This is a genomic window from Pantoea sp. ME81 (assembly GCF_903970985.1).
GTDB classification, from domain to species: Bacteria; Pseudomonadota; Gammaproteobacteria; order Enterobacterales; family Enterobacteriaceae; genus Pantoea; species Pantoea communis.
On record NZ_CAJCKS010000006.1, the window covers coordinates 1 to 56757 of the forward strand.

The window sequence follows — 56757 nt, forward strand, 5'->3', positions numbered from 1 at the left end:
CAGCTTTCCTCTCGCATGCGCCCGTAATCCTAGGGATCTTCGCCCTCCTCTACTCTTCCGCCGTCCCCGGCGCCCTCCACCACGCCCTACGCTCTGTCCCTACACGACGCTGTTCCGCTCCCTCTGCGACAGCGCCATGCGTTCCAGCGCGTTGGCGATCAGCACCGTAAAAGTTTCAACTAAACGCTGCTGTTCCGGGATCATCAGTTGGCGCAGATTTTCCGGCTCTACCACCAACAGTCCACGGCAGTGATTCCCGCTTTTCAACGGCAGAATTTGATACGGCACCGCTGGCAAGGTATCGGTGCCTGCACCGGCGGGCTGTGCTTTGCTAAAGCTCCATTTGGCGATGCCGAGATCGGGCGGCGTACCAATACTGCTCTCACCCACCGCCTGTAACTCACCCTGCTCATCCGGCAGCAGCAGCTGGCTGCGTGCCTGCAAGGTGACATCAATCACGCGCTGGCTGGTGGCGGCGATATCCTGCGGCGTGAGCGCGCTGCCGAGCGATTTTGCCATCTCATACAAATGCCGCGCACGCTGTTCACGATAGCGCGCGACTTTAGCCTGATAACGCACGCCTGCTGTCAGGTTCCCGACGATCACCCCTACCGCCAGCATCACCGCGAAGGTCACCAGATACTGCAAATCCGATACCGCCACGGTGCCGGTCGGGGCGACAAAGAACAGGTCAAAAGCCAGGATGTTGATCACCGTGGCAAACACCGAGGGCCAGCGGCCAAAGCGCAGCGCGACTAACACCACGGCTAACAGATAAATCATCACGCCGTTGGCCGGATCGAACTCCACCAGTAGCCAGCGACCTACGATCGTCACCAGAATACACAGCGCAATCGCCATCAGGCAGCCGCGCAGATGCAGCCGCCACTTATCACTGTTGGCCTGTTTACCGCCCATCGGATGCGGCGCGTCGCGCACCGGTTCGTCCAGTGCCACCACCAGCAAATCGAGGTCTGGGCCAAGCTGGCCCAAACGCTGGGCAAAACTGTCGCGCCGCCAGCGCCGTTGCGGCTGACGACCGGTGACGATTTTGCCGAGATTATGCTCGCGTGCGTAACGCAGCACGGCGCGGGCTTCATCGGGATCGGACAGGGTGGCGGTTTCCGCACCCAGCTCTTGGGCCAGTTGCAGCGTGCGTAAAATGGCACGACGACGTGCTTCCGGCAGGCGATTCAGACGCGGCGTTTCCACGTACACTGCGTGCCACTCGCTGCCGAGACGCGCGGCTAAACGCGCGGCGGTGCGCACCAGTTTTTCACTGCCGGTGTCGTCGCCGATGCACAATAAAATGGCGTCACGTGTGTGCCAGACTTTGTCGCGGCCCTGCTGGTCGCGCCAGGCACGCATCTGATCGTCCACGCGGTCCGCGGTACGGCGCAGCGCCAGTTCGCGCAGGGCAAACAGGTTGCCTTTGCGGAAGAAGTTTTCAATCGCACGTTCAGCACGATCGCCGACGTAGACTTTGCCCTCTTTTAGCCGCTGGCGCAGATCGTCCGGTGGCAGATCCACCAGCACCACCTCATCGGCGCTATCGAAAAACGGATCGGGTACGGTTTCGCGCACCTGGATGCCGGTCACGCCGCCGACCACATCGTTGAGGCTTTCCAGATGCTGCACGTTGACGGTGGTGATCACGTCGATGCCCGCTTCCAGCAACTCTTCGATGTCCTGCCAGCGTTTGGGATGGCGCGAACCCTGCACATTGGTGTGCGCCAGTTCGTCCATCAGGATCACCGCCGGATGACGCGCCAGTGCTGCATCAAGATCGAATTCGGCATGCCGTGAACGCCCAGTGGCGCGACGCGGCAATACCGCCAGGCCGTTGAGCAGCGCAGCGGTTTCTTCACGTCCATGGGTTTCCACCACGCCCGCCAGCACATCGAGGCCTTGCGCACGTAAACGCTGTGCCTCCTGCAGCATGGCGAAGGTTTTCCCCACGCCCGCACAGGCGCCAAAGTAGATTTTCAGCTTACCGCGATGGCTGTCGCTGTGATTCAGCAACAGCGCATCGGGATCGGGGCGGGTGATTTCGTCGTTCATCAGTTATCCGTTGTGAAAAGCGCGATAAATCGCGCTATCAATCAATTATCCCTGTAGCGCATCCAGCGCCATATTCAGCCGCAACACGTTCACCGTCTCTTCACCGATAAACGGCAGCAGCGGACGCTCGGTATTGCGGGCAATCAGCGCTTCCACATCCTTCAGCGCCATATTGCGCGCTGCCGCCACACGCGGTGCCTGCCACAATGCGGCTTCCGGTGAAATATCCGGATCGAGCCCACTCGCCGATGCCGTCACCAGCTCAACCGGTACCGTAGTTGGAGCCTGTGGATTGGCGGCGCGCAGTGCAGCCACGCGCTCGGCCACCGCTTTATCCAGTGCCGGATTGCTCGCCGCCAGGTTGCTACCGCTGGAGGCCAACGCGTTGTAGGGCGCATCGCCGGTCGCTGATGGACGGCCCCAGAAATGGCCGGGCTGCGTAAACACCTGACCAATCAAATCGGAACCGCGCTCCGCGCCATCCTGCTCAATCAACGAACCGTTGGCCTGTGACGGAAACCACCACTGCGCTAAGCCGGTGGTCAGCAGCGGATAGACCGCGCCGGTTAATAGCGTCAGCAGTATTAACAATACAATAGCTGGACGTAACTGACTCATTTCTCTTCTCCTTAAACCAGACCAAACAGCGTCAGCAGCAGGTCGATGGCTTTAATACCAATAAACGGCACCACTAATCCGCCGACACCGTAAATCCACAGGTTGCGACGCAGCAGCGCGGCAGCACTCATTGGGCGATAACTCACACCTTTCAACGCCAGCGGGATCAGGAACACAATCACCAGCGCGTTGAAAATGACCGCCGACAGAATCGCTGAGTTCGGTGAGTGCAGATGCATCACGTTCAGCATATTGAGCTGCGGATAGGTGGCCGCAAACGCCGCCGGGATGATGGCAAAGTACTTCGCCACATCATTGGCGATACTGAAGGTGGTCAGTGAACCGCGTGTCATCAGCATCTGTTTACCGATGTGCACCACTTCCAGCAGTTTGGTTGGGTTGGAGTCGAGATCGACCATGTTCCCAGCCTCTTTCGCCGCCTGCGTGCCCGAGTTCATCGCCACTGCCACGTCCGCTTGCGCCAGTGCGGGGGCGTCGTTGGTGCCGTCGCCGGTCATCGCCACTAAACGCCCTTCCGCCTGATACTGACGGATCAGTGCCAGCTTGGCTTCCGGCGTCGCCTCCGAGAGGAAATCATCCACGCCCGCTTCTGCCGCGATGGCCGCCGCCGTCAGCGGGTTATCGCCGGTAATCATCACCGTCTTGATGCCCATTTTGCGCAGCTCGGCAAAACGTTCTTTGATGCCGCCTTTGACGATATCTTTTAGCGCCACCACGCCCAGCACCTGTGCGCCTTCGGCCACCACCAGTGGTGTGCCACCCGCGCGCGCCACTTCTTCGACGCTGGCGTTCACTTCTGCCGGGAAACGGCCGTTGTTGGCTTCGATATGGCGGCGAACCGCGTCAACGGCCCCTTTACGAATCAGACGATCCTGCACGTTGACGCCACTCATGCGCGTCTGTGCCGAGAACGGAATAAAACTCGCGCCCATGCTGCTGAGATCGCGTTCGCGCAGGTTAAATTTTTGCTTCGCCAGCACCACGATGCTGCGCCCTTCCGGGGTTTCATCCGCCAGCGAGGCCAGTTGCGCGGCGTCCGCTAACTGCTGCTCGGTGACGCCAGGTGCAGGCATAAACTGCGTCGCCTGGCGGTTACCCAGCGTGATGGTGCCGGTTTTATCCAGCATCAGCACATCGACGTCGCCCGCTGCTTCCACCGCACGACCGCTGGTGGCGATGACGTTAGCACCGAGCATGCGGCTCATCCCCGCCACGCCAATCGCCGACAGCAAGCCGCCGATAGTGGTCGGAATCAGACACACCAGCAGCGCCACCAGCACCGTTACGCTCACCGGCGTGCCGCCGTAAGCGGAGAACGGCCACAGGGTGGCCGTCGCCAGCAAGAACACGATGGTCAGCGACACCAGCAGAATGGTCAGCGCGATCTCGTTCGGCGTTTTGCGGCGTTTGGCACCTTCGACCATGGCAATCATGCGATCGAGGAAGGTTTCGCCCGGATTAACGCTGCACTGGATCACCAGCCAGTCAGAAAGAATGCGCGTACCGCCCGTTACCGACGAAAAATCGCCGCCGGATTCGCGAATCACCGGAGCCGATTCGCCGGTAATCGCACTCTCATCCACGGAAGCGCCGCCTTCCAGCACTTCGCCGTCACACGGGATGATGTCACCCGCTTCCACCAGCACCACGTCGCCTTTACGCAAGGTGTCTGCTGCTACCGGCTGCCACTGCGCGCCATGACGTGGCTCAGCCAGCTTTTTCGCATCACTGGTTTTGCTGATGCCTTTCAGGCTGTTGGCCTGCGCCTTGCTGCGCCCTTCCGCCAGCGCTTCAGCGAAGTTAGCAAACAGCACCGTGAACCACAGCCAGATGGCGACCCCGGCGGTAAACCCGGCGTTGCCGCTTAGATGGCCTGTCAGCATGCCGATGGCCAGCAGCGAGGTCAGCACGCTGCCGAGCCACACCAGGAACATTACCGGGTTGCGAAACTGCACGCGCGGATCGAGTTTCTTCACCGCATCCAGCACGGCGGTTTTCGTCAGCGCTGCATCAAACAGCGCCAGTTGTTGACGACTCATGATTCCGTTATCCCTGAATAAGTTGCAGATGTTCCGCCACCGGGCCGAGTGCCAGCGCGGGGATAAAGGTCAGTGCCCCCACCAGCAATACGGTACCAATCAGCAGCGCGATAAACAGTGGACCGTGGGTCGGTAACGTACCGTTGCCCACCGGCTGGATTTTCTTCGCCGCCAGCGAACCGGCAATCGCCATTACCGGAATGATGATGCCGAAGCGTCCCACCAACATGCAGAAGGCCAGCAACAGGTTCCAGAACGGGGTGTTGGCGCTCAATCCGGCAAAGGCACTGCCGTTGTTATTGGATGCCGACGAAACGGCATACAGCACTTCGCTGAAGCCGTGGATGCCTGGATTCGCCATACCGGCGCGCCCTGCATCCGTCATCATTGCCAGTGCAGTGCCGAGCAGCACCAGGGTAGGCGTCACCAGAATCGCCAGTGCGGTCATTTTCATCTCCCACACATCGATTTTTTTACCCATGTATTCAGGTGTGCGACCAATCATCAGACCGGCGATAAATACCCCGAGCAGCACGAACAGCAGCATGCCGTACAACCCAGCACCGACGCCGCCGAACACCACTTCACCCAGCTGCATCAGCCACATCGGCACCATGCCGCCCAGTGCAGTAAAGGAGTCATGCATGGCATTCACCGCACCGCACGAGGCTGCGGTGGTGATCACCGCAAACAGGCTGGAGTTGAGGATGCCAAAGCGCGTCTCTTTGCCTTCCATGTTGATGGCGCTGTCTGCACCGAGTGCCAGGAAGTGCGGATTACCGCGCAGCTCTGCCCACATCACGGTAACCACCGCCAGCACAAACATGATGGTCATCGCCCACAGCAGCATGTGGCCCTGACGGCGGTCGCCCAGATGCTGACCGAAGGTGAAGCACAGCGCCGCCGGGATCAGGAAGATACTCAGCATCTGCACAAAGTTGGTCAGCGCGGTCGGGTTTTCAAACGGATGGGCGGAGTTGACGTTAAAGAAGCCGCCGCCATTGGTGCCGAGCATTTTGATCGCTTCCTGCGAAGCCACCGGACCGAGTGGCAGCGTTTGCTTCGCCCCTTCCAGCGTGATGAGTGCGTGATAAGGCTCAAACGTCTGGATGCTGCCCTGATAAACAAAGAACAGCGCTATCAGCAGGCTGATCGGCAGCAACACATACACCGTGATGCGTGTCAGGTCGCGCCAGGCGTTGCCCAGCGTTTCCAGTGAGCGATTGGCAAAACCGCGAATCAGCGCAAAGGCCACCGCGATGCCGGTCGCCGCCGACAGGAAGTTTTGCACCGTGAGGCCCGCCATCTGGCTAAAATAGCTCACCGTGCTTTCGCCCGCGTAAGCCTGCCAGTTGGTGTTGGTGACAAAGCTGACGGCGGTGTTGAGCGCCAGATCCCAGCTTAGATTAGGCAAGTGTTGCGGGTTGAGCGGCAGCGACCCCTGCGACATCAAAATCGCCAGCAATAATAAGAACCCCAGCGCGTTGAACAGCAGGATCGCCAGCAGATAGTGCGGCCAGCGCATGGCGCCACTCTCCACACCGGCCAGCCGCCACAGCGCCCGCTCGGTACGCGGCAACAGCGGCTTGTCGGCCACTAACACCGCAAGAAAACGCCCCAGCGGTTGTGCCAGCACCATTAGCACCAGCAGATAGACCGCAATCAGTAAAAACGAATTCGCAGCCATCAGAATGCCTCCGCATTAAGCAGGGCATAAATCAGGTAGCCCAACAAGATAAACACCAGCACGATGCCGGCAATCACGCCCACGCTCACAGCAACCTCCAGAGGATTTGGTAGTGCTGCAAGCATGCGCGGCGCGGCATAAAGAAGGGGTAAAAAGGCGGGAATCCGGCGTAAAGAAAGTATAAAAATGCAGTCGAATTAGGCGGTTTCCAGTGCCCAGATACGATTGAGGTCGATGTTCTGCCACAGGCTATTGTCTTCGGCCCCCGTGATACTGTCGGTGCAGAACGAATCCCCGAGATCCAGCTCTTCCGGCTTCACCTCTCGTTGAGCGTGCAGCGACCAGAACACATGCACTTTGGGTTTTAACAGCGATTTTTCACCGGCCTGCACCACCAGCGCCACGCGCCCGGACGCGAGTCGTACCAGCGATCCCACCGGATAGATGCCGATGGTGCGCACGAAGGCGTGCAGCAGCGTATTGTCGAAGTGACCGCGCCAGCTCAGCATATTGTGCATCGCTTCGGCGGGCGTCCATCCCTTGCGATACGGACGATTAGAGGTCACGGCATCATAGACATCGCATACCGCGGCCATACGAGAAAACAGCGAAATTTCTTCGCCTTTCAGTTTGTGGGGGTAACCGCTGCCATCGACTTTTTCGTGGTGATGCAGCGCAATATCTAACAGGTCTTCCCCTGCATCAGCCTCCATCAGCATCTGTGCACCAATAATCGGATGCTCGCGCATGATGGTGAACTCCTCGTCGGTGAGCTTGCCGGGTTTATTGAGGATCTCCAGCGGCACTGCCGATTTGCCGACATCATGCAGCAATCCACCCATGCCCACGCGCCGCTGCTGGTGTTCATCGAGCCCCATTTTTTTGCCCAGCGAGATCATCAACCCGCACACTGCCATGGAATGCAGATAGGTGTAATCGTCGTGATTTTTCAGCCGCGCCACGCTGAGCAACGCAGTCGGTTCACGGGTAATCGATCCGGCAATGTCGTCCACCAGGTCCATCGTATAGTTGAGGTCCAGCCCCTGTCCCATACGCGCTTCGTTGAACATCGCCAGCACCTGTGGCTTGCCCTGATTGAAGATGGTTTGTGCCTGATCCAGCTCCTGGAAAAATGGGGTTTGCGGAATGGCTTTCTTCGGCGCAGGCTTCGCAGGTGCCTGCACCGACTTATCGAGATCGATCCAGATTTGCTGGATCCCTTCGTTGCGGATCATCGCGATCTGGCGTTTATCGGTGATCAGCATTTGGTTGCGAATGCGTTTGTCCTTGAACCACCAAACCTCCAGTTTGTGGATGAACATTCCTTGCCGCAATTCGTCAACGGTAATCAGCTTTATCACGATATCTCTCCTTAATATCAGTGGATGGTAAGGAGAGGTATCGGCAGCTGAGCAAATAATCTTCAGGTGTGATTTGTGCGATCTGTGAGAGGGGAAGTGATTTGGATTAGCGCAATAGATTCGTAGCGCTACGCCTGACTGCGCAGCGTTGTCGCGAAATGCTGCATCGCACTATTGCCGGAGTTTTTCAGGCAACCTGAATACCGCGCTGTGCCATAAAAGTGCTCAACGGCGTTACACGACTTAATTCTTCTTGCGTGCGGGCATCATTTTCCACTTCCCATTGGTCCTGATAACGCTGGAGGTTTAGCCAAAAATCAACGGAAGTATCAAAAACGACCGCTAAACGGTATGCCATTTCGGTCGTCAGTTTGCGATTGTTATTGACCATCGCGCTGGCGGTGTTTCTGTGCACATTCAGCATTTCAGCCAGGTCATTCACTTTGAGGCGAAGGGGTTCGAGGAACTCGTATTGCAGCACATCACCAACACTGGTGGGTTTACGTTTTGCCTGATTCATTTTTGTTTCTCTTTGCTGGTAATTTTCGTCCACGTGCAGTGGTTATCGGTGATTTTTGTAACGGTGCGGATCGAGATAAAGATCGCTAGCCTCGCCATTCATCCAGCGAAATATGAGTCGATATTGCTCATTAACGCGGATGGAATAATAACCCAGCAAAGGGGGCTTCAGGGCTTCAAAACAGTTTCCAGGCGGCGATCGCAGATCATGATGCGTTTTAGCGGCATTGATGATATCGAGTTTACGCGCGAGCGCTGATTCAATGGTTTTGGGGAGACACCTGTGCGGTAAGGCATAAATAAAAAACTGCTCAAGCCAATCATCCCGAAAATGTCTAATTGCACCCTTCATCTGCTTCCCTGCCTGAAAATAAATCAGGCAGGCAAGTTACTGCCAAAACGCACAGCAGCCAAGTGCAATATTTAACATTATAAAGAATGTTCCAACGGGATTACAAAATTATTTTGAAATTAAAGAAAACATCATGAGAACTGTGAGCGGCTTAGCATTAAGCAGCCGCTAAGTTTGCCCGTAAAGAAGCTACACCACCCGCGTTAACACCGCTTCGCCTTGCGAAAACGCCAGCAGGTTTTCAAACACCAAATCTGCCATCGCCGCCATGGTTTCATGGGTGCTGCTGGCGAGATGCGGGGTGATCACCACATCATCACGCTGCAGTAACGCAGCAGGCACCGCCGGTTCATGCTCGAACACATCCAGACCGGCACCCGCAATCTCAGCGGCTTCGAGCGCCGCAATCAACGCCTGCTCATCCACCACACTGCCGCGCGCAATGTTGATTAAAAAGCCCTTCGGCCCCAGCGCACGTAACACTTCAGCATTCACCAGATGATGCGTGGCGGCACCGCCGGGTAGGGTCAGCACCAGAAAATCCGCCTGCTTTGCCAGTGATAACAGCGAATCGTGGCGCGTGTAAGGCACATCCGGGCGTGAACGCGGGTTGTAAAAATGCACATCCATATCAAACGCCTGCGCGCGCTTCGCCAGCTCTTTGCCAATCCCACCCAGACCGACGATCCCGCACACTTTACCGCCCACTTTGGTGGTCAACGGATAGCGCCCTTTCGCTTGCCAGTTACCGGCGCGCACATAACGATCCGATGCGCTGATGTGGCGCGCCACATCCAGCAGCAGCGCCATGCCGGTATCCGCCACGCAGCTGTTTAAAACGCCTGGCGTGTTGGTCACCACGATGCCACGCGCTTCGGCGGCAGCAATGTCTATCGCGTCATAGCCCACACCGTTACTGCAAATCACCTTTAGATTGGGCAACTGCGCCAGTAGCTCCGCATTCGCCCCCATCAACGCATTGCCGCTGGTCACCAGCGCATCAATACTGGCACCGTGCTCGGCCAGCCACGCGGCCTGATCATCCTGCTGCCACAGCCGCGAAGTAGAGAAGTGCGCGTCGAGATTATCCTGCAGCCGCTGCGGTAACAGCGGCCCTTTTAGCAATACGTTAAACGGCTTTAATCCCATCTTGTTTCCCCTGATTTTCGAAGGATGTTGCAGACGAATCCTGCTCGTCACCGACGCGTTCAATCGGGCCCATCACCAGCAGGAACAGCAGCGCCGCGACGATGCAGTGCGCGCCAACGAACACCAATCCAATACTGTAGCTGCCGGTCAAACCGACGATGATGCCGAACAGCAGTGGCGTGATAAATCCGGCCATATTGCCGATGCCATTGAAGATCGCGCCCGCCAGACCTACTGCTTCTTTCGGTGCGGTATCACTGACAATCGTCCAGGTACCCGCGCCCGCCGCCACGCCTTTCCCGAAGAAGGCAAACGACATAATGGCGATAATGCCGGCATTGGTCGGGATCACCGCAGCCAGAATCAGCGAGGCGGCCATCAGCATGCCGACGATATACGGCGTTTTACGCGCCCACGACAGGCTCCAGCCGTTAGCCAGCAACTTGTCAGAGATGTAACCGCCGCTGATGCCGCCCAGGAAGCCAAACAGCGCCGGAGCGATGGTGGCAAAGCCCGCTTCCATGATGTTCATGCCGCGTGCCTGCACCAGGTAAATCGGGAACCAGGTGATAAAGAAGTAGCTGAGCGCAATGATGCAGTATTGCCCGATATAGGCGCACCACAGCATGCGATTGCTGAGCAAGGTTTTAAACATCGCTTTGCTCAAGGGTGGACGTGCTTTGAGCGTTTGCGCTGAATCGATATCCACCAGCGCACCGCCCTCCTCAATGTATTTCAACTCTGCGGCTGATACATGCGGATGCTGTTTCGGGCTGCGCATATACCAACCCCACACAAACACCGCCAGCACGCCAATACCGCCCAGCACAAAGAACGGCCACTCCCAGCCGAAGCGGGATACCAGCCAGCCGGACAGCGGTGAGAAGATGGCAACGGCAAAATACTGCGCCGAGGCAAACAGCGATGAGGCACGACCGCGTTCGGCACCGGGGAACCACATGATCACCGCACGCGCGTTGGCCGGAAAGCTCGGTGCTTCAATCAGTCCGAGGGCAAAGCGCAGCGCAAACATCAGCATCAGCGCCATGGTCATGCCGTTGGAAAACTCGCCAATAAAACCCATTAAAATAGTCGAAACCGACCACAGCGCCAGCGTCACGCCATAGACTTTTTTCGTACCGAAGCGGTCAAGGAAAATCCCGCCGGGGATCTGGCCGATCACATAGGCCCAACTGAATGCCGAGAGGATCAGGCCAAGCTGGATCGCTGATAAACCAAACTCCTCTTTGATCGCCGATCCGGAGATCGACAATATCGAACGGTCGGCATAGGCCACCACGGATAGAAACAGGATCAGACAGAGGATCCAGATACGCACATGACTGTTCTCATTGCGGTTTTTGCTTAGTAACATGGCTGAACCCCTTAATGAAGGAGCGTCCTGCTCCGAAGCGATGATGTTCAGGAATACCGCTTAAATTTCACTGTTCAGCAACTATAGAGAGCCAGATGCGAGGTGGTCATTGTGCGAATGGAGGAATCCGCGCGGCTTTTTTGCGCTGGTTTTGGCATCTGCCACAAAGTAGGGTGCGGCGCTGCACAGAACCTTAAATAAGCCGATGCTTTTACGCCGGAATGTGCGCCAGCTCTGAGAAAAACCTTCGCAACATCACTATGAGGCTGCAAACCATCATTTGCCCGCTCGTCATAGGAGGCCGCCAGCATGATGCACCCGCGAGCAAAGTGTGCGCTTAGCTGCAAAATCCATACATGTTGATTGTCAGGGTCCTTACCGCCTCGTAGTCTGAAAATGATTTCATTGAGCCATTTTAACTCTCATTGAAACATTCATTCTAATAACAAGCTTACCCTGGAGTCCCCGATGAAAACCCTCAAGGCGATACTGTTGCTTGGCCTGCTGTCCAGCTCTGCCTCGGCGTTGGCAGAAAAGATCGGCGTATCAATGGCGTATTTCGATCAGAACTTTTTAACCATTATTCGCCAGTCGATTGATAAAGAGGCCAAAGCGCGCGGGCTCGATGTGCAATTTGAAGATGCGCGCGGCGACGTTGGCCGTCAGACCGATCAGGTGCAGAGCTTTATCGGGGCGGGCGTCGACGCCATCATCGTCGATCCGGTGGATTCCGCCAGCACGCCGCAGCTGACCAAACTGGCGCAGCAGGCGAAAATCCCGCTGGTATACGTGAACCGCACACCAGGTGATAAATCGCTGCCGTCCGGCGTGGTGTTTGTCGGTTCAGACGAGCGCGAATCGGGTACCTTGCAAATGGAAGCGCTGGCGAAAATGGCCAACTACAAAGGCAATGTGGCAATCATGATCGGCAATCTGACCGACGCAGGCGCACTGCAACGCACCAAAGATGTCGAGCAGGTGGTGGCGAAATATCCGGGCATGAAAGTGGTGCAGAAGCAGCCGGCGAACTATGCACGTAACGAAGGCATGGATTTGATGCTCAACTGGATTGGCAACGGCGAAGCGATTGATATCGTTGCCGCTAACAACGATGAAATGGCAATCGGTGCCGCGATGGCGCTGGCGAAGAGCAACAAGAAAATTCTGGTGGGCGGTATTGATGCCACGCCGGATGGCCTGAAAGCCATGGCGCAGGACAAAATGCAGGTCACCGTGTTCCAGGATGCGATTGGTCAGGGCAAAGCCTCGGTGGATGTGGCGCAGAAGCTGATGAAAGGCGAGAAAGTGGATTCACACGTGTGGATCCCGTTTGAACTGGTGACCAAAGAGAATATGCAGAAGTACGTGGAGAAGAGTCAGTAATTAAGGCCAATACCGCGCGATAAACCGCGCCGTCCTGCGACGGCGCAATGTATTGCGCAATCCACGATTACTCCCGCAGTTTCGCCATGACCACGATGTCGTGATACTCTCCCTCACGCAGGCAGGCTTTACGCTTCACGCCCTCTTGCTCAAAGCCGAGGCGCTGGTACAACCGTATCGCACGGGCGTTGTCATGAAACGCTTCCAGCTCAATACGCACCACACCGAGCCAGTTAAAGGCATAGTCGATGGCGTTGCGAATCAGTTTCTCACCGATACCCCGCCCGCCAAACGCTGGATCGACGCTGATACCAAAACTGATGCTGTGACGCGTACGCGGGCGCTGTTCGACAAACAGCGTCAGCTCGCCCACCATCTGCCCATCAATCTCGGCCACGAAACCGATATAGCCCGCCGCGTCCATGTTTTCGAATTTTTTCTGCCAGGTTTGCACGCTGGGAAACGGCAGCTGCGTGGTCCAGCGATACACGTCGGGGTGGCTGTAAAGGCGTTGATAAGCGGCCGCATCGGCCGGTTCGCGACCGCGAATGATCAGATCCATGTCGGTAATCCCTTTCACTTGCACTAAGCTGTTAACTCTCACCAAACGGAAGAGTGACTTTATGTTGTATCGTCGTTTTGAACGTTTTATCAATATTTTCCAGGATGCACCAACCGATTCTCCCCCTTCCAGCGTCTGGCCGTTTTACCTCTATTATCTGCGTCAGGTGTGGCCGAGCTTTGTCGCCCTGCTGATTGTGGGATTAGCGCAGGCGCTGATTGAAGTGGCGCTGTTTAGCTATCTCAGCCGCATCATCGATCTGGTCAATCACTCGACGCCCGCCACGCTGTTCACCGACAACTGGCAGGTGCTGCTATGGATGGGGTTTGTCGCGCTGATTCTGCGGCCGGTGATTATCGCGCTGCACGATATGCTGGTGCATCAGAGTATCAACCCGAGCATGACCAGCATGATCCGCTGGCAGCATCACAACTACGTGCTGCGCCAAAGCCTGAACTTCTTCCAGAACGATTTCGCCGGACGCATCGCCCAGCGCATCATGCAGACCGGCAACTCCCTGCGCGATTCCGCGGTGCAGCTGGTGGATGCCATCTGGCATGTGGTGATTTACGCGGTGACTTCGCTGGTGCTGTTTGCCGAGGCCGACTGGCGCCTGATGATTCCACTGATTATCTGGATTGTGGCGTATAGCGTCTCGCTGAGCTTCTTTGTGCCGCGCGTGAAGCAACGTTCGGTGGTCTCTTCCGAGGCGCGATCCAAACTGATGGGCACCATCGTCGATGGCTATACCAATATCGCCACCATCAAACTGTTCGCGCACAACGATCTGGAAAAACGCTACGCGCGCGAAGCGATTCAGGAGCAGACCGACAAAACCCAGTACGCCAGCCGCATGGTCACCACCATGGATATCACGCTGTCGACGCTGAATGGTCTGCTGATTGTCAGCACTTCTGGCCTGGCATTGTGGCTGTGGAGCCAGTCGCTGATTAGCGTCGGTGCGATTGCGTTGGCCACCGGTCTGGTGATCCGCTTAGTGAACATGTCCGGCTGGATCATGTGGGTGGTGAACGGCATCTTTGAAAATATCGGCATGGTGCAGGATGGATTAAACACCATCGCGCAGCCGCTCAGCGTACAGGATGAGCCGCAGGCGAAAAACCTGCAGGTAACGCAGGGTCAGATCCGCTTTGAAGATGTGCGCTTTGATTATGGCGGCAGCCGCCAGGTGATCAATCGCCTCAACCTGAATATCAAACCAGGCGAAAAAATCGGCCTGATTGGGCCATCCGGTGCCGGTAAATCGACAATGGTGAACCTGCTGCTGCGGCTGTATGACATCAACGGCGGGCGCATCCTGATTGACGATCACAACATCGCCGAAGTCACGCAGGAGAGCCTGCGCGGCCAGATTGGCATGATCACTCAAGATACGTCGCTGCTGCACCGTTCGATTCGTGAAAACCTGCTGTACGGGCGCCCAAACGCCACCGAAGACGAGCTGCAGGCGGCGATTATCCGCGCCCGCGCCGATGAGTTCATTCCGCTGCTGTCCGATCCACAGGGCCGCACCGGGCTGGATGCACATGTGGGTGAGCGCGGGGTGAAACTCTCCGGCGGCCAGCGCCAGCGTATCGCCATTGCCCGTGTGCTACTGAAAGATGCGCCGATTCTGATCATGGATGAGGCCACTTCCGCCCTCGATTCCGAAGTCGAAGCGGCGATTCAGGAGAGCCTGGAAACGCTGATGCAGGGCAAAACGGTGATTGCCATCGCGCACCGCCTTTCCACTATCGCCAAAATGGACCGACTGGTGGTGCTGGATAAAGGTGAGATTGTTGAGATGGGCAACCACCGCGAACTGCTGGCGCACAACGGGCTTTACGCGCGCCTGTGGCAGCATCAGACCGGTGGCTTTGTCGGCGAAGATTAATCGCCGCGTCGATATGGCAGGGCTTCGCGCGCTTCAATGGCATAGGCGCGGATCCCTGCCCGCTCCTGCACTAAATACTCTTCTACGGCTTCGCGCAATCCCGGATGACACAGGTAGTGCCATGAGTGGGTGATCTGCGGTTCGAAGCCGCGCACCAGTTTGTGCTCGCCTTGCGCTCCCGCATCAAAACGCTGTAATCCCTCGGCAATCGCAAAATCCATGCCCTGATAGAAGCAGGTTTCAAAGTGCAGGCGATCGAACTCCGCCAGGCAGCCCCAGTAACGCCCGTACAGCGAGTTGCCATCCACCAGATAGAAAGCCATGGCCGCCGGATGCCCCTGCAGCGTGGCGATCACCACGCGAATCGATCGCGGCATGCGTTCGGCCAGCAGGCTGAAGAACTGCCGCGTGAGATAAGGACGCTGCCCGCGCACCGCATAGGTGTTGGCGTAGCAGGTGTAGACGAAATCCCACTGATCTTCGCTGAGTTCGTCACCACGATACCAATTGAACTCAAAGCCACTGCTCGCCACCTGTTCGCGCTCTTTACGCAGCTGTTTGCGTTTGCGTGACATCAGCGTGTCGAGGAAATCCTGAAAATCGCGGTAGCCTTTGTTGTGCCAGTGATACTGGATGCCGAGACGCGCCAGCCAGTCGGGCTGCTGCTCCATCACATCGTTGGCAAACGGCGTGGTGAAATTGATATGTGCGCCGCTCAGGCCGTTTTGCAGCAGTTCATCGGGCAACGCTGCGAGCAGCTGGCTGATGGCGGCTTGCTCGCCCAATAAACGCGCACCCGTAACCGGGCTGAACGGAATCGCCCCCAGCCACTTTGGATAGTATGGAATGCCGGCGCGGTGACAGGCATCAGCCCACGCGTGATCAAAGACGTATTCACCTTGCGAATTGCGTTTGCGATAGCCCGGCAGCGCGGCGCTCAGCACGCCCTTTTCACGCCACAACAGGTGATCCGGCTGCCAGCCGTTTTCCGGCCGCACGCTGCCGCTCTCTTCCAGCGTGAGCAGAAAGGCATGGCGTAAAAACGGTTGATCGTCAGGTAACAGCGCATCCCATTCGAGGGCGGAAATCTCCGCCAGCGACGACAGGTGAAGCAAAGACATGCATGGCTCCCGGCCAGCTTAAGGCGAACAGCTAGTTCAACAGGTTTTGTCGCAGGGGAAAAGAGGGGGCGCACTGAATGTGCATCGACCATCTATTGGCATGAATCACGCCGGAGGGGTTTGGATTGGAAAGGACGCTTCCACCGCTTAAGGAAGCGACTCTGTTAGCCGATGAGTTTCAGGTCGTTTTTACGATGTTGCTTCTGGTCGTCATAATAATTTTCGTGTGTACCGAGGCTCAGAAGATAGATTTCCAGTCTCTGATCGACCCAGCTGTAACCCAACAGATATTGCTGCTTGCTCAGGTAAAACTTGTGCACCCAGAGATAGCTCAGGTCGCCCTTTTTTCGTTCACCGATCTCTGGGTTAGCAATAATGCGGTCAATCTCTTGATCAACACCCTCCTGATCCTGTTCCGTCAGGCGGTTAAAAGCCTTCTCAAAACGGCGGGTCTGATAAATCTCAACTTCCTGTCCGGTCTTTTCTGCGCACATATTTTTTGACCTTGCCGTTATCCATTTCTGCTTTAGCCAGTAAGATTTCGTTGATGAAGGAGAACGTCAGATCGGGGTTATCCTCTGCGATGCGACCAATCTTCGCCCAATGCTCAATCTGCTTAGGCACGCTGCGGCTCATGGCTTCTGCATGTGTTTTCACATCTTCAACAAAATCATCGTCTAAGCGGACGCTGGTTGCCATATTTAAACCTCTTATTGTCGTCACCCGATACGTTGTTGTGAGGGTGGTTCCATTGATACGTCATTGCCAGACGTACAATAGAGGTGATTGTGCGACATATTGTCGCATTTGGCAATCAGTGATAGCAGCACGATTTACCGTGCCTCGATAACGAATGTGTATACTCACCTTTTTCGCTGTTCAGGAACCGCCATGGATCGTCTCGATTGTGACCGCATGTTTGTCGCGGTGCTGGAAGTAGGCAGCTTTGCCGGGGCGGCCGAGCGACTGGGCACCAGCAGCGGGCAGGCCTCCAAGCTGGTTTCCCGGCTGGAGCAGGAACTCGGCGTGCAGTTGTTCAAGCGCAGCACGCGTGCACTCTCAGCCACTGAAGTGGGTCGCGCCTATTATGAGCGGGTGAAAACCCTGCTGGATGCTTTCGACACGCTGGATGCCACGGTACGCGAAAATGCCACCACGCCAACGGGCCGCTTAAAAATCAGTGCACCTGGTACCTTTGGTACGGCGGTGCTCGCCAGCGTATTGGTCGCATTTGCGCGTCACTATCCGTTGATTGAACTGGACGTTAACTTCTCCGATCGTGCAGTTAACATCGTCGATGAAGGCTTCGATATGGCGATTCGCATTGGCAAATTAGATGACAGTAGCCTGATTGCACGTCGTTTGGGCGATGTGCCGATTCGCGTAGCGGCTTCGCCGGGCTATCTGCTGCAACAAGGCACGCCGCAGCACTGGCGCGATCTGGCTGCACATCAGTGTATCAGCGACACCAATTTCCGCGATCCCTGGCACTGGCCGTTTGTGACGCCCTGTGGCGACAGCGTTTCCATGCCGATTCGCGGCCGCCTGTGTTTCTCCAATACCGAAGCCTGTTTACAAGCAGCCATCGCCGGATTGGGTATCGCACGTTTACCGGGTTTTATTGCCGCACCTGCGCTACAACGCGGCGAGATCGTCTCGCTACTGGATAACTTCGCCACGCCGCCGATGGGCCTGTTTGCACTCTATCCACCCGCCCGCCATCTGGCGCAGAAAACCCGCTTACTGATTGATTTCCTCGCCGATCATTTCCAGCAACATCCTCCCGGCTGATTCCTTCCAATCTGGAAGCAATGAAAGCCATTTTGCCCGGATTATCACCCAACCAGCAGCGCGGTATGCTCACTCCATCACCAGAGAGGAGTCGAGCATATGTTGGTTAACGGTAAGTGGAGCGCAAAGTGGCACCCGGTTCAAGCCACCGATAAACAGGGCGGATTTGTCCGCCAGACGTCCAGTTTTCGCCACTGGATCACCGCAGACGGCTCCAGCGAATTTGCCGCCGAGCCGGACCGCTATCATCTGTATGTGGCACTGATCTGCCCATGGGCTTCACGCACGCTGGTGGCGCGCAGCCTGAAAGGGCTGGAAAACGTCATCAGCGTCTCGGTGGTCGAGCCGCAGCTGGGTGCGCAGGGCTGGCACTTCGGTGACTATCCGGGTGCTGATCGGGACTGGCTCAACAAAGCCGAATACATCCATGAGTTATATACCCGCGCCGATGCTGACTTTACCGGCCGCGCCACGGTGCCGGTACTGTGGGATAAAAAGACACAGACCATAGTGAACAACGAATCTGCTGACATCCTGCGTATGCTGAACAGCGGGTTTGGCGATCTGGCAGACAACAGCCTCGATCTGTATCCAGAAGATCTGCGCGCTGAGATCGACGCAATCAACGCATCGATCTATCCACGTCTCAACAACGGCGTGTATCGTACCGGCTTTGCCACCACGCAGGTGAGCTATCAGCAGGCCTTTAACGATGTGTTCAGCCAACTGGACGAACTGGAACTGCGTCTGAAAGATGGCCGTACTTTCCTGCTGGGCGAGCGCCTGACCGAGGCCGATATTCGGTTGTTCGTGACGCTGGTGCGTTTTGACGTTGCTTATCATGGTCTGTTCAAATGTAACCTGCGCCGCCTGCGCGACTATCCGCTGCTCGATCGCTATCTGAAGAGTATGCTGGCGGTTTCGGGTGTGCGTCAGACAGTGAACATCGACCATATCAAGCAGGGCTACTATTCGATTAAGGCGCTGAACCCGAACGGGATTGTGCCAGTAGGCCCGGATATGGCGGATTACGGACTTTAAGGAGCAGGATGATGGCAAAAGCGTTGGTGATTTTTTTACATGGTGTGGGCAGTAATGGCGACGATCTGGCAGGACTCGGCCAGCATTGGGCCAGCCTGCTGCCGGATGTGGCTTTTGCCTCGCCGAATGCGCCCTATCCGTTTGAACATGCAATGGGCTATCAGTGGTTTAGCCTGACGGGCATTACCCCAGAAAATCGTCCGGCGCGGGTGCGTGAAGCCCGCGCAGCGTTTGATGAGACACTGCAACAGTTGATGGCGCAACACGGCTTGGCGGATGCGTGGGATAAAGTGATTCTGGTAGGCTTTTCTCAGGGCTCGATCATGGCGCTGGATGCACTGGCACAGGGCCGTCATCCGCTGGCGGGCGTGGTGGCGTTTTCCGGACGATTGTCGTTTGACGGTGCATTAACCCCGGCTTCGCACACGCCTGCTTTGCTGATTCACGGTAAAGCGGATGGTGTGATTCCGTATAGCGAGAGTGAGTCAGCAGCACAGCGCCTGCAAGCGGCAGGCGTGACGGTGGAAGCGCGCTTTGAAGCCGCCACCGGTCATACCATTTCTTCACAGGGTGCGATGCAAGCGGCCGCCTTTATCGCCCAGTGCTTGCAGGATTAAGGCCAGTAGCGATTTAACGCTTTCCAGGCTTGTTGCGCAGCCACTTCGGGTGGCTGCGCTTTTAATCCATCGTTAAACACTTCAATGCCGACCGGGCCACGATAGCTGGCGCTTTTCAGCTTATCGACAAAGCGTTCCACTTCGATAATGCCGTCGCCGGGCAACAACCGCTGATGGCGCGCATAATCACTTAGCGCGCCCTTCTCTTGCGGCGGCATCTCCGCCATATCGCACAGTTGCACTTCATAGATACGATCGGCAGGAATGCCATCGAGCTGTGAGGCGTCCCCACCCAAGGCACAGATGTGGAACAGATCGACCACCAGTCCGATATTCGGCTGGTCCAGACGCTGCAATCGTTCCCACGCCAGCGGCAGCGTATTATCAACGCTGCACCACGCCATGGGTTCGTACATGATGCGCATGTTATAGCGCGCGGCTTCCGAGGCCATCCAACGCAGATCTTCATCGATGCGCTCCGCCACGCAATCTTCACGCGTGGTGGCTGGTGCCTGAATGGTGTTGCAACCGATAGACTGCGCAATCTGGATAAACTGCCGCAGCTCTTCACGCTTTTGCAGACGTTCACGATCCGGCGCACCGGTAAAATCACGCAGCACCTGCAAATTGGTAAAGCCAAGATTTAACTGTTGAGCCAGCTGCGCTGTGGCAGCCTCAACATCATCCCGCCAGATTTCGACCTGATCGAAACCGGCGGCACGGGCCGCGCGCAGTTTCTGTTCAGGTTCACCGTTTAACAACACCAGGTTAAGGAATTTGGGGTTACTTCGCATCAACGGGCTCCCTAATCGTCCGGATAAATCGGTGACAGGTTCTGCTTGTCACGCAAACAGAACACCGACCAGTATCTACCTCTTAGGAGTTATTTCAAGCCCGTGATGCGCAGGGCTTTTATCCCAGCAGATTCACCACTGCAAAGCCGGCGAAGGTCATCAGCAGTGATCCAATCACATGCACCATCACGCTCGACATCGCCCAGAGGTATTTACCGGTTTGCAGCAAGCCGACAATTTCCGCTGAAAAGGTTGAGAAGGTGGTCAAACCGCCGCATAAGCCAGTGACAATCAGCAGTTTCCAGAAAGGGTCAATATGCGGATTGCGGACAAAAAACGCCAACGCTGCACCGATGATAAAACCACCGACCAGATTCACCATTAAAGTGCCCGGTGGCAGATTGGGAAACAGCGCGTTGAACCGCAGAGAAATAAGCCAGCGCAGTGAACAGCCCACGGCACCACCGAGCATCACAGCCAGTAACGACTTCAACATACTTTTGGAGCTCCTGAAATGAGTTACGCGCAGGGCCGCGGCAGGACAGAAAAACACCTGACACACCGCCGTCTCCCGCGCAGGGATACGAGTGTTGTCAGGCGTCATCAGCCGTCTGTTTCCAGAACGGCGGTTGGGGAAGGTGGCACGCCATCACCTTAGCGGCATGATAATACGCTGGCGTAGCGGGGGTGACAATATCGGTCAACGATTGGCTTACCTTTGCACACGATTATGTTTTAACGTGGAGAACAACATAAGAGAGGAGATCCCGATGCGTACCCTGATTTTTGATACTGATATTGGCGTGGATGATGCCTTTGCGCTGGCGTATGCGGCGCGGACGCAGCGGTTGCTGGGGATTACCACGGTGTTTGGCAATGTGGCGGTCGGGCAAGCAGTGAAAAATGCCCGGCTGTTCTGCGAGAAGATGGGGATTGAGGTACCGGTATATCGCGGTTGCTCCCGTCCGTTAGCATTAGCCCCTTCTGCGCCCGCTACGCTGCACGGCCTGGATGGATTAGGGGATGCGTTCGAGAACTCACACAGCGAAGCAGCCCCCAGCGCAGTGCAGTTCATTATTGATAGCGTGCGCGCTCAGCCCCATGCCATCACCATCGTGGCGATTGGACCGCTGACCAATATCGCCAGCGCCATCAACCAGGCGCCGGATATCATTCCATTGGTGAAAGAGCTGGTAATAATGGGCGGCGCATTTGGCACCGACGGCCATTCCGGCAACGTCTCGCCGTTTGCCGAATTCAATATCTGGAAAGATCCGCATGCCGCCGATCAAGTGCTGGCCTCGGCGCTGCCGGTGGTGGTATTACCGCTGGATGTGACGCACAAGGTGCTGATTACGGGCGATGAAGTGCGGCAGTTAAATCAGCCTGTACTCAGCGCGATATGCCGTCCGTATCTGGCGTACAGTCTGCAAAAGGAAGGGTTTGATGGCATGGCGCTGCATGACACGCTCACGCTCTCCTGGCTCGCGTTACCACAGGCGTTTGAAGTCACCGAAGCGCCTGTACGCGTGATAACGGAAGGCATCAGCCGTGGACAGACAGTGCGACGTCTCAGCGCCCTCGCCTCACGTGAAGATCCGTTTGCCGGATTACGCACACAGCGCTTGTGCCTCGGCGTGGATGCCGAAGCGGTCAGGGAACACTTTTTTGCCGCACTGCGGGCATGAGATCGGTGGTCGCTATCAAGGGCGTAATGCTTGCCAGTTAAGCGCCGGGTGATAACGCAGTCTTTTAAAAGGACACTATGGTTGAGGCCAGAGCGCGCCTCTTCCCCTGAACAGCCCCAGCACGCTCTTCAGCTTCAGTGCATGCTGTTAAAAACGGCACGATGGCTGAGGCCAGAGCGCCTCTGCTGCAGCAAGGGCTATCCGCAGCGCTGAGGCTTTTACGTTGGGCCAGGAGCCAGGCGCAGGGATGCGACTGGCAGTTCGGGTTGGCCAGGACGGCCTTACCCGAACGGTACGTAGGCACGACGTGGAAGCCGAAGGCACCGCGTCAGCGGCGCGAGGACGGCCCGGCAGCAGCAGAGGTGCTCAGGCCCGCATTCGCGCGCAGTGATACGCACCGACTACCTCGAAAAATGAATCACGCCCTTAATCAACTCACGATTGTTGATCACCTCTGACTCAAAGGTCTCCGCCAAAGTAGAAAAATCATAATGCCGATTCAGCATGATATCGGCACGAAGCTGACCCGAAGCCATCAACTCGCCGACTTTTCTGAAATCTTCGTGTGTGGCATTGCGACTGCCCATCAAGGTGGTTTCGCGTTTATGGAACTCGATATCCGGGATCACCAAATCCCCTTTGTGCAGGCCGACAAACACGATGGTGCCGCCATGACGAATCAGCTTCACCGCAGCGTTCATCGCCGCCGGGTTGCCGGTCGCATCAATCACCTTCGCCGCCAGACGTCCACCAAACTCTGCACGTAGCGTGGTGTCGAAATCTTCTGCCATCGGGTTGAGAGTCGCGAGCCCGAGCTTTTCTGCGACATGCGCACGTCGCGGTTCACTGGTATCGGCCACCACCACCTGCGCGCCTGCGGCCGCCGCAATCGCGGCTACACCTAAACCAATCGGTCCGGCACCGACCACCAGCACCTGCTCATCCGCTGCCACCGCCGCACGACGTACCGCATGCGCACTGATCGCAAAAGGCTCGATCAGTGCCGCCGCTTCTGGCGCCACATCATCAACAGCTAACAGGTTGCTGGCGGGTACGCTGAGGAACTCGCAGAAGCCACCATCCTGATGTACGCCAATTACCGAAATATTCTCGCAGCAGTTAGTTTTACCACTCAGACAGGCATCGCACTGCTGGCAGGAAACATAGGGAATCAGCGCCACGCGCTGCCCTACTTTGAAATCCGTTACTCGACAGCCCAGCTCCACCACTTCGCCACACAGCTCATGGCCCAGAACGCGTGGATAGCTAAAGAACGGCTGATTGCCCGCCCAGGCATGAATATCGGTGCCGCAAATCCCGGCGGCAATCGGTTTAATCACAACCTCCTGTTCGGCCGGAGTCGGTTTCTCACGCTGCTGCCACACCATATTGCGCGGCTCGGCAACCACCAGGGTTTTCATTGTTGTCATGGGCTTCTCCTGTGCTGATGTCGCAGTTTTGGCGAAAATCAGCCACCCGCGCCGTTTGCACATGCTGAAGTGTGAGGCAGCGCCCTTTTTTTGGGCTTTGTGTGGTTTTTAATAAATAAAAAACCGGAGAAGCGCATGAGCCGAAGCCTGAATTTACGCCAGAACGTGATCAATCAAATGCTGGAAGGCATCGCTAAACGCCACATCCGCTCTCCGCTGCCACCGCAAGCCGCGCTGGCGGAAATGTTCAATATCAGCCGCACCACCGTGCGCCATACCTTGCAGCATCTGCATGAGCGCGGCGTACTGGATAAAGTTGAAGAAACTTACGTTATCGTGCGCGATCCCAGCGAAGAGGATGGTTTTAGCGCATTAACGCCGCCGATCGATCAACAAGCGCGTCTGTTTGAACAGGCGTTTTTTAATCTGATTAACCAGCGACAGCTGATGCCCGGCGACAGTTTTAGTGAGTTGCAGCTGGCACAACAGGCCAAGGCCAGTCCGGTAGTGGTGCGCGAGTTCCTGCTGCGGTTTATGCGTTACGACCTGCTGGAACCGGTGAAGCGGGGTCACTGGCGCATGAAAAAGTTTGATCAACTCTACGCTGAAAACCTGTTCGAACTGCGTGAAATGCTGGAAACACATGCACTTACCCGCTTTCTCAACCTCCCCTCCAGTGATGAGCGCTGGATTCAGGCGCGCGACCTGCTGGATCGCCACCGTGCCATGCGCGACACCATCGCCAGTAACTATCGCCACTTTGCCGCGTTGGATAAAGAGATGCATACGCTGATTCTGTCAGCGGCTAATAATCCGTTCTTCAATCAGTCACTGGAGATCATCTCCGTGATTTTTCATTCACATTATCAATGGGATGAAACAGATTTAAAACAGCGTAACATCGTGGCACTGGAGGAACATATGGCTATTCTGACCGCGCTAATCAGCCGCCGGGACGTCGAAGCTTTGTGCGCGTTGCATAACCATCTTGGCACGGCGAAGTCATCGATGATCCGCTGCATTCGCCAGTACAATTAAAAACCGATTAAAAACCACAATTCTGAAGCGCCCGCACGAATCTGAAACATCCTCGCAACATCCCAACAGGTTTACTTCTAGTCTCCAAAGCAATCTGTTGTGGCAGCACCGTTTCGCTGCCGCAGGACCCCAACCCTCGATAACGATAAGACCCCATACCTGGGAGGTTGCAATGGAAAATACATCTGCACGTGGCCGTGACGCCGCGCCAACATCCGCAGTAGACGGGCAAGACTTTGTCCCGGCACGCGGCGATGTGGTGCGCTCACCGCGCATTAAGAAGATTCAGGTTACCGCCATGTTGCTGCTGCTGTTTGCGGCCATTATCAACTATCTCGATCGCAGTTCACTGTCGGTGGCCAACATGACCATTCGCGGCGAGCTGGGCTTATCGGCCACCGAAATTGGTGTGCTGCTCTCTGCGTTCTCGCTGGCTTACGGCTTAGCGCAGCTGCCATGTGGTGCACTGCTGGATCGCAAAGGACCGCGCATCATGCTGGCGCTTGGCATGTTTGTCTGGTCACTGTTCCAGGCCGCTGCCGGTCTGGTGCATAACTTCACGCAGTTTGTGCTGGTGCGTATCGGGTTGGGGATTGGTGAAGCGCCGATGAACCCGTGCGGCGTTAAAGTAATTAACGACTGGTTCAACATCAAAGATCGCGGCATGCCGATGGGGATGTTTAACGCCGCGTCGATGATTGGCCTGTCGATTGCGCCACCGATTCTGGCAGCGATGATGCTGGTAATGGGCTGGCGCGGCATGTTCGTCACCATCGGCGTGCTGGGTATGTTCCTCGCCATTGGCTGGTATGTGATGTACCGCAACCGCGACAACAGCCAGCTGAGCGGTGAAGAGATTCACTATCTGCAAGCGGGCAGCGTGGCATCACGCAAAGAGCCGCTGAGCTTTGCCGAGTGGCGCGGTTTGTTCAAGCAGCGCACCATGTGGGGCATGATGATTGGCTTCAGCGGCATCAACTACACCGCGTGGCTCTACATTGCCTGGCTGCCGGGTTATCTGCAATCGACCTATCATCTGGATCTGAAAAGCACCGGGTTGCTGGCGGCGATTCCATTCCTGTTTGGCGCAGCGGGCATGTTGCTGAACGGCTATGTGGTAGATGCCTTGGTGCGTCGTGGAATGGATGCAGTGAAAGTGCGTAAGGTATCGATTGTCAGCGGCATGCTGCTGTCTGCAGCCTTCACCACTTTCGTCACCCGTGCAACAGACACCACCAGTGCAGTGACGCTGATTGGCATGGCGCTGTTCTGCATTCACTTTGCCGGGACATCTTGCTGGGGCTTGATTCACGCTAACGTTACCGCACGTATGACGGCATCGGTGGGCAGCATCCAGAACTTCGCCAGCTTTGTGTTTGCCTCGTTTGCGCCGGTGATCACCGGTTGGGTGCTGGATACCACCAAGTCGTTTAGCCTGGCGCTGATGATTTGTGCAGGCGTCACCGTGGTGGGTGCGCTGGCTTATCTACTGCTGGTGCGTAAACCGATTACGGATGGAGTGTAAGTCGTCAATAGCGCGATAAATCGCACCGCTACGCCAGAGCGCATGTTTTTTGTAGCGGCGCAATTTATTGCGCAATCAGTTCGCAGCCGGTTCGTAGCCAGTTCGCCGTCATTTACAGGGTAAAAAACCGCGTTTCACACTGCCGCGCGATCTCCCACAGCTTATTGCGAATCACCTGTTTCAACTGCAAGGTCGATTGCGATTGTGGCTGGTCGCGGCGGCTGATCAGCATCACTTCAAACGGCAGCGGTTGTGCCACCGGCAGCAGTTTTAGCTGGTCGGCATAGCGGCAGGCGGTAAACAGATCCACTACGCCCACACCGCCGCCTGCCAGCACCATATCAGCAATCACCGAATAGGTTTTGATCGACAGCGACACCGCCGGGTCCAGCCCTTTGTCACGCAAAGCGCGATGCAGCACGCGCCCAAGTGGGTCTTGGTTCTGCATCATCAACAGGTTGTTGGCACACAACCACTTCAGCGTGGCGGGTTCGTTATGAGTGTGATGCTTCGGCAGTAGCGCCACCATCGACGATTGAAACAGCGGTTCCGCCAGCAGATCGGCATCGACCTGCTGACCAAACACCAGCGCGAAATCGAGCTGGTTATCCATGATCATCTGGCACAGCGTGCTGAAGTGCTCGGTCACTAACTCCACACTCACCGACGCAGCCTGCTGTCGCCAGTTGACCAGTGCGGGCGCTAATACCATCTGACCAAAAGCGTGTGCAGCTCCCACACGCACCGTTTGCCCCTCGCCGCGCCGCAACTGCTCGGTAAGTTGGGTGATGGAGTGTAAACGCTGGTAGAGATCTTCCACTTCGGGCAGTAAACGCCGACCTTCTGCGGTGACCACCATCCCCTGCGCACGCCGTTCAAACAGGGCAAATCCCAACTGCTGCTCGGCGTGCGTTAAGACGCGGCTGACATTTGGCTGCGACACATTGAGCAATCGCGCCGCCGCACTGATGCTGCCGGTCTGCACTATCGCCTGAAAAACCTCAATGTGTCGCAATCGCATAATTACTCGCCCCAGGTCGCTTCAAGCACGCGCAGCCAGTTGCCGTGGCAAATTTTTTCCAGCAGTTCGCGCGAATAACCACGTGCCGCCAGCGCGTTCACCACCAGTGGGAAACCGGCCACATCTTTCATGTCGCCTGGCATGGTGGCACCATCCAGATCCGAGCCGAAACCGACGCCATCTTCCCCCACTTTTTCCAGCAGGTATTCCACGTGCTGCACGATGGCATCCACGGTGGTCGGCGCATGTCGATCGCCATCTTCACGCAGGAACGGCACGGCGAAATTCACGCCGACAAAGCCGTGGGATTCTTTGATCGCCGCCAGCTGGCGATCGGTGAGGTTGCGCGACTGCGCACTGATGACATGTGCATTGGAGTGGCTCGCCACCAGCGGTGCATCGCTGATCTCGGCCGTGTGCCAGAAGCCCTTCTCATCCATGTGCGACAGGTCAACCATGATGCGGCGCTGATTACAGTCACGCACCAGCTGTTTACCCGCTGCGGTTAAGCCGTTGCCGACATCCGGCGATGACGGATACAGGAACGGCACGCCCTCACCAAATTGATTCGGGCGACTCCACAGTGGCCCCAGCGTACGAAGACCGCTGGCATACAGGATATCCAGTAGCTCGCCGTTGGTATCCAGCGCTTCCGCCCCTTCCACGTGCATCACCACCGCCAGCACGCCCCTGGCCATGCAGTCGCGAATATCGCGCACGCTGCGGCAAATTTTCACTTGCCCCTCTGAGGCCTGTTCGATGCGCAGCAGCAACGCCAGCATCGAAAAAGTGGCATCACGCGCAGCGCCAATAATTTCCTGAGGAAAATCTGAGAGGTCTGGCGCACTTCTTGCAATCAGAGGGTGAGACGGCACCCAGGTGGCAAATATCCCACCTACCATATTTCCTTGACGGATACGCGGCAGGTCCATCTGACCGCGTCCAGTGCCCTGCAGGAAGGCCTGCACCGCGTTGGGTTGATGGTGTTGCCAGAGTTTATTGAGCACATCGTTATGACCGTCAAAGACCGGAATGTTGATGATTTCAGACATGTTGTGTCGGTTCCATATTCGGGAGAAAGCGCAAGTTCTGCCTGCTGGCGGGGCAAATTGCACCAAAAAGAGGCAAGGCTTCACGCATGAAACAAATGACTTAATCCCATTATTAATCCTCTCGCACAGCGGGAAAGTCAAGACAAAAAACAGCAAAATAACTAAATTTAATTTTAATAATCAATAACTTGGAGTTGCCATGGTAACCAGAAGACGTTTTCTCGCAGGATGCGCCGCCGTCCCTGCTTTTTCCTATCTGAGTCTCAACACCGCCTTCGCTGATACGCCACCGAGTATGTTCGTGATGGCGATGCAGCTGGACAACATTACCAGCCTTGACCCCCATGAAAGCTTTGAAGCCACCGGCGGCCAGATTTGCGGCAACATGTATCAGCGCCTGGTCACGCCGGACCCGCAGAAAGCCGATAAAGTGATTGGCCAGCTGGCGAAGAGCTGGGATGTGAGCAGCGATAACAGCACCTACACCTTCCATCTCGATCCGGCAGCCAAATTCGCCGATGGCACAGCGCTCACCGCAGAAGATGTCGCCTATTCGATTGAACGTATCGTCAAGCTGGATAAAAGCCCGGCCTTTATCATCAACCAGTTCGGCTTCACTAAAGACAATGTGACGCAGATGGTCACGGCGAAAGATGCGCATACCGTGGAGATGAAACTCGGTGCACCAGCGGCTGAAACCTTCCTGCTGTATTGCCTCTCCGCCACCGTTGGCAGCATCGTGTCGAAGAAGGCCTGTGAAGCCAACCAACAGAACAACGACTTCGGTAATGCGTGGCTGAAACAGCACAGCGCCGGTTCGGGTGCCTTCACCCTGCGTACCTGGAAAGCCAGTGAAACGGTGATCCTGGAACTGAGCCCGCTGTATGCCGACAAGAGCAAAATTAAGCGCGTGATCCTGAAGCACATCACCGACCCGGCCGCTCAGGCGCTGATGGTGAAGAAAGGCGACGTGGATGCGGCCTACGATCTCACTACCGAGCAGTTGTTGCAGGTGAAGAACGACAGCAACGTGTCGCTGATGAATCAGTCGCTGTCAGCCATCATGCTGATGTCGTGCAACACCAACAATGAATACCTGAAAAAGCCGCAGGTGTGGCAAGCTCTGAAGTGGGCGCTGGATTACGACAGCATCCAGAAAAACATCCTGTCGATGAGCTTTATTACCCATCAAAGCTTCCTGCCGAGCGGCTTCCCGGCAGCGCTTGACGACACGCCGTTCCACAAAGATGTGGCGAAAGCTAAGTCGCTGCTGGCGGAAGCGGGTTATCCCGATGGATTTGAGATCACCCTCGATCACTACTCAATGCAGCCGTATCCCGATATCGCTCAGGCGATCCAGACCCAGTTGGGCGCGATTGGCATCAAAGTGTCATTGATTGCCGCCGAAAACCGCCAGGTGTTGACCAAGATGCGTGCGCGTCAGCATCAGTTGGCACTGACCGTGTGGGGCGCGGACTATTTCGATCCGAATTCCAACACCGAAGCCTTCTGCGTGAATACCGACAACAGCGAAAATGCCCGCAGCCGCACGCTGGCATGGCGCTGCAGCTGGTCAGATGAAGAGTTCAACAAACTGACTGAACATGCACTGCACGAGCCGGATCCGGCGAAACGTATTGCACTCTATCAGCAGATTCAGCAGCTGGGCCGCGAGAAAAGTCCGTTCATCTACATGATGCAGAAAACCAAAAATGTCGCCTGCGGCAAAAACATCTCAGATGTGCACATGACGGTACTGGAGCAGTGGCCATACGATCAGGTGAAAAAAGCCTGATGCCTTTACTGAAGAAAATCGTCACCACCCTGGGTAGCCTGGTGCTGACGCTGTTTGGTCTGTCTGTACTGACCTTCTTTATTGGTCGAGTGATGCCCACCGATCCAGTGCTGGCGGCGGTGGGCGATAACGCACCGCAGTCTGTGGTGGATCGCGTGCGACTGGAAATGGGGCTGGATCAGCCCCTCTACATCCAGTTCGGCCACTACCTCAATCAACTGCTGCACGGCGATCTCGGGAAATCGATTCTCACCTCAAATCCGGTGACCACCGATATTGCGCGCTTCTTCCCCGCCACCATGGAACTGGCGACAGCGGCGATTATTATCGCTGCGCTGGTCGGTATTCCGCTGGGAGTCTGGGCGGCAGTACGGCAAAGCACGTGGGTCGATCAGACCATTCGCGTGGTGTGCCTCGCTGGGCACTCACTACCGGTGTTTGTGCTGGCGCTGCTGAGCCTGCTGGTGTTCTACGCCGTGCTCGGCATTGCGCCCGGCCCAGGGCGGCAGGACATCATCTGGCAGGATATGGTGCCGCAGGTCACCGGCTTTCTTACCATCGACTCATTGCTCGCCGGTGAAACGGATGCCTTCTGGGATGCGCTGGCACACATGGCGCAGCCGGTCTTGATCCTTGCCTACTTCAGCATGGCCTACATCACACGTATGACGCGCACCTTTATGCTCAATGCCTTGAGCGGTGAATTTGTGATCACTGCGCGTGCGAAAGGGCTGTCATCGCGCCGGGTGATCTGGCGGCATGCCTTTCCGACCGTGGCGGTACAGCTGGTGACGGTGCTGGCGCTGACCTACGCCGGATTGCTGGAGGGTGCGGTCGTTACCGAAAACGTTTTCTCCTGGCCCGGCCTCGGCCAGTATCTCACCACCTCGCTGATGAACGCCGACATGAACCCGGTGGTCGGTGCCACGCTGCTGGTCGGTACCGTATACGTGCTACTGAATCTGCTGGCTGACCTTCTTTATCGACTTTGGGACCCACGCGTAAAATGATCTTCTTCTCTCGTGACTGGCTGCTGGACGATACGCCAGCCAATCGCCGTCAGGCGGTGTGGGGCCGACGCTATCGTTTGTGGCTCAGCCTGCGCAGCAACCCGCTGGCAATGGCAGGATTAGCGGTCATCGCCGTCATGCTATTACTGGCGCTGTTTGCCCCGTGGCTGACGCCGTTTGACCCTGGCACACAGCATCTGGAAAACCGTCTGGCGGCTCCTTCTGTCGCACACTGGCTCGGCACTGATGAACTCGGCCGCGATGTCTGGACGCGCATTATCTATGGCGGACGCACCACGCTTGGCATGGTGATCGCCGTGGTACTGCTCACCGCCCCGCTCGGCCTGCTGATTGGCTGTATCGCGGGCTATGCCGGTGGGATTGTGGATAAGACGCTGATGCGTATCACCGACATCTTCCTCGCCTTCCCGCGTTTGATTCTGGCGCTGGCGTTTGTGGCCGCACTGAAACCCGGCGTGGAGAGCGCGATTCTGGCGATTGCCTTAACCGCCTGGCCGCCGTACGCGCGTCTGGCGCGTGCCGAAACCATGCAGTTCCGCCACAGCGATTTTATCGCCGCTAGCCGACTCACCGGTGCCTCGCCGTTGCGCATCATCCTGCGCCACATCATGCCACTGTGCGTGCCGAGCCTGATTGTGCGCGTCACGCTGGATATGAGTTCCATCATCATCACCGCCGCCAGCCTTGGCTTCCTGGGGATGGGCGCGCAGCCGCCCTCGCCCGAATGGGGCACCATGATTGCCACCGCGCGCCGCTTCCTGTTCAGCGAATGGTGGGTGCCGCTGATGCCGTGTATCGCCATTTTCCTGACCTCACTGGCGTTTAACTTTCTCGGCGACGGTCTGCGCGACGTGCTGGATCCTAAGGAGCGCTAAATGCTGGTGGAAATTGAAAACCTGCGCATTGCCTTTCGCAGTCGCACAGAGACCTTTGAAGCGGTACGCGGCGTGAGTTTTAGCGTGGGCCGCGAGAAGTTTGCCATTGTTGGCGAGAGCGGATCGGGTAAGTCGCTGACCGCTCGCTGTTTGATGCAATTACTGCCGGGCAATGCGGAGGTGACCGCCGACGTATTGCGTTTTGACGGTATCGATCTGCGCGGCGCCAGTGAAAAAGTGCTGCGTCAGATTCGCGGCAAACGCGTGGGCTTCATCCTGCAGGACCCAAAATATTCACTCAATCCAGTGATGACCATTGGCCAGCAGATCGCCGAAGCCTGGCGCGAGCACAAAGGCGGCAGCCGTAAAGCGGCAATGCTGGCGGCGATTGATCTGCTGGAGCAGGTGAAAATTCGTGATGCTGCCGCCGTGGCTAAACGCTATCCGCATGAAGTTTCCGGCGGGATGGGCCAGCGCGTGATGATTGCCATGATGCTGGCACCGGATCCGGAACTGCTGATCGCCGATGAGCCCACCAGCGCGCTGGATGCCACGGTACAGGCAGAGATCCTCAAGCTGATTGACGATCTGGTTTCCGCGCGCGGGATGGGGTTGATCCTGATCAGCCACGATCTGCCTTTGGTGTCGCACTTTTGCGATCGCGTGGCGGTGATGTACGCCGGGCGCATTGTCGAATTGCTGGACGCCGGGCAGTTACAGCAGGCTCAGCATCCGTATACGCGCGGCTTACTGGCCTGTTTGCCTTCGTTAAAACATCCGCGCGAGCGTTTACCGGTATTACAGCGCGATGCGGCGTGGCGGGAATAGCGCAATGCCCCTCAACGCGGTTGTCCAACTCTACGCCCGCTGGATGCGTACCGTTCAACGAACGCACAGAATTTACAGGCAGCTTCATGATTGAAATTGATAACCTGCGCATCGCCTTTGGTGCGCATCAGGTAGTGAAAGGCGTCAGCTTCGCGGTCGCCAACGGCGAAAGCTTTGGCATGGTCGGCGAAAGTGGTTCGGGCAAATCCACCATTCTGCGCGCCCTCGCCGGACTCAATGCCGATTGGCAAGGCAGCATGAAATTTGGCGGCATGGAACTGGGCGCTAAACGCAGCCGCGCGTTCTATCGCCAGGTGCAGATGGTGTTTCAGGATCCGTTTGGTTCGCTGCATCCGCGTCAGACCATCGACCGCATCCTGCATGAGCCGTTGCTGGTGCATCAGCTCGATCGCGCGGAACAGCGCATCAGCCAGGCGCTGAGCGAGGTCGGCTTACCGGCCGCTGTGCGTTTCCGTTATCCGCATCAGCTTTCGGGCGGTCAGCGTCAGCGCGTGGCGATTGCCCGCGCGTTGATTGCCGAGCCAGAAGTGCTGCTGCTGGATGAGCCCACGTCGGCGCTGGATGTGTCGGTGCAGGCGGAAATCCTGAATTTACTCAGCGATCTACGCACTGAGCGCAAACTCACCTACATTATGGTGACGCATAACCTCGCGGTGGTGACCCATCTATGCCAGCGCATTGGGGTGATGCAGCACGGTGAGATGGTGGAGCAATTGAGCGCGGAGGATTTACGCGCGCGCCGCATCCAGCATCCGCATACCGCTCAACTGTTTGATCTCAGCATGACGCTGGAGGAACCGGCATGACCGCGAACGGGCAACAGTCTGCTGATATCGCACCACTTTTCGATCTCAGCATGACGCTGGAGGAACCAGTATGACCGCGAACTGGCAACAGGCCGCCGAGGTGGCGCAGCAGATAACACAAGGCTGGCAGCAGCCCGGCGCACCGGGTGGTGCGATAGTCCTGTTTGATGCCCATCATATTCACTCAACACACTGCGCCGGTCTGGCCGATCTGGCGCAACAGACCCCCTTCGGCGCCGACAGCGTGGTGCGTTTTGCCTCGATAACCAAGCATCTGTTTGCCGCGCTGGTCACCGGGCCGGGCCGTCGCTACCTGCAACTCAACGATAAGCTGGTGCAGCATCTGCCGCAGCTTACAGGCGCCAACGGCCAGATCACCGTCGGCCAGGCGCTGGACATGAGCAGCGGCTTGCCCGACGTGCGTGAAACCCTGTCGCTGCTCGGCTTGTCGGTGTACAACGCCACCAGCGCTGCTGATCTGCTGGATTTTGTCGCACAGGAAGGCGATCTCAGCTATCCGCCCGGCAGCGAGATTTCATACACCAATACCGGCTACCGCCTGGTGGAAGAGGCGCTGAAAGCCAAAGGTGTGCTGTTCAACGATCTGCTGCAGCAATATATCTGCGAGCCGCTGGATATCAGTTTGGTCGCGCCGGAAACCTGGTTCGATATCGTGCCGGGACTGGTGCCGGGTTACTGGCAAAACGGCGCGCAGTGGCAGCTCTCCAGCGCTGGATTACACCTTTCCGCCTCGGGCAGCGTGACCGGCAGCGTCAATCATCTGACGCGCTGGCTGCAAAGTCTGCTGGCGGACAGCGGACCCGGCGCGGGCGTGCTGCAACGCCTGAGCGCGCCACGCCATCTCAATGACGGCCGTACCAGCGGCTACGGGCTGGGTATCACCAGTTCCACGCTGGGCAGCCAGACGCTGTTCGGTCACGGCGGTTCGCATGCGGGTTATAAAAGCTATTTCCTGCTGCATCCGGAGCTGAAGCTGGGCGTGGCGATTGTTGCCAACCGCGAAGATGTGGCGACCTCAGAAAGTGCACTGCGGGTGATGGCAGCGCTGCTGAATCGCACGCTGCCGGAAAAAGGGCACGACCTGACGCCGGGCTTATACGTGGCAGAAAACGCCGCCGACTGGCTGGAGATTCAGGGTGTGACCGCGACCTGGCTGGGTGCCGGTGAAACGCTGTGGCGCGCCGATCCTCATGGCGATGCAGTGTCGCTTTCCAGCACCTTCCCGATCAAACTGCGCCATGAAGGTGCAGCGATTGTCGGTGAGATTGGTCATGCGCCGCGCCGTTTTGTTCCAGTACAGGCGGACAGCGCCAGCCTTGAGCATCTGCAAGGCCGCTGGTTCGCACATGCCTGGCGCAGCGAAATGGTGATTGAGGGCGATCGCCTGGTAATGGGCATCGGTCCGGCAGCGATTCATGCCAGCTTGCAATCGCTGGGCAACGATCGCGTGCTCGCCACCGCGCAGGATGGACCGTGGGAAAAACGCTTTGTGATAGCGCGCGAAGGTGACTCGCTGCGGCTGCTGCTCAATCGCAGCCGCGTGGTGAGATTTACGCGCTAAGCGGTCGTCTGGTCAATTCAACACATCAGTCAAAGCTGCCATTTTTATAAATGGCAGCCTCTTTTCTTTAAACCACTGTGTGGCGCAGACGACCAATCTTTTCGATCTCGACTTCAATCACATCGCCGGGGAACATAAACAGCGGTGGCGTGCGTTTTTTTCCAACGCCGCCCGGTGAACCGGTGATGATCACATCGCCTGCTGACAGCGGGCTAAACGCTGAAATGTATTCGATGATTTTCGCCACCGGATGCACCATGCTGGCGGTGGTGTCGTTCTGCACTTCACGCTGATTCAGCCAGGTTTTGATCGCCAACTGCTGCGGATCGGGGATCTCATCTGAGGTGGTCATCCATGGACCAAAACCGCCAGTCTGCTGCCAGTTTTTTCCGGCGGTAAACCAGGTGAACTGCATGTCACGTACGGTGGCATCCATAAAGCAGCTGTAACCGGCAACGTGTTGCAGCGCATCGGCCGCTTTAACCTGATAGGCCGGCTTACCGATGATGACGGCCAGTTCGCCTTCGTAATCAAATTCCTGGGTGGTGGCCGGTTTCAACAGCGGCTGCTCATGCCCCGCCAGGGAATCCGCGAAACGGACGAACAGCGTCGGCGCTTCGATAGTCTCGGCAAACTCTTTACGCTTGTCCGCGTAGTTCATGCCGACACAGAACACTTTTCCAGGATTTTCCACTACCGGAAGAAAGCGAATTGCGCTGAACGGGTGATCAGCCGGCAGTGAGCTAAAGGCTTCCAGGTCGCTGACTGCGCCGCGTTGTAACAAAGATTTCAGGTCCGGGCACTCCGCGCCGAGGCGCGAACCGACATCAATCACGCCTTCTTCCCGCACGATTCCGTAACTTTTTCTTTCCTGGTCAATAAGATAAAAACTGCAGAGCTGCATGACTGCCTCGTTGTTATATATAAATTGCGCGCAGGTTACCAAAAGCCAGCAGGAAATGCGGTACGACCTGCCAATAATGTGCCTAAGCGTTGATACGTGATTGCTGATCTATTGATTGCCATCCATGGCAACCCTGCAAACATCCGTCAGGTACGCAGTCCTGGCAACCCTACGCGCATCTGTAGGGTGCGCACCAACATTACGACTGCGTACTCGCCAAATAAGAGAACGCACTCAGCAGGCTGATCAATGTGCCCATCTGCTCGGCGCGATAACCCACGGTCACCGCATCAATGCGCGTTACACCGGGAATCAGACTGAACAAATCCGCGAGCACCGGTTTGCTGGCTTGTAACTGCATCTCATAAGGTGCGGTCAAACGCGTGGTACTGACCTGGCGCGCACGCTGTACCGCCGCAGTAGCGGCGGCACGAATGGCGTTTTGTGCGGCTTGCGGGCTAATGGACTCCGCGCAGGTGTGGGAAATCGCGCGTTTCACACAGACGTAATCCACTGACGGATAGTGTTCGGCGATCCAGCCTTGTAGTTGATCGTCCCCGCTCACCAGCCACAGCGGTGTACCCTGTTCGGCGGCGGCGGCAGCGTAGATGTCGCTTTCGCCCATCACTTTGCCGTTGATATGGATGCGCCAAAAAGCACGGCCGTTAATGGTGTGCGCTAGCACGCCGGGTTCGCCCGCCGCGCTGTGATAGCCGATAAAGAACAGGCCATCGAAGGGCTGCTGCTCAATGCCTTCCACCATCGACAAGCCACGCGGCTTGCCTTGCACCATGCGCGCACGCGGATCGATGTTTTCTGCGCGCAGGTTGGTCATTTGCGCATGGCTGTCGGCCACCACCACTTCGGTGGCTCCGCCGGCAAACGCGCCGTCGATAGCGGCGTTGACCTCCTGCTCCATCAGTCCGCGTGCCAGCTGGTATTCCGCATGGCCGGGGGAGCACTGTTCCGGACGCATCACGCCCGCGATACCTTCAATGTCAGCAGAGATGAATATTTTCATAAGTCAGGCAAATTCCGTGCGGGTTGGAACACGGTCGCCATAAATGGCGACCCTACGGGGAACAGTGCGTCACAGGCCGCTTTTAAGCTGACCTCAGACGCTGATGAGAGAGGTACCCTAAGTGGCAATCCTGTCATGGGCAGTAAAACCGATGGCGGCCCTACGGTTTGGCCAATTCATCCAGCACCTGCGTCAGCGACGGGCGATGATGGCCGCGAAAACCGGTGACCGCTTCGGCACTTAATAGCGCATCCAGCACCGCGTGTTCAGTGGCATCAGCGGCGGCGGCAAGCAGCGGTTCCAGTGCCGCATCTTCCGGCGGGTTTGGCTGGGTTTGCGTGGAGAAGGCCACAGCAATATCGCCTGATCCATGTCCCCAATAACTGCCTAAACGGCCTAATCCGGCACCGGCGCGTTTAGCGATACGCTTAAGCTGGCGCGCATCCAGCGGCGCATCGGTGGCCATGATAATGATGATGGAGCCGGCATCACGCTGCGGCGTCAGCTCTGGCAGCAGCGGTCCGATCATTTCACCAAGTCGCACACCATCCAGCGTTAACGCATTCAGTGCCCCAAAGTTAGCCAGCACCAGCACGCCCAACGTGGCATTCAGTGACGGAATTAAGCGCGATGCGCTGCCAATCCCGCCTTTCAAACTGAAGCAGCTCATGCCACGTCCGGCACCGACGCTGCCACGGGCGAAATCGGCCTGCGCCGAATCGAGCGCATCCTGCGCCATGGCTTCGGTAACAGCCAGCGCCTGAATGTCATTCAGCCAGCCGTCGTTGCACTCCAGCGCTAGCGGATTGACGGTAGGCAAACTGCGACCCAACTCCGGGTTACGGCTGATGGCGTCACGCACCAGTGTGGTAAACAGCGTGCCGACTGCCAGCGTGTTGCTGAGCAAGATCGGCGTTTGCAGCACGCCCAACTCTTCGATTTGCACCAACCCGACGGGCTTGGCAAAGCCATTAAAGACCGCCGCGCCGCAGGGTAACGGCTTGAGAAACAGGTTATCGCCCGGCGGCACAATCGCCGTCACACCGGTTTGTCTCTCACCGTCTGCCAGCGTGTGATGACCGACGCGCACGCCGGGCACATCGCTGATGCGATTGGTGGCACCACAAGCACTGCGTGGTTGCCCGAGCTGGCGTTCAGTGCGCCAGCGTTGCAGCAGTAGATCGCGCTGCAGTTGTTGAAAATCCATGTTTAGCTCTTCAGTTTGGGATCGAGCGTATCGCGCAGCGCATCACCCAGCAGGTTAAACGCCAGCACAGTAATGAAAATGGCCAGACCGGGGAACACGCTGACGTGCCATAAACCGCCCATCATCATGCTGCGGCTCATCGCCAGGATATTTCCCCACTCCGGCACATCCGGTTCCGGGCCCAGACCAATAAAGCTGAGGCCCGCTGCCGTTAGAATACTGGTGCCGATACGCATGGTGAAATAGACAATCACATTGGAGAGCGTGCCGGGCAGAATGTGGCGCAGCAGGATCACGCGATCGGGCGCACCGGCGCAGCGCACCGCTTCGACATACGCAGCCTGTTTGAGCGACAGCGTCGAGGCGCGCACGATGCGGGCAAAGACCGGCACGCTGAACACCGCCACGGCGATAATCACGTTATTCAGTCCCGGACCGAGAATCGCCACCACTGCAATCGCCAGCAGCATACCGGGAAAGGCAAACAGCACGTCGGAACCGCGCATGATCAGCATGTCAATCCAGCGACCGTAATAGCCCGCCAGCAAGCCGAGCAGCACGCCCACCACCATGCCCAGCGTCACCGACAGCACGCCGACGTAAAGCGAGATGCGTGCACCGTAGATGATGCGGCTCAACAGGTCGCGTCCCAGATCATCAGTACCCATCCAGTGTGCCGCTGAAGGGGGTGATGATAAGGCCATCCAGTCCGGTGCCATCGGATCCCACGGTGCCAGCCAGGGCGCGAAGATCGCCACAATCACCAGCAGCAATACAAAACCGCCGGAGACCAGCGCCAGCGGATTGCGCACAAAGGCGTGCAGGAAATCGCGCCACGGCGAGCGGATGGTTTGTGGTGTTGCGGCAGAGAGAGATTCTGTACTCATCACGACTCCTGTCGCAGGCGAATGGCTGGATTGACCACGGCATACAGCAGATCCACCAGCAGGTTAATCACAATAAATTCAAACACGAACAGCATCACCAGCGCCTGAATCACCGGTTGATCTTGTGCTTTGATCGACTCGATCAACAGCCAGCCCAAACCGGGCCAGTTGAAGACGCTCTCCACCACGATCGATCCGCCGAGCAGAAAACCGAACTGCAAGCCGAGCATGGTGATCACCGGGATCAGGGCATTACGCATCACGTGCTTCCACGTCACCAGCCGATTGCGCAGCCCTTTGGCTTTGGCGGTGCGCACGTAATCTTCCTGCGCTACTTCGAGGAAGGCGGAACGAGTGAAGCGTGCCATCACGGCGGCCACCGAGGAACCCAACGTAATGGCGGGCAGAATAATGTCGCTGGCTTTGTTGAAGCCACTCACTGAGAACAGGCCAAACGGCATAGCGACGAACTGGATCAGCAGCAGGCCAAGCCAGAAGGTCGGCATCGAGATGCCACCGACGGCGACGCTCATCAATGTCCAGTCCTGCCATTTACCACGCTTCAGCGCCGCCAGCACACCGAGGAACAGACCGAGAATCACTGACCAGGCGAAGCCCGCCAACGCCAGCCACAGGGTTGGCATAAAGCCTTGCTTGATCACCTGCAGCACCGGCTGTTGCGTGCGGTAAGTGACGCCGAGATCGCCACGCAGCAGCCCACCGATCCAGTTAACGTATTGCTGCGGCAGCGGATCGTTGAGTCCAAGATGCTGGCGCGCGGCTTCGACCGCTTCAATCGGCGCGTCTGGACCGGCGTAAATGCGCGCCGGATCGCCGGGTAGCAGCTTAATAAAGCCGAACACCAGCAGCGAGACCACCAGCAGGACAGGGATCATCTCCAGCAGCCGACGAATGATGTATGCGAACATGCGCTTCCTTTAAATTGGGGACGCCCTCTCCCGTTTGCAGGAGAGGGTTAGGGTGAGGGATTAACGCCCTGCCTTACTTAAATGCCGCCTGGGTGTAGAGGAAGTTGCCATCTGCCAGCATCGATACGCCGGTCAGGTTGCTGCGCTTGCCTACCAGGTTATCTGGCGTGCCGAGGAAGGCGACGGGCGCATCTTTCCACAGCATTTTCTGGGCTTCCGCATAGGCTTCACCGCGCTTAGCCGGATCGGCGGTGGCTAACCCACCAGCAATGGCTTTATCCACATCCGGATTGCTGAAGTACGAAACGTTATACGAGGTCGGTACCCAGGATTCGGTGGCATACAGCGGGCGCAGCGCCCAGTCCGCATCGCCGGTCGAGGTTGACCAGCCGCCGTAATAGAGGTCGAATTCGGCTGCTTTAGGATCCTTAACGCCCCACAGTTTGGCGTTGCGCGTACCGGAATCCATTGGCGTCACTGTGGCGCGAATGCCCACCGTTGCCAGCTGGGCTTTCAGCACCTGCGCCGCGCGCACGCTGGCGGTGGTGTTGGTGGTCCACAGTTTCAGATCCAGACCGTTCGGATAGCCGGCAGCTTTCAACAAGGCTTTGGCTTCATCCGGGGCGTAGTGATAATTCGGTTCGCTCTGTTTCTGGTAGAACTGCACCCCTTCCGGCATCGCGGACGAAGCGGGTTTACCCATGCCAGCAAACGCCACTTTCAGCCACAGATTGCGGTCGATGGCGTAGTTGATCGCCTGACGCACGCGCACATCCGCCAATGGTTTGTGCTGGGTGTTGATCGCCATGTAGTAGAGATAAATACTCGGATCGCGTTGGATCGCTAATTTGCTGTCGCTCTGCACAGTCGCGATCAGATCCGACGGCAGCGGCCAGATCGCATCCACCTGTCCTGATTTCAATGCGGCAACGCGCGTGGCATCTTCCGGACTTGGCGAGAAGGTCACTTTATCCACCTTCGGCCAGCCTTTCTGCCAGTAGCCATCGTACTTCACCAGTGAAACGGCCTTGCCCGGTTGCCAGTCAACAAACTTGAACGGACCGGTGCCAACTGGATGCAGGCGCAGCTGCGCTTCCTCTGGGTATTGTTTGAGGATCGCCGGGCTCCACATCACTGCTGACGGGTGTGCCAGGGTGTTGATGAAAGCACCAAAGGATTGGTTAAGGTCAATTTTCACCTGATCCGGCGCCAGCACCGTGACGTTGGCAATCATCTTATACAGGCTGTTGCGCTTCAGGCCTTTGGTCTGATCGGCGAGGCGATCGAGGTTGGCCTTGACCGCTTCAGCATCAAACGGCGTGCCGTCCTGGAAAGTGACGCCTTTACGCAGCGTCAGGGTAAATTCGGTGGCGTTGTCGTTATTGGTATAACCGGTCGCCAGCCAGGGTTGCAGCTTCATCTGCGCATCGAACTGGAACAGGCGTTCAAAGATACCGCTCTGCACCGAATAGCTGACGTTATCCGAGGTATCGTGTGGATCGAGACCGGTGATATCGGCATACATCGAAATACGCAGATCCTGCGCCTGCGCGGCGGCAGCCAGCGCGAGGGTCAAGCCAAAAGCCAGTGACGAACGGCGAAAAAGGGTTTTCATGAAATCTCCTGGTATTGAGCGTTAGCGCGATGCAATGTCGTCAGCGACCCAGTGTTGCGGTGCAACCTGGCGATAACGGGGTTTGGTGACCGTTTCGCCCAACTTGCGCAGCGGCGAAGGAATTTCGCTATCTTCGAAAGTACGGGTCTGACGGTTCTGTGGATCGGCCACCGGCACCGAGGCCAGCAGACGTTGGGTATAGGGATGTTGCGGCTGATTGAACACCGACTGGCGCGGGCCAAGCTCGACAATCTGGCCGAGATACATCACCGCCACGCGGTTAGCGATACGCTCCACCACCGCCATGTCATGTGAGATGAAAATCCACGCGACGCCAGTCTGCTTTTGCAGGTCCATCATCAGGTTCACCACCTGCGCCTGGATCGAGACATCCAGTGCCGAGACGGCCTCATCGGCGATGATGACTTTCGGTTTCAAGGCCATGGCGCGGGCAATCGCAATACGCTGGCGCTGGCCGCCGGAAAACTCATGGGGATAACGCGTGGCATGTTCGGGCAACAGACCAACGCTTTTCAGCAAGGCTTCAACCTGCGGCGTGGCTTCTTCCAGCGATTTCACCAGACCGTGCAGCAGCAGCGGCTCGGCAATGGTGAAGCCCACGGTCAGACGCGGGTTTAAAGAGGCGTAGGGATCCTGAAATACCATCTGGATTTCGCGGCGCAGCGGTTGAAACTCCGCCTCTTTCAGATTAGCGATTTCATTGCCCTGGAAATGAATGCTGTCAGACTGACTCTTGATCAGGCGCATCAGCGCGCGGCCGGTAGTGGATTTGCCGCAGCCGCTCTCACCCACAATCGCCAGGGTTTCACCCGGCCACAGGCTGAAGTCGATCTGCTCCACCGCATGCACTTGATGGGTCAGGGCTGAAAAGATGCCACTGCGAATCGGGTAATAGACTTTTAAACCGCGCACATCCAGCAATGGCGTTTCGTCATAACGGGCGGTGCGCTGCTCACCGCTATCGGCGGGCTGAGTGGCGCCCAACAGTGGAAAACGCTGCGGCCAGGATTGTTCACGCATGTCGCCCAGTTTCGGCACAGCAGCAAGCAGCGCTTTGGTATAAGGATGCTGTGGCGCGTTGAAGATGTCCGCGACCGTACCCTGTTCCACGACTTCGCCGCGCAGCATCACCACCACGCGGTCGGCAATTTCCGCCACCACGCCCATGTCATGGGTGATAAACAGCACTGCCATCTGCTTCTCGCGTTGCAGGTCGCGCAGGATGTGCAGAATGCGCGCCTGCACGGTGACGTCCAGCGCGGTAGTGGGTTCGTCGGCAATCAGCAGCTGTGGATCGCACGCCAGCGCCTGCGCAATCATCACGCGCTGGCGCATGCCGCCCGACAGCGAGTGCGGGTAGCTTTTCATCACGCGATCGACATCGGCAATCCGCACCTGGCGCAGCAGTGCCCGTGCACGCGCATCCGCAGCGGCTTTGTCGCACATCTGATGGTCACGCAGTGCTTCCGTCAACTGATCGCCCACCCGCAGTACCGGGTTGAGCGAGGTCATCGGCTCCTGAAAAATCATCGCCATTTCGCGCCCGCGCAAGGTGCGGCGTTGGGTTTCATCCAGCGTTTCCAGCGTGTGGGCTTTACCCTGACGATCGCGGAACTGCATGCTGCCGCGATCGATACGGCCTGAAGCGGCCAGCAGGCCCATCACCGCCAGCGAAGTGACCGATTTGCCCGAGCCGCTTTCACCGACAACGGCGACGACTTCACCGGGATAAATGGCAAAACTGATGCCTTTCAGTGCCTGATTTACGCCGCTGCGGCCGCGAAACGAGACGCTAAGATCCTGTATCGCGAGTACCGGCGCGGGACCGGCAACGCTGGCGGCGTTGGGAGTAAGTAAAGTGTCCGTCATCGTTGCCTCTTGCGGTTACAGCCAGATTCGGCCTTGAGCGTAGGAAAGGAAGGGTGAGCTATCGGCGGCCAGCCAGATGGGGCCATCGAGATCCACGTGTTCTGCAGCAATCGCCACCGGCAGCGCAGCTTCCATTGCGAGTGAGGAGCCCAGCATGCAGCCGACCATCAGACGCATATCCAGCTTTTGCGCTTCTTCGACCATCGCTAAGGCTTCGGTCAGGCCGCCGCACTTATCCAGCTTGATGTTGATCATCTCGTAGCGATTACGCAGCTCGGCGATGTCTTCACGCGTGTGGCAACTCTCATCGGCGCACACCGGGATCGGGTGGTTAAACCGTTGCAGATCCTGGTCTTGTCCGGCAGGCAGCGGCTGTTCAACCATGGCGATGTTGTACGCTTGCAGCGCGGTAAGCAGGCTTTGCAGATCGACGCCCGACCAGGCTTCGTTGGCGTCAATGATCAAGGTGGCACGTGGCGCAGCCTTTCTGATGGCCGCCACTTTCTCTAAAATCTCGTCACGATTCAGTTTGATTTTCAGCAGGATGGCACCACGCGATACCGCGTCAGCGGCGGCAGCTGCCATGTTTTCGATGGAGTCGAGGCTTAAGGTCTCCGCCGTGATCACCGAAGGCGGTGCAGTGCGTTCGCACTGCTGCCACAGTGTCTGCTTCGCCAGCGCGGCATCAAGGCGCCACAGCGCACAGTCCAGCGCATTACGCGCTGAACCGGCAGATAAACGGCTTTGCAGATCGATTCGGCTTAAGCCCGCTTCGACATCCTTACGCATCGCTTCCAGCTGCGCCTCGACGCTATCTGGTGTTTCATCGTAACGCGGTGTCGGCGTGCACTCGCCACGACCAATAAAGCCGTTCTGCTCCAGCGTGACGCGAATGACAGTGACGGCGGTACGCGTGCCACGCGAAATAGCGAAAGGACGCGCCAGCGGCAGCTCCAGCACTTCAATCTGCATGCGCCGCATCTTAGCCACGCTCCTGCAGCAGGGCGGCGATATCCGCGATACCAAAACGCACCGGATCGGTGGCCGGCACGCCGAATTCGGCGCTAACTTCCGCACAATAGGCGCGAGCTTCTTCTTCGCTGTAGTTGGAGGTGTTGATGGCAAAACCGGCCAGTTGCACATTATCGCTGGTGACATCGGCCGCGCGCAGGTTGGCCTCCACGCAATCTTTCAAACTCACCATCGGCTGATGCGGTAAATGACGCATGTGCGGACGGCCCATTTCGTGACACATCACCAGCCAGTGCGGCTGCGCACCGTGAATCAGACCCATGCTGACGCCCGCATAAGAAGGATGGAACAGCGAGCCCTGACCTTCAACGATATCCCAGTGGTCGGCATCATTGGCGGGTGACAGGGCTTCTACAGCACCGGCGATGAAATCGGCAATCACCGCATCAATCGCGATGCCTTCACCAGCAACCAGAATGCCGGTTTGTCCGGTGGCGCGGAAATCCGCCTTCATGCCGCGTTCACGCATTGCCGCTTCCAGCGCTAGCGAGGTGTACATCTTGCCGACTGAGCAGTCCGTACCGACAGTAAGTACACGCTTACCTGTACGCTTTTTACCGCTACCAACATTCAGTTTTGGACGCATATGGCGCAGGTCAAACAGCTCAACGCCAAACTCCTGGGCTAACGCCACCAGCTCTGGCTCATCCACCAGGCGATGGTGCAAGCCGCTCGCCACGTTCATGCCTGCTTTGATCGCACCTTTAACGGTATCGAGCCAGTGCTCCGGCAGATAACCACCGGCATTGGCGGTGCCCAGTACCAGCGTTTTTGCGCCACGTTCTTTTGCCGTGGCGATATCGAGTACGTCCAGACCTAAGCTGACAGTACAGCCCGGCAGTTTAATTTCGCCGACGCACTGCTCAGGGCGCCAGACGTGAATGCCGCGCGCCGTTTTAGCGGCCAGTGGATCGGTGACATCGCCAAGGAACAATAAATAGGGTTGAGGGATCAGCATGATGTTTCTCGTTTCAGACGGGTTAGAGGGTCTGAATCGACTATTCCATGCGGGTTAAGAGGTGACGAATGCTTGTTTGGTAGCGGGGTATAACATCAGGCTATAGCCAGATCCAAAACTGATGGTTAAGGGTACTAAGCCATTGATAGAGAGAAAATTCGAGGCGTTATTGAGCGGGGGAGATAAGAAAATCATTGATAACCACAGGTCGATCCCTGACCGCGATTATCGAGGGTATAAATGCGATTAATGCAGTGCGCCTGGTGGGACGTGCTTGAAAGTCTCAACATATGCACGAAACACGTAGCGGAAAAAACGTTTCATTGGATACCTGGCTCAAAAATTGTTGAAGAAATACGCGAAAAGTATAACTAACGCGCGTTTTTCACGCAATTATTTTTGAGCCAGATCACAAAATGAGGGGTTTGGCAGATGCCTGAATTAGCCGAAGAGGTTGAGATGTTGATTAAGGATGGTGCAGCCGATGCTGATCAGTACCAGTCCACCCAGCACTTCCGCCCATTTACCCATCACCGGACCGATAAAGCGACCCACCATCACGCCAGTCGTGGCCATGATGGTGGTAGCGGCACCAATGGTCAGCGCGGTAAGCACAATATTCACCTGCAGGAATGCCAGGCCGACGCCCACCGCCAGCGCATCAAGACTGGTGGCCACCGCGGTCAATGCTAAGACCATAAAGCCATGACGCTGTGGTGCTTCGCAGGGTTCATCCGCCGTCTGACGGAAACCTTCCATCATCATGCGGCCGCCAAGAACGGTTAACAGGGCAAAGGCCACCCAGTGATCCCATGCCATGATGTAGCGACTGGCCGCCAGGCCAATCGCCCAGCCAATCAGCGGCGTCAGCATTTCAATCACACCAAAGATCAGGCCGGTGCGCAGCGCTTCTTTGAAGTTCGGGCGATGCAGCGACGCGCCTTTGCCCAGTGCTGCGGCGAAAGCGTCCATCGACATACCAAAGGCCAGAATCAGAGTTGCGATAAATGTCATGGGTTTTCAATCAATGCCGCGAAAAATGCCTTCAAGCGAGCGATTTTCCGCATCTATTGTTCAGTAATGAAAAAGTGCGCGCAGTCTAGCACGCAAAATCACCAAAAAAAAGACAGTAAAATCATGGATTTAAGTATAGCAAAGGCTATAACTCTTAACTTGCGCTATTTATGACGCTAAGTGGATGGAATAGAAGAATTTTCTTAGGGTGACCCGGCACAGGGATTGCACGCCAGCACGCTTTTATGCGCTAATGCCCGCGCTAATTGATAGGAAACCTGCGATGAAAAACCCGTTTGAAACGCTGATTATCCCTGGCGGAATCCTGCTGCTGGGCTTTCTCTCCGCGCTGCTATTGCCCGCGCCGCAATTCGGCCTGGAATTATCCAGACGGATTCAGGAGATGCTGCATTTGCAGGACCTGAATCAGCTCTACACTATCGTGTTTTGCCTGTGGTTCCTGCTGCTGGGCGCGATTGAATTTTTTGTCATCCGCTTTGCATGGCGTCGCCTCGCTAAGCAGTGATCCCCCACCGCCGCGTAATGCTTTTTTCCTCTGACCACTGTCTGACGCGGCGAAAAATTAATACTCACAGAAATGTAACATTAGTTTTACACGATCTGGCGAAATATCACGCAACATAAAAACCGCATAAAAAATCAATCCACTACAAATTAATATTAATCATACACTTAAAGTGTGATGCCGCTCACTCTCCGAACATTACCCTGTGCATTCCTCTCACAATATCGCAACAACTGCATTACCATAACCCTCTGATTAAGGGATAAAAATCCCTTATGACAACGGGGTCGAGCTGATTAATTCTTATGCTGAATCATTTCGGCCTTTAAAAAATAAACAAACGTTTAATTCCGATACGAGAATGTTATATTCAAATGCATATGCATAACGTGCAGTTAACCGTTATCGTCCCCTGACTTAAACCTGAGTCTTAACCTTTGAGAAATAGCGCGACGCGCTCGAAAGAAGCGCGGCTGTTTCGCCTGCGAACCTGTTGAACTTCAGGTCAACAGAGAGAGGAGATGTCGCCTCATGAGTACTACTGCGGTAAACCTGGCGCTCGCCGCCGCTGGTATGGATAGCGCAAACCTTCAGGAACGAAAGGATGTCGACGTACTGCTGATCGGCGCAGGCGTGATGAGTGCCACCCTTGGCGCATGGCTGCAGGATCTGGAGCCGGACTGGTCGATTGAAATGGTGGAACGCCTCGACGATGTCGCGGTGGAATCCTCCAATGGCTGGAATAATGCCGGGACCGGTCACGCTGCGTTGGCCGAGCTGAACTATACGCCGCAGAAGGCGGATGGCAGCATCGACATTGCAAAAGCGGTGGCGATCAACGAATCGTTCCAGATTTCTCGTCAGTTCTGGGCGTACCACGTTCAGAAAGGCAACCTGCGCAATCCAAAAAGCTTTATCCACAGTACGCCGCACATGAGCTTCGTCTGGGGCGACGATAACGTTGAGTTCCTGCGCAAACGTTTCCAGGCGCTGCAAAAAAGCACCCTGTTCCGTGGCATGAACTATTCAGAAGATCGTGACCAGATCACCCAGTGGATCCCGCTGGTGATGAATGGCCGTGACAGCAAACAGAAAGTGGCGGCCACCTGGACCGAAATGGGCACCGACGTCAACTTCGGTGAAGTGACGCGTCAACTGATTGCCTCTTTACAGAAGAAAGCCAATTTCCGCCTGCGTCTGCGTCAGGAAGTGCGTGATATCAAGCGCCTGAGCGATGGCCGCTGGCAAGTGACGCTACACAATCTGGCCAGCGGTGAAAATCGCCTGCTGACCACGCGCCAGCTGTTTATCGGTGCGGGCGGTGCGGCGTTGCCACTGCTGCAAAAATCCGGCATCCCGGAAGTGAAAGGCTACGCCGGTTTCCCGGTGGGCGGTTCCTTCCTCGTGACCGAGAATCCAGAAGTGGTGCAGCAGCACATGGCGAAAGTGTACGGTAAAGCCAGCGTGGGCGCGCCGCCGATGTCGGTACCGCACGTGGATACGCGTGTGCTGGATGGTAAGCAGGTACTGCTGTTTGGCCCATTCGCCACCTTCTCGACCAAATTCCTGAAACAGGGCTCGCTGCTGGATATGTTCGGCGCGATGAACGGCAGCAACCTGTTGCCGATGATGCAGGTCGGCCTGAAGAGCTTCGATCTGGTGAAATATCTGGTCGATCAGGTGCTGCAAAGCGATGACGATCGAATGGAAGCGCTGCGTGCTTATGTGCCGCAGGCGAAACAGGAAGACTGGCGTTTAGTCACTGCTGGCCAGCGCGTGCAGATCATCAAGAACGATGAGAAAGAGGGCGGCGTACTGCGTTTAGGCACGGAAGTCGTGACCTCTGAAGATGGTTCGATTTCAGCCCTGCTCGGCGCTTCGCCGGGGGCATCTACTGCAGCGCCGATTATGCTGGAGCTGATGGCGAAAGCCTTCCCTGAGCAGATGCGTTCACCAGAGTGGCAGACCAAAATCCGCGCGGTGATCCCAACCTGGGGCCGTAAGATGAACGGTGACGTAGCGCTGACCGAGAAGATTCTGGCGGAAACCAGCCGCGTACTGCAACTCGACTACGCACCGATCGTTACGCCAGACGCGGCGAACGACGAAGCCCGCGAGACGGCGCACGTGGTGGGGAAGTAACCAGGCAATCCTGATTGCCGTGAATAATGATAAGGCCGCGCAAGCGGCCTTTTTTATGGGTGCACTTCATTTCAGCTCAGCAGCACTGCGTCGTACAGCATCCAGGCCGTGGTGGCCACCAGCGACAGTGCCATCAAACTGTTAAACGCCTGACGTTTCCACGCCACTTGCAGATGACTGCGCAGACGATCCCCCATCGCGGCCCAGATCAGGATGCAAGGTAAGTTCAATGCGGCAAATCCCAGCAATACTGTGATGACGCCGTTGCTGTTGGCGTACATCAGCGCCACGTTAGTCACCATCAGCCAGGCTTTGGGATTCACCGCCTGAAAACAGATGCCGCCCACTAGCGTCATCGGGCGCGGACGCTCACGCGCTTCTGGCGCTGCGGCACGAAAGATTTTCCATGACAGCCAGAGTAAGTAACTGCATCCCACCACCGTAAGTGGTAAACGAATGGATGCCATCCAGTGCAGCAACACATCCAACGCCATGCTTGCCAACAGCATCTGTATCGCACAGCCCACCAGAATGCCAAACAGCATCGGCAAGGTGCGCTTGAAACCAAAATTGACGCCCGATGTGGCGAGCAGCAGGTTGTTCGGGCCGGGGGTGATCGACATCACCGTGACGTAGCTGAAGAATGAAGGGTCGAGCATGATGCGCTTCCTGATGGTCCAAAGTTAACATCATGCTAATGCGTACCGGGTGATGGAAACAGAGACACAAAACCACTATTGTAATGGATACAGTTAACATTAATTTAAATTGTACCCATCGCACGCGGAGGCTTTTGTGTCCCTTCCCCTTTCATCCGGTCAAACGCTGTATCAGCAGCTGGCAGATAGCTTTGCCGAGTCGATTCATCAGGGCACGCTGAAACCGGGAAAACGGCTGCCCGCCATCCGCCGCGTGGCACAATCGCATCAGGTTAGCGTCAATACGGTGCTTAATGCCTGGCAAATCCTTGAAGATCGCGGCCTGATTGAAGCGCGTCCGCAATCGGGCTATTACGTGCGTGGCGTGATGCCAGCCGTGACGCGTCCGGTCAAACCGCTGCCCGCGAAAATCAACGACCCGAGCACGCAGAAGCTGGAACTGATTGAGCAGGTGTTTGCCGCGCAGAATAATGCCGATTACACAAATATCTCTTTGGCCTGTCCGCAGGATGGCACCTTTTATCCGGCAGCGCGCTTAGGCCGAATTACCTCGGGCATTTTACGGCACAATCCCGACATCGTCGGGCGCTATGCGCTCCCGCCGGGTAGTGAGCGCTTACGGGAGGAGATTGCACGTCGCAGTCTGCACACCGGTATCAATCTGACCGCGCAAGAGATCACCCTCACCCACGGCTGCATGGAAGCGTTACAGCTGGCGCTGCGGGCGGTGACCAAGCCTGGCGACTGCATTGGGCTGGAATCTCCCACTTACTTCTTCCTGTTCCCCCTGCTGGCGTCACTGGGACTGAAAGCGCTGGAAATCCCCACCGATCCTCAGCAAGGACTGTCGCTGGATGCGCTGGAGATGCTGCTGCAGGAGAAGCGTATTCAGGCGCTGATCGCCATGCCCGGCGCGCAGAATCCTCTTGGCTATGTGATGCCACTGGAAAATAAGAAGCGGCTGGCAAAGTTAGTGAATACTTACCATATTCCAATGCTGGAAGATGGGCTGTATGACGAGCTGCAGTTTGACTGGCCACTCTCGCCGCCGGTGAAAGCCTTTGATAGCGAGGGCTGGGTGATTTACTGCACCAGCTTTACCAAAACCGTGGCGCCGGATTTCCGCGTGGGCTGGACCGCGGCCGGTCGTTTCCATCAGACCATCGCCCGTTTGAAAGCTGTCTCTTCGATGTCTGAATCGCGGTTGCTGTGTGAAACCCTCGCCGAATTCCTCGCCAGCGGCGGATACGATCATCATCTGCGCTCGCTGCGCCGCCGCTATGCCGCCAATCTCGATGCGGCGCGCGGCATCATGGCGCGCCATTTTCCGCAGGGGACACGCGCCACCCTGCCCAAAGGAGGTTTTGTGTTTTGGGTGGAGTTGCCAGGGAAAGTGGATACCGTGGAGATGTTCCATCGGTTATTGCAGGAGCAGATTTGCGTGACGCCGGGAGCGCTCTACACGCTGAGCGATCGTTATAAACACGCGCTGCGCCTCTCCTGCTGTTACCCGTTTGATGAACGTTATACGTGGGCGCTGAAACGCACCGGCGCGCTAGCCTGCGAAATCACAGGCCTGGCACCGGGACAGGATCAGGGTTTGCCGTTGCGGCCCCAGGTGGTGTAGCCCTCACGCTCGGTCAGACGCTCGTAATAGAGTTGTACGGCGGGAAATTCAGGGTGCTCCAGCGGGGTTTCAAACCAACGATTGACTGCAAGCCCCACAGGAATGTCTGCCAGCGAGAAATTGCGTCCTGCGACGTAGCGCCCGGTTTTTTGCAGATGCTGGTCAAGAATATTCATGGTGTGCGTCCAGCCTTTAATCGCGGCGGCCAGCAAACGCGGATCCTGATGGGCGGGCGAGTTGCGCACCAGTGACATAAACGCATAGCGCCAGGAAGTATTGAGTTCGGTGGCTTGCCAGTCCATCCACTGATCCACCGGTGCACGCGCTCGTGGGTTTTCAGGATAGAGCCAGTCGCCGCCATTGCTGTTGGCGAGATAGCGCAGAATGGCGTTGGATTCCCACATCACGAAGTCATCTTCGATGATCACCGGCACCATGGCATTCGGGTTTAGCGCCATGAATTCCGCCGAGTGCAGCGATTGCGGGTCTTCACCCCAGGGTTCGAGCTCATACGCGAGATCCAGTTCTGAACACAACCACAGAACTTTGCGCACGTTGATTGAAGAAGTACGACCAAGAACTTTTAACATAGCGGACTCCGATTCCAGAATTCTTAGCCTATTCATAGTCCTGTTGACTGACATTAGCAATCTGCAGGATGTAAATCAGGATGTCAGAGTGCCTCAACCAGCAAGGAGTGAAAATGAAAGTCGCGTTTAAGCAGGTGGATGTGTTTACCTCATCAGCGTTTAAAGGTAATCCGCTGGCAGTGATCATGGATGCAGAGGGATTAAGTGACGCCCAACTGGCCGCTATCGCCCGCTGGACCAATTTGTCGGAAACCACCTTTGTCCTGCCAACACAGGATACCGCAGCCGATTACCGGGTGCGTATTTTTACCACCGAAGGGGAATTGCCGTTTGCCGGGCATCCGACGTTGGGCACAGCTCACGCCTTGCTGGAAGCGGGCTGGCAAGTGAAAACGCCGGGCAAGATTGTGCAAGAGTGCGGCGTCGGCCTGGTGGATGTGCGCATTAGCGAGGATGGCGCGCTGGCCTTCGCCGCACCCAACGTCACGCTGACGCCATTTGATGACGCGTTGATGAGCAGCGCATTGAACAGCGAGGCCTATGATCCCCACCAGACGCCGACCATTGTCGATATGGGGATTCGCTGGCTGCTGATCCCGATGAACAGCGCGCAGGCGGTGTTGGATGTGCAGGCCAGCGCAGCGGATCTGCTACGTTTGCAAAAACATGCCGACGTCAATGGCACTGCGCTGTTTGGCCCGTTGCCAGAGGAGTGCGGCGAACAGTACGAGGTGCGTGCGCTGCTGGTTGAGAACGGCAGCCTGACCGAAGATCCGGTAACCGGCAGCGCCAACGCCTGTCTGGCACGTTACTTTGCGGCGCAGGGGAAAACCGAAGATTATCGCGCACGTCAGGGTAGCGCTATCCAGCGTGAAGGACGAATTCAGGTGAGTTTTAGTGGTGAGACCATCTGGATTGGTGGCCAGACAGTGACCGTGATTGACGGGACGATTGAGATCTAAAACACGCGCAATAAATTGCGCCGCTACGACCATCCAAAGGATGGCGTAGCGCCGCGATTTATCGTGCATGAACGCTGCGTCACTCCGCGTGCATGATTACAACGCTTGCCCACCTGAAGCTTCAATACGCTGCGCGGTGATCCAGCCGGTTTCTTCGCTCAGGATGGCACTGATCGCGTCACCAATATCATCCGGTTGACCCACACGGCCCAGCGATGTTACCGAGGCAATGTGATCGTTGAGATCTTTGGTATCGCGCACGCGTCCACCGCCGAAATCAGTTTCAATCGCACCCGGCGCCAGAATATTGACGCGAATACGACGCTCGCCCAGCTCTTTGGCCTGATAGCGCGTCAGCACTTCCATCGCCCCTTTCACCGAGGCATAGGTGCCTGAACCCGGCAGCGTCATGCGTGTTAATCCGCTGGAGATGTTCAGGATGCGGCCACCATCGATAATCAGCGGCAGCAGCTTCTGCGTCAGGAAGTAAGGCCCTTTGAAGTGCACGTTGATCAGCGCATCAAACTCCTCTTCGGTGGTTTCCGCAAACAACTTGTAGTGACCGTGACCGGCGTTGTTCACTAAATAATCAAAGTTATCGCGCTGCCAGGTTTTTTGCAGTGCCTCTCTCACCTGTGCCACAAAGGTGTCAAAGGTGCTGCTGTCGCCAACATCCAGCTGTAACGCCACCGCACGCGCGCCCAGCGCCTCAATCTCTTTCACCACGGCCTGCGCTTCTTCCGCGTGACCACGATAGGTGAAAAGAATATCTACACCTTTGGCTGCCAGTTTCAGCGCACCATTCTTGCCCAAACCGCGGTTGCCGCCGGTAATCAATGCAATTTTATGACTCATGTTTCGCTCCAGTTGGAAAATTGAACACGGGATAAGGATATTCGCTATAAATTGATCTATAAACGCAGAGGAATACGCAGCACTGTTTCACTAACAACAACAATCGGTGAACAACATGGATAAAATTCACGCAATGCAGGTTTTTGTGCGGGTGGCAGAAATGGGCAGTTTTACCCGTGCAGCTGAAAGTCTTGGACTACCGAAAGGCAGCGTATCGCGCCAGCTTCAGGCGCTGGAAAATCAAATGGGCACGCGTCTGCTGCATCGCACCACGCGACGTGTGCATCTCACCCAGGATGGGCTGGTCTACTACGATCGTTGTCTTGATCTATTGTCGATGCTCGACGATATGGACAGCCTGTTCCAGCACGATCCCGCCACCCTGAGCGGCAAGTTGCGCGTCGATATGTCGGTCGCCATGGCCACCGGATTTATCCTGCCGCGTTTGCCTGAGTTTCTGCAGCATTATCCCGGCATCGAAATTGAGCTTAGCAGCAGCGATCGCCAGGTGGATGTGATTCGTGAAGGTTTTGACTGCGTGATCCGCGTGGGCGAGCTGAAAGATTCAGGTCTGATTGCGCGAAAAATCGGATCACATGCCTTGATTAACTGCGCCAGTCCCGACTACCTTTCCCGCTTCGGCATGCCGGTGCGCCTCGAAGATCTTGCACAGCACGCGATGGTGCATTACACCCAGCAGCTGGGGCAGCCTTCTTTGGGGTTTGAATATTTTGATGGCAAGCAGTGCCATTACGTTCAGACCGGCGGCGTGGTGACGGTGAACAGCACTGAAACCTATCGTGCCGCCTGCATCGCGGGATTAGGCATTATTCAGGTGCCCGCGATTGGTGTGCAGCCACTGCTGGAATCAGGCCAGTTAGTGGAAGTGCTGCATCACTTCCCCGCCAAGCCGATGCCGATTTCGTTGCTTTACCCACATCGCCGCAACGTAGCACGTCGCGTGCGGGTGTTTATGGAGTGGCTGAGTCAGGTGTTGCAGGAGTATGTGACATAAAGGGCTATAATTTTAATTTCGCAGTGAACAGGATGATTATCGTCTATGACAGACAAACCTAACCAAGAACCCACGGCTGAAAAGAAGCCGCTGATAGATATCAAGACCGGTAACAAAACCGTGGATGGCTCAATCCAGAACGTGTCGCGCTTTGCGGCCTGGTTCCAGGCCATTCCGGCGGTGGCGCATTTTATGCGCGCGCTGGATCGGTTTAACGATCGCCTCGGCAGCCAGTTTGGCGCAGCGATCACTTACTTCTCCTTCCTATCTCTGATACCGATTTTGATGGTCTCCTTTGCGGCAGTCGGTTTTGTGCTGGCGTCGAATCAGGATTTACTCACCGAGTTGATCAACAAAATCGTTAACAGCATCAGCGATCCTACGCTGGCCACTACGCTAAAGAACACCGTGAACACCGCGATTCAGCAGCGCGCGACGGTCGGGTTAACCGGTTTGCTGCTGGCGCTCTACTCTGGCATTAACTGGATGGGCAATTTGCGCGAGGCGGTGCGCGCGCAATCGCGTGATGTTTGGGAGCGTAAGCCGGACGATCAAGAGAAGTTATGGAAGAAATATGCGCGTGATTTGGTGTCGTTGCTGGGTCTGATGCTGGCGCTGGTGATTACCCTGTCGCTGACCTCTATTGCCGGTGCCGCGCAGAATGCCATCGTCAACGCGTTGGGATTGGAGGATATCGAGTGGCTGCGCCCGGCAATGACCATCATTGCGCTGTCGATTTCCATCTTTGCCAACTATCTGTTGTTCCTGTGGATTTTCTGGATTCTGCCGCGCCATAAGCCGCGCAAAAAAGCACTATTTCGCGGCACGCTGCTGGCGGCGATTGGTTTTGAAGTGATTAAGTTTGTGATGACGCTGACGCTGCCAAAGCTGGCCACTTCGCCCTCTGGGGCAGCCTTTGGTTCAGTGCTGGGATTAATGGCGTTCTTTTACTTCTTTGCCCGTCTGACACTGTTCTGCGCCGCGTGGATAGCCACCGCAAAATACAAGGATGATAAAGAGATGCCGCAGCCGCATCAGGGCAATTAACATCGCAAAATTGTTACATTTGCCGCAACAGCTAAAAATGTTTCCTGCTGGCTATTATTCCAGCAAAAACCAGCAGGAAACGCTAAAGGGTCACTTTAATTTGGCCCTTTTGCAGAGATTCCCGCCAAAAAAGTGACACTTCCCGTTCCCATCACCCGCCGATTGCCGCAACTCAGAAATTATCCACTTTTTCGCCGAAAATGCCTGTTCTGGCGCGGGTTTTCATCATTGAATGCCGCAAAACAGGTGCGTAAGATTCTCTGTCTACATTTACAATTAAGAAACAGTCATGCAAGCCTCCATCACAGAAACACTCGACAAAAAACACGACGACACGCCCGTAAACTCTCGCGGCAAAGTGGTCGTGGCATCGCTTGTCGGCACCGCGATCGAATTCTTCGATTTCTATATTTATGCCACTGCGGCCGTCATCGTCTTTCCGCATATTTTCTTCCCGCAGGGTGATGCCACCGTGGCAACGCTACAGTCGCTGGCTACGTTTGCTATCGCCTTCGTCGCGCGCCCGATTGGTTCTGCGCTGTTCGGTCACTTTGGCGACCGTGTAGGCCGTAAAGCCACCCTGGTGGCATCGCTGCTGACCATGGGCGTCTCTACCGTATTGATCGGTCTGCTGCCTGGATACCAAACCATTGGCGTTGCTGCTCCGCTGCTGCTGGCGCTGGCGCGCTTTGGTCAGGGCCTGGGTCTTGGTGGTGAATGGGGCGGCGCCGCTCTATTGGCAACCGAAAATGCGCCAGCGAAAAAACGTGCGCTCTATGGTTCATTCCCGCAGCTTGGCG

52 protein-coding genes, 1 pseudogene and 1 riboswitch (1 of these 54 only partly in view) are annotated in these 56757 nt (G+C 56.7%); of the genes and pseudogenes, 21 read left to right on the plus strand and 32 right to left on the minus strand.

Translation table 11 applies throughout. The annotated features are described in order from the left end of the window. Window positions 1-108: 108 nt before the first annotated feature. The 10 genes and pseudogenes from kdpD to H7A81_RS02145 all read right to left on the minus strand — a co-directional run. Window positions 109-2061, minus strand: a pseudogene (kdpD, locus tag H7A81_RS02100) (two-component system sensor histidine kinase KdpD); the annotation flags it as partial. Window positions 2062-2106: 45 nt separating this feature from the next. Next, window positions 2107-2679 carry a potassium-transporting ATPase subunit KdpC gene (gene kdpC / locus H7A81_RS02105; protein ID WP_182056592.1) on the minus strand — a complete coding sequence of 191 codons (573 nt, stop codon included), beginning with the start codon at window positions 2677-2679 and terminating at the stop codon, window positions 2107-2109. 11 nt (window positions 2680-2690) lie between these two features. Next, complete coding sequence (kdpB, locus tag H7A81_RS02110) at window positions 2691-4739, minus strand: potassium-transporting ATPase subunit KdpB (RefSeq protein WP_058960661.1); 2049 nt, start codon at window positions 4737-4739, stop codon at window positions 2691-2693. A 7-nt stretch (window positions 4740-4746) separates the two neighbouring features. Then, a complete protein-coding gene (kdpA, locus tag H7A81_RS02115) occupies window positions 4747-6426 on the minus strand; it encodes a potassium-transporting ATPase subunit KdpA (protein WP_182056593.1) in 1680 nt (559 codons plus the stop codon). Then, window positions 6426-6515, minus strand: a complete 90-nt coding sequence (gene kdpF, locus H7A81_RS02120) for a K(+)-transporting ATPase subunit F (RefSeq protein WP_100701897.1) — start codon at window positions 6513-6515, stop codon at window positions 6426-6428. Before kdpF ends, kdpA begins: the two co-directional genes overlap by 1 nt. 108 nt (window positions 6516-6623) lie before the next feature. Beyond that, a complete protein-coding gene (locus H7A81_RS02125) occupies window positions 6624-7787 on the minus strand; it encodes an HD-GYP domain-containing protein (RefSeq protein WP_182056594.1) in 1164 nt (387 codons plus the stop codon). A gap of 187 nt (window positions 7788-7974) precedes the next feature. Next, complete coding sequence (locus tag H7A81_RS02130) at window positions 7975-8307, minus strand: HigA family addiction module antitoxin (protein ID WP_182056617.1); 333 nt, start codon at window positions 8305-8307, stop codon at window positions 7975-7977. Between the two features lie 42 nt (window positions 8308-8349). Beyond that, a complete protein-coding gene (locus tag H7A81_RS02135) occupies window positions 8350-8658 on the minus strand; it encodes a type II toxin-antitoxin system RelE/ParE family toxin (RefSeq protein ID WP_182056595.1) in 309 nt (102 codons plus the stop codon). 189 nt (window positions 8659-8847) lie between these two features. Continuing rightward, window positions 8848-9807, minus strand: a complete 960-nt coding sequence (locus tag H7A81_RS02140; protein ID WP_182056596.1) for a 2-hydroxyacid dehydrogenase — start codon at window positions 9805-9807, stop codon at window positions 8848-8850. Then, window positions 9788-11182 carry an MFS transporter gene (locus H7A81_RS02145; RefSeq protein WP_182056597.1) on the minus strand — a complete coding sequence of 465 codons (1395 nt, stop codon included), beginning with the start codon at window positions 11180-11182 and terminating at the stop codon, window positions 9788-9790. The genes H7A81_RS02140 and H7A81_RS02145 overlap by 20 nt, the downstream gene beginning before the upstream one ends. A 468-nt stretch (window positions 11183-11650) precedes the next feature. On the opposite strand from H7A81_RS02145, the gene H7A81_RS02150 reads away from it, so the two are divergent. Then, window positions 11651-12565 (plus strand): sugar ABC transporter substrate-binding protein, encoded by a 915-nt coding sequence (locus H7A81_RS02150; protein ID WP_097119426.1) that lies wholly within the window; start codon window positions 11651-11653, stop codon window positions 12563-12565. Window positions 12566-12632: 67 nt separating this feature from the next. Here H7A81_RS02150 and H7A81_RS02155 read toward each other — a convergent pair whose 3' ends face one another. Further along, window positions 12633-13127 (minus strand): GNAT family N-acetyltransferase, encoded by a 495-nt coding sequence (locus tag H7A81_RS02155; RefSeq protein ID WP_097119427.1) that lies wholly within the window; start codon window positions 13125-13127, stop codon window positions 12633-12635. A gap of 61 nt (window positions 13128-13188) precedes the next feature. On the opposite strand from H7A81_RS02155, the gene H7A81_RS02160 reads away from it, so the two are divergent. Beyond that, window positions 13189-15021, plus strand: coding sequence for an ABC transporter ATP-binding protein (locus tag H7A81_RS02160; protein WP_182056598.1), 1833 nt, complete (start codon window positions 13189-13191; stop codon window positions 15019-15021). On the opposite strand, the gene H7A81_RS02165 is transcribed toward H7A81_RS02160, so the two are convergent. From H7A81_RS02165 to H7A81_RS02175, 3 genes are all read right to left on the minus strand, one after another. Then, the gene (locus H7A81_RS02165) at window positions 15018-16142 is read right to left on the minus strand and encodes a GNAT family N-acetyltransferase (protein WP_058960668.1); all 1125 of its coding nucleotides are present in this window, start codon (window positions 16140-16142) and stop codon (window positions 15018-15020) included. The two genes, H7A81_RS02160 and H7A81_RS02165, sit on opposite strands and share 4 nt — an antisense overlap. Before the next feature lie 164 nt (window positions 16143-16306). Beyond that, complete coding sequence (locus tag H7A81_RS02170) at window positions 16307-16636, minus strand: type II toxin-antitoxin system RelE/ParE family toxin (protein WP_058960669.1); 330 nt, start codon at window positions 16634-16636, stop codon at window positions 16307-16309. Further along, on the minus strand, window positions 16605-16841 hold the full coding sequence (locus tag H7A81_RS02175; RefSeq protein ID WP_034819879.1) for a ParD-like family protein: 237 nt from the start codon (window positions 16839-16841) through the stop codon (window positions 16605-16607). The genes H7A81_RS02170 and H7A81_RS02175 overlap by 32 nt, the downstream gene beginning before the upstream one ends. Window positions 16842-17033: 192 nt before the next feature. On the opposite strand from H7A81_RS02175, the gene H7A81_RS02180 reads away from it, so the two are divergent. From H7A81_RS02180 to H7A81_RS02190, 3 genes are all read left to right on the plus strand, one after another. After that, window positions 17034-17933 (plus strand): LysR family transcriptional regulator, encoded by a 900-nt coding sequence (locus tag H7A81_RS02180; protein ID WP_097119431.1) that lies wholly within the window; start codon window positions 17034-17036, stop codon window positions 17931-17933. Window positions 17934-18032: 99 nt separating this feature from the next. Beyond that, window positions 18033-18974: a glutathione S-transferase family protein gene (locus H7A81_RS02185; RefSeq protein ID WP_182056599.1), complete on the plus strand. Its 942-nt coding sequence runs from the start codon at window positions 18033-18035 to the stop codon at window positions 18972-18974. A gap of 11 nt (window positions 18975-18985) precedes the next feature. Beyond that, window positions 18986-19591 (plus strand): alpha/beta hydrolase, encoded by a 606-nt coding sequence (locus H7A81_RS02190; RefSeq protein ID WP_166935169.1) that lies wholly within the window; start codon window positions 18986-18988, stop codon window positions 19589-19591. Here the strand turns inward: H7A81_RS02190 and H7A81_RS02195 are convergent. Further along, window positions 19588-20385: a sugar phosphate isomerase/epimerase gene (locus H7A81_RS02195; protein ID WP_166935167.1), complete on the minus strand. Its 798-nt coding sequence runs from the start codon at window positions 20383-20385 to the stop codon at window positions 19588-19590. The two genes, H7A81_RS02190 and H7A81_RS02195, sit on opposite strands and share 4 nt — an antisense overlap. 118 nt (window positions 20386-20503) lie before the next feature. Then, entirely contained in the window at window positions 20504-20881 is a 378-nt protein-coding gene (crcB, locus tag H7A81_RS02200) for a fluoride efflux transporter CrcB (RefSeq protein WP_034819910.1), read from the minus strand. A gap of 91 nt (window positions 20882-20972) precedes the next feature. Continuing rightward, window positions 20973-21048: riboswitch (Fluoride riboswitch) on the minus strand. A gap of 107 nt (window positions 21049-21155) precedes the next feature. Between crcB and H7A81_RS02205 the strand changes: the two genes are divergently transcribed. Continuing rightward, window positions 21156-22073, plus strand: coding sequence for a nucleoside hydrolase (locus H7A81_RS02205; protein WP_182056600.1), 918 nt, complete (start codon window positions 21156-21158; stop codon window positions 22071-22073). Window positions 22074-22474: 401 nt separating this feature from the next. Here the strand turns inward: H7A81_RS02205 and H7A81_RS02210 are convergent, their stop codons facing one another. Beyond that, on the minus strand, window positions 22475-23503 hold the full coding sequence (locus H7A81_RS02210) for a zinc-binding alcohol dehydrogenase family protein (RefSeq protein WP_182056601.1): 1029 nt from the start codon (window positions 23501-23503) through the stop codon (window positions 22475-22477). Window positions 23504-23638: 135 nt separating this feature from the next. Here H7A81_RS02210 and H7A81_RS02215 point away from each other — a divergent pair, with 135 nt between their 5' ends. Together H7A81_RS02215 and H7A81_RS02220 are read left to right on the plus strand one after the other, a co-directional pair. Next, window positions 23639-24541 (plus strand): GntR family transcriptional regulator, encoded by a 903-nt coding sequence (locus tag H7A81_RS02215; RefSeq protein ID WP_182056602.1) that lies wholly within the window; start codon window positions 23639-23641, stop codon window positions 24539-24541. A 172-nt stretch (window positions 24542-24713) separates the two neighbouring features. After that, window positions 24714-26066, plus strand: coding sequence for an MFS transporter (locus H7A81_RS02220; RefSeq protein ID WP_166935159.1), 1353 nt, complete (start codon window positions 24714-24716; stop codon window positions 26064-26066). Between the two features lie 112 nt (window positions 26067-26178). Here the strand turns inward: H7A81_RS02220 and H7A81_RS02225 are convergent, their stop codons facing one another. Then, window positions 26179-27087, minus strand: coding sequence for a LysR family transcriptional regulator (locus H7A81_RS02225; RefSeq protein WP_182056603.1), 909 nt, complete (start codon window positions 27085-27087; stop codon window positions 26179-26181). Window positions 27088-27089: 2 nt separating this feature from the next. Then, window positions 27090-28139 carry a dipeptidase gene (locus tag H7A81_RS02230; RefSeq protein ID WP_182056604.1) on the minus strand — a complete coding sequence of 350 codons (1050 nt, stop codon included), beginning with the start codon at window positions 28137-28139 and terminating at the stop codon, window positions 27090-27092. Window positions 28140-28338: 199 nt separating this feature from the next. On the opposite strand from H7A81_RS02230, the gene H7A81_RS02235 reads away from it, so the two are divergent. From H7A81_RS02235 to H7A81_RS02260, 6 genes are all read left to right on the plus strand, one after another. Continuing rightward, window positions 28339-29934, plus strand: a complete 1596-nt coding sequence (locus H7A81_RS02235) for an ABC transporter substrate-binding protein (protein ID WP_182056605.1) — start codon at window positions 28339-28341, stop codon at window positions 29932-29934. Continuing rightward, window positions 29934-30944 (plus strand): ABC transporter permease, encoded by a 1011-nt coding sequence (locus tag H7A81_RS02240; RefSeq protein WP_182056606.1) that lies wholly within the window; start codon window positions 29934-29936, stop codon window positions 30942-30944. The genes H7A81_RS02235 and H7A81_RS02240 overlap by 1 nt, the downstream gene beginning before the upstream one ends. Next, entirely contained in the window at window positions 30941-31840 is a 900-nt protein-coding gene (locus H7A81_RS02245; protein ID WP_034819942.1) for an ABC transporter permease, read from the plus strand. The genes H7A81_RS02240 and H7A81_RS02245 overlap by 4 nt, the downstream gene beginning before the upstream one ends. Further along, a complete protein-coding gene (locus tag H7A81_RS02250; protein ID WP_034819944.1) occupies window positions 31841-32668 on the plus strand; it encodes an ABC transporter ATP-binding protein in 828 nt (275 codons plus the stop codon). 86 nt (window positions 32669-32754) lie between these two features. After that, complete coding sequence (locus tag H7A81_RS02255) at window positions 32755-33495, plus strand: ABC transporter ATP-binding protein (protein ID WP_097119471.1); 741 nt, start codon at window positions 32755-32757, stop codon at window positions 33493-33495. 70 nt (window positions 33496-33565) lie between these two features. Further along, on the plus strand, window positions 33566-35077 hold the full coding sequence (locus tag H7A81_RS02260) for a serine hydrolase (protein WP_166935151.1): 1512 nt from the start codon (window positions 33566-33568) through the stop codon (window positions 35075-35077). 67 nt (window positions 35078-35144) lie between these two features. Here H7A81_RS02260 and H7A81_RS02265 read toward each other — a convergent pair whose 3' ends face one another. From H7A81_RS02265 to mntP, 10 genes are all read right to left on the minus strand, one after another. Then, window positions 35145-35981: a fumarylacetoacetate hydrolase family protein gene (locus tag H7A81_RS02265; RefSeq protein WP_166935150.1), complete on the minus strand. Its 837-nt coding sequence runs from the start codon at window positions 35979-35981 to the stop codon at window positions 35145-35147. A gap of 199 nt (window positions 35982-36180) precedes the next feature. Beyond that, complete coding sequence (locus H7A81_RS02270) at window positions 36181-37002, minus strand: M55 family metallopeptidase (protein ID WP_182056607.1); 822 nt, start codon at window positions 37000-37002, stop codon at window positions 36181-36183. Between the two features lie 160 nt (window positions 37003-37162). After that, on the minus strand, window positions 37163-38209 hold the full coding sequence (locus H7A81_RS02275; RefSeq protein ID WP_182056608.1) for a P1 family peptidase: 1047 nt from the start codon (window positions 38207-38209) through the stop codon (window positions 37163-37165). Between the two features lie 2 nt (window positions 38210-38211). After that, on the minus strand, window positions 38212-39096 hold the full coding sequence (locus H7A81_RS02280) for an ABC transporter permease subunit (RefSeq protein ID WP_034819962.1): 885 nt from the start codon (window positions 39094-39096) through the stop codon (window positions 38212-38214). Beyond that, window positions 39096-40025, minus strand: coding sequence for an ABC transporter permease (locus tag H7A81_RS02285; RefSeq protein WP_045814153.1), 930 nt, complete (start codon window positions 40023-40025; stop codon window positions 39096-39098). The genes H7A81_RS02280 and H7A81_RS02285 overlap by 1 nt, the downstream gene beginning before the upstream one ends. 73 nt (window positions 40026-40098) lie before the next feature. Further along, complete coding sequence (locus H7A81_RS02290) at window positions 40099-41640, minus strand: glutathione ABC transporter substrate-binding protein (protein WP_160869267.1); 1542 nt, start codon at window positions 41638-41640, stop codon at window positions 40099-40101. 21 nt (window positions 41641-41661) lie between these two features. Then, window positions 41662-43530, minus strand: a complete 1869-nt coding sequence (locus H7A81_RS02295) for an ABC transporter ATP-binding protein (RefSeq protein ID WP_166935147.1) — start codon at window positions 43528-43530, stop codon at window positions 41662-41664. Window positions 43531-43545: 15 nt separating this feature from the next. Continuing rightward, complete coding sequence (gene dgcA / locus H7A81_RS02300) at window positions 43546-44511, minus strand: N-acetyl-D-Glu racemase DgcA (protein WP_182056609.1); 966 nt, start codon at window positions 44509-44511, stop codon at window positions 43546-43548. A gap of 1 nt (window position 44512) precedes the next feature. Further along, complete coding sequence (gene dgcN / locus H7A81_RS02305) at window positions 44513-45520, minus strand: N-acetyltransferase DgcN (RefSeq protein WP_038644154.1); 1008 nt, start codon at window positions 45518-45520, stop codon at window positions 44513-44515. A gap of 441 nt (window positions 45521-45961) precedes the next feature. Beyond that, window positions 45962-46534 (minus strand): manganese efflux pump MntP, encoded by a 573-nt coding sequence (gene mntP / locus H7A81_RS02310; RefSeq protein WP_058960691.1) that lies wholly within the window; start codon window positions 46532-46534, stop codon window positions 45962-45964. Between the two features lie 283 nt (window positions 46535-46817). On the opposite strand from mntP, the gene H7A81_RS02315 reads away from it, so the two are divergent. Then, window positions 46818-47060, plus strand: a complete 243-nt coding sequence (locus H7A81_RS02315; RefSeq protein ID WP_034819984.1) for a DUF1158 domain-containing protein — start codon at window positions 46818-46820, stop codon at window positions 47058-47060. A 531-nt stretch (window positions 47061-47591) separates the two neighbouring features. Beyond that, window positions 47592-49202: a malate dehydrogenase (quinone) gene (gene mqo / locus H7A81_RS02320; protein ID WP_097119452.1), complete on the plus strand. Its 1611-nt coding sequence runs from the start codon at window positions 47592-47594 to the stop codon at window positions 49200-49202. Between the two features lie 71 nt (window positions 49203-49273). Here the strand turns inward: mqo and H7A81_RS02325 are convergent, their stop codons facing one another. After that, complete coding sequence (locus tag H7A81_RS02325; RefSeq protein ID WP_182056610.1) at window positions 49274-49861, minus strand: LysE family translocator; 588 nt, start codon at window positions 49859-49861, stop codon at window positions 49274-49276. Window positions 49862-49997: 136 nt separating this feature from the next. Between H7A81_RS02325 and H7A81_RS02330 the strand changes: the two genes are divergently transcribed. Continuing rightward, on the plus strand, window positions 49998-51488 hold the full coding sequence (locus H7A81_RS02330) for a PLP-dependent aminotransferase family protein (RefSeq protein ID WP_182056611.1): 1491 nt from the start codon (window positions 49998-50000) through the stop codon (window positions 51486-51488). Here H7A81_RS02330 and H7A81_RS02335 read toward each other — a convergent pair. Further along, complete coding sequence (locus tag H7A81_RS02335; protein ID WP_038644142.1) at window positions 51455-52078, minus strand: glutathione S-transferase family protein; 624 nt, start codon at window positions 52076-52078, stop codon at window positions 51455-51457. The genes H7A81_RS02330 and H7A81_RS02335 overlap by 34 nt on opposite strands. Window positions 52079-52191: 113 nt before the next feature. Between H7A81_RS02335 and H7A81_RS02340 the strand changes: the two genes are divergently transcribed. Continuing rightward, window positions 52192-53040 carry a PhzF family phenazine biosynthesis protein gene (locus tag H7A81_RS02340; protein ID WP_182056612.1) on the plus strand — a complete coding sequence of 283 codons (849 nt, stop codon included), beginning with the start codon at window positions 52192-52194 and terminating at the stop codon, window positions 53038-53040. A gap of 96 nt (window positions 53041-53136) precedes the next feature. Here the strand turns inward: H7A81_RS02340 and H7A81_RS02345 are convergent, their stop codons facing one another. Next, entirely contained in the window at window positions 53137-53895 is a 759-nt protein-coding gene (locus tag H7A81_RS02345) for an SDR family NAD(P)-dependent oxidoreductase (protein WP_182056613.1), read from the minus strand. 115 nt (window positions 53896-54010) lie between these two features. Between H7A81_RS02345 and H7A81_RS02350 the strand changes: the two genes are divergently transcribed. From H7A81_RS02350 to H7A81_RS02360, 3 genes are all read left to right on the plus strand, one after another. Next, window positions 54011-54910, plus strand: coding sequence for a LysR family transcriptional regulator (locus H7A81_RS02350; protein WP_045814179.1), 900 nt, complete (start codon window positions 54011-54013; stop codon window positions 54908-54910). A gap of 45 nt (window positions 54911-54955) precedes the next feature. Then, the gene (yhjD, locus tag H7A81_RS02355) at window positions 54956-55957 is read left to right on the plus strand and encodes an inner membrane protein YhjD (RefSeq protein WP_034819999.1); all 1002 of its coding nucleotides are present in this window, start codon (window positions 54956-54958) and stop codon (window positions 55955-55957) included. Window positions 55958-56246: 289 nt separating this feature from the next. Beyond that, window positions 56247-56757: the beginning of an MFS transporter gene (locus H7A81_RS02360; protein WP_034820002.1), read on the plus strand. It continues 824 nt past the right edge of the window; the window shows 511 of its 1335 coding nt (coding positions 1-511); it begins with the start codon at window positions 56247-56249; its stop codon lies off the right edge, out of view.

What these genes read in the sequence shown, in the direction of transcription:
- H7A81_RS02325 (WP_182056610.1), bottom strand. Translation starts at nt 49,861, where the DNA reads ATGCTCGACCCTTCATTCTTCAGCTACGTCACGGTGATGTCGATCACC.
- H7A81_RS02235 (WP_182056605.1), top strand. Translation starts at nt 28,339, where the DNA reads ATGGTAACCAGAAGACGTTTTCTCGCAGGATGCGCCGCCGTCCCTGCT.
- H7A81_RS02150 (WP_097119426.1), top strand. Translation starts at nt 11,651, where the DNA reads ATGAAAACCCTCAAGGCGATACTGTTGCTTGGCCTGCTGTCCAGCTCT.
- H7A81_RS02180 (WP_097119431.1), top strand. Translation starts at nt 17,034, where the DNA reads ATGGATCGTCTCGATTGTGACCGCATGTTTGTCGCGGTGCTGGAAGTA.
- H7A81_RS02170 (WP_058960669.1), bottom strand. Translation starts at nt 16,636, where the DNA reads ATGTGCGCAGAAAAGACCGGACAGGAAGTTGAGATTTATCAGACCCGC.
- H7A81_RS02215 (WP_182056602.1), top strand. Translation starts at nt 23,639, where the DNA reads ATGAGCCGAAGCCTGAATTTACGCCAGAACGTGATCAATCAAATGCTG.
- H7A81_RS02265 (WP_166935150.1), bottom strand. Translation starts at nt 35,981, where the DNA reads ATGCAGCTCTGCAGTTTTTATCTTATTGACCAGGAAAGAAAAAGTTAC.
- H7A81_RS02260 (WP_166935151.1), top strand. Translation starts at nt 33,566, where the DNA reads ATGACCGCGAACTGGCAACAGGCCGCCGAGGTGGCGCAGCAGATAACA.
- H7A81_RS02220 (WP_166935159.1), top strand. Translation starts at nt 24,714, where the DNA reads ATGGAAAATACATCTGCACGTGGCCGTGACGCCGCGCCAACATCCGCA.
- H7A81_RS02230 (WP_182056604.1), bottom strand. Translation starts at nt 28,139, where the DNA reads ATGTCTGAAATCATCAACATTCCGGTCTTTGACGGTCATAACGATGTG.
- H7A81_RS02280 (WP_034819962.1), bottom strand. Translation starts at nt 39,096, where the DNA reads ATGAGTACAGAATCTCTCTCTGCCGCAACACCACAAACCATCCGCTCG.
- H7A81_RS02295 (WP_166935147.1), bottom strand. Translation starts at nt 43,530, where the DNA reads ATGACGGACACTTTACTTACTCCCAACGCCGCCAGCGTTGCCGGTCCC.
- H7A81_RS02140 (WP_182056596.1), bottom strand. Translation starts at nt 9,807, where the DNA reads ATGGGATTAAAGCCGTTTAACGTATTGCTAAAAGGGCCGCTGTTACCG.
- H7A81_RS02335 (WP_038644142.1), bottom strand. Translation starts at nt 52,078, where the DNA reads ATGTTAAAAGTTCTTGGTCGTACTTCTTCAATCAACGTGCGCAAAGTT.
- kdpB (WP_058960661.1), bottom strand. Translation starts at nt 4,739, where the DNA reads ATGAGTCGTCAACAACTGGCGCTGTTTGATGCAGCGCTGACGAAAACC.
- H7A81_RS02195 (WP_166935167.1), bottom strand. Translation starts at nt 20,385, where the DNA reads ATGCGAAGTAACCCCAAATTCCTTAACCTGGTGTTGTTAAACGGTGAA.
- H7A81_RS02240 (WP_182056606.1), top strand. Translation starts at nt 29,934, where the DNA reads ATGCCTTTACTGAAGAAAATCGTCACCACCCTGGGTAGCCTGGTGCTG.
- H7A81_RS02290 (WP_160869267.1), bottom strand. Translation starts at nt 41,640, where the DNA reads ATGAAAACCCTTTTTCGCCGTTCGTCACTGGCTTTTGGCTTGACCCTC.
- dgcN (WP_038644154.1), bottom strand. Translation starts at nt 45,520, where the DNA reads ATGCTGATCCCTCAACCCTATTTATTGTTCCTTGGCGATGTCACCGAT.
- mqo (WP_097119452.1), top strand. Translation starts at nt 47,592, where the DNA reads ATGAGTACTACTGCGGTAAACCTGGCGCTCGCCGCCGCTGGTATGGAT.
- H7A81_RS02245 (WP_034819942.1), top strand. Translation starts at nt 30,941, where the DNA reads ATGATCTTCTTCTCTCGTGACTGGCTGCTGGACGATACGCCAGCCAAT.
- H7A81_RS02190 (WP_166935169.1), top strand. Translation starts at nt 18,986, where the DNA reads ATGGCAAAAGCGTTGGTGATTTTTTTACATGGTGTGGGCAGTAATGGC.
- H7A81_RS02350 (WP_045814179.1), top strand. Translation starts at nt 54,011, where the DNA reads ATGGATAAAATTCACGCAATGCAGGTTTTTGTGCGGGTGGCAGAAATG.
- H7A81_RS02205 (WP_182056600.1), top strand. Translation starts at nt 21,156, where the DNA reads ATGCGTACCCTGATTTTTGATACTGATATTGGCGTGGATGATGCCTTT.
- H7A81_RS02345 (WP_182056613.1), bottom strand. Translation starts at nt 53,895, where the DNA reads ATGAGTCATAAAATTGCATTGATTACCGGCGGCAACCGCGGTTTGGGC.
- H7A81_RS02340 (WP_182056612.1), top strand. Translation starts at nt 52,192, where the DNA reads ATGAAAGTCGCGTTTAAGCAGGTGGATGTGTTTACCTCATCAGCGTTT.
- H7A81_RS02155 (WP_097119427.1), bottom strand. Translation starts at nt 13,127, where the DNA reads ATGGATCTGATCATTCGCGGTCGCGAACCGGCCGATGCGGCCGCTTAT.
- H7A81_RS02255 (WP_097119471.1), top strand. Translation starts at nt 32,755, where the DNA reads ATGATTGAAATTGATAACCTGCGCATCGCCTTTGGTGCGCATCAGGTA.
- mntP (WP_058960691.1), bottom strand. Translation starts at nt 46,534, where the DNA reads ATGACATTTATCGCAACTCTGATTCTGGCCTTTGGTATGTCGATGGAC.
- kdpC (WP_182056592.1), bottom strand. Translation starts at nt 2,679, where the DNA reads ATGAGTCAGTTACGTCCAGCTATTGTATTGTTAATACTGCTGACGCTA.
- H7A81_RS02270 (WP_182056607.1), bottom strand. Translation starts at nt 37,002, where the DNA reads ATGAAAATATTCATCTCTGCTGACATTGAAGGTATCGCGGGCGTGATG.
- H7A81_RS02225 (WP_182056603.1), bottom strand. Translation starts at nt 27,087, where the DNA reads ATGCGATTGCGACACATTGAGGTTTTTCAGGCGATAGTGCAGACCGGC.
- H7A81_RS02135 (WP_182056595.1), bottom strand. Translation starts at nt 8,658, where the DNA reads ATGAAGGGTGCAATTAGACATTTTCGGGATGATTGGCTTGAGCAGTTT.
- kdpA (WP_182056593.1), bottom strand. Translation starts at nt 6,426, where the DNA reads ATGGCTGCGAATTCGTTTTTACTGATTGCGGTCTATCTGCTGGTGCTA.
- H7A81_RS02175 (WP_034819879.1), bottom strand. Translation starts at nt 16,841, where the DNA reads ATGGCAACCAGCGTCCGCTTAGACGATGATTTTGTTGAAGATGTGAAA.
- yhjD (WP_034819999.1), top strand. Translation starts at nt 54,956, where the DNA reads ATGACAGACAAACCTAACCAAGAACCCACGGCTGAAAAGAAGCCGCTG.
- H7A81_RS02250 (WP_034819944.1), top strand. Translation starts at nt 31,841, where the DNA reads ATGCTGGTGGAAATTGAAAACCTGCGCATTGCCTTTCGCAGTCGCACA.
- crcB (WP_034819910.1), bottom strand. Translation starts at nt 20,881, where the DNA reads ATGTTGAAGTCGTTACTGGCTGTGATGCTCGGTGGTGCCGTGGGCTGT.
- H7A81_RS02165 (WP_058960668.1), bottom strand. Translation starts at nt 16,142, where the DNA reads ATGTCTTTGCTTCACCTGTCGTCGCTGGCGGAGATTTCCGCCCTCGAA.
- H7A81_RS02285 (WP_045814153.1), bottom strand. Translation starts at nt 40,025, where the DNA reads ATGTTCGCATACATCATTCGTCGGCTGCTGGAGATGATCCCTGTCCTG.
- H7A81_RS02145 (WP_182056597.1), bottom strand. Translation starts at nt 11,182, where the DNA reads ATGTTACTAAGCAAAAACCGCAATGAGAACAGTCATGTGCGTATCTGG.
- dgcA (WP_182056609.1), bottom strand. Translation starts at nt 44,511, where the DNA reads ATGCGGCGCATGCAGATTGAAGTGCTGGAGCTGCCGCTGGCGCGTCCT.
- H7A81_RS02210 (WP_182056601.1), bottom strand. Translation starts at nt 23,503, where the DNA reads ATGACAACAATGAAAACCCTGGTGGTTGCCGAGCCGCGCAATATGGTG.
- H7A81_RS02185 (WP_182056599.1), top strand. Translation starts at nt 18,033, where the DNA reads ATGTTGGTTAACGGTAAGTGGAGCGCAAAGTGGCACCCGGTTCAAGCC.
- H7A81_RS02275 (WP_182056608.1), bottom strand. Translation starts at nt 38,209, where the DNA reads ATGGATTTTCAACAACTGCAGCGCGATCTACTGCTGCAACGCTGGCGC.
- H7A81_RS02160 (WP_182056598.1), top strand. Translation starts at nt 13,189, where the DNA reads ATGTTGTATCGTCGTTTTGAACGTTTTATCAATATTTTCCAGGATGCA.
- H7A81_RS02315 (WP_034819984.1), top strand. Translation starts at nt 46,818, where the DNA reads ATGAAAAACCCGTTTGAAACGCTGATTATCCCTGGCGGAATCCTGCTG.
- H7A81_RS02130 (WP_182056617.1), bottom strand. Translation starts at nt 8,307, where the DNA reads ATGAATCAGGCAAAACGTAAACCCACCAGTGTTGGTGATGTGCTGCAA.